This window comes from Cycloclasticus sp. (assembly GCA_040743155.1).
GTDB lineage: Bacteria > Pseudomonadota > Gammaproteobacteria > Methylococcales > Cycloclasticaceae > Cycloclasticus.
In genome coordinates this window covers 2131939-2189609 of sequence record JBFLJU010000001.1, presented here as the reverse complement: position 1 = coordinate 2189609, position 57671 = coordinate 2131939, and the positions used below count along the sequence as shown (strand labels likewise).

Below are 57671 nucleotides of genomic sequence, written 5' to 3'. Positions count from 1 at the left end.
TGTTTGTTTTCGCTGTCGACAATGGTGACTGTTTGTCCGGGTTTTAGGCTGCCTCGTGTGATGCGGCCAACACCAATAACGCCAACATAGCTATCGTAGGCTAAAGATGAAATTTGCATTTGGAATGGCGAGTCAACGTCTACGACAGGAGCGGGGACGCTTTCTCTGATAATTTCAAACAACGGGGTCATGTCATCTGCCAATTCATCGGCTTCTGGGCCAGCAACGCCGTTGATGGCGGAGGCATAAATGACGGGGAAGTCGAGCTGCTCGTCGGTAGCGCCTAGTTTGTCGAATAGGTCAAAAACTTGATCGATAACCCAGTCTGGACGTGAGCCAGGGCGATCTACTTTGTTAATAACAACAATGGGTTTCAAGCCTTGCTCGAAAGCCTTGGAGGTCACAAAGCGAGTTTGTGGCATAGGGCCGTCTACAGCGTCGACGAGTAATAATACGCAATCAACCATGGACAGAACACGTTCTACTTCGCCACCAAAATCGGCATGGCCTGGGGTGTCAACGATATTAATGTGTATGCCTTCCCATTCAATGGCTGTGTTTTTTGCGAGAATGGTAATGCCGCGTTCTTTCTCTTGGTCGTTGGAGTCCATGATACGTTCAGTACCTGAGCTCTTACGGTCAAGCGTGCCTGATTGCTCGAGCAATTTATCAACAAGGGTGGTTTTGCCGTGGTCAACGTGGGCGATGATGGCGATATTTCGAAGATTCTGTTTCACAAGAGTAGGTTCCTATAAATTGAGTGGCGGGTAGCCGAGAGTATTTAAAATGTTAGAAGCGGTGTTAGCTTTGTTCCCAAGGGAGGTTATGAAAACGCCAACCGCCTAAATTACCGCGATGGTTGTTGTTGTCTTTATCGCCTTCAAAGCCTTGGTCCATGTTGTATAACGATTGGTAGCCAGCCGCTTCCAATACCTTGGCGGCATCCATTGAGCGTGCGCCGCTTCGGCACATCAAGACAATGGCGGTTGTTTTGGAAGAAAGCTGTTTACCAACTTGTTCGACAAAGTCTGGAAAATTATCCCAGTTAGGCGGTCTTTTAAGGGGCACATGAACGGCACCAATAGGGTGGCCGACAAAGGAAAATTCAATTTGAGTTCGTGTATCGACTAATATGGCTTTCGAGTCGTTTTCGAGAATCTCATAAGCCTGTGTTGGCGAAATGCTTTTAATGATAGACATGGATAGACCTTAAAGGGATGTTAGCCGGACATTATACAACGATATCTTGTATTTAGTGCTGGTTTCGATCCTAGGGCTTTTGAGCGATGAGTATGGCTTCATTTCGAATGCCTTTTTCTGTGTCTCCAACAAGCCCTTCATCACGGTAAACAAGGGGTGTGAGCGCAGAAAATAATGATAAAAGCTCGCCCTTCGCTAATAGATACAGAGTGTTTGTTGGTCCGATAGACCGTGTTTTTTCAAGTGTGAATGTTTGATAAAACAGTAAGCCGCCCGGTTTAAGCGCTGCAATAATACCGTCGATAAGTTGGCGATCTAAAAAGCGTGAAACGGTAATGACATCGTAATGATTGATAGCAAGCGCGGTATCGCTGATGTTGGTCGCTAATGCATGAATGTTACTTGGAGCAGGTGTGTTTCGCTTAATATGTTCAATCGCGATGCCTGAGATGTCCCAAGCGTCAACTTGTAAGCCTTTTTGGGCTAGAAAAAAGCTGTTGCCACCCAAGCCACAAGCAAGGTCAAGTGCCACACCTTGTTGCGGTAGCAGGTGTGAGTAGCGAGATAACATGAGAGCGGGCTCAGGTGTTGTGCCTGTTCGCTGACGATAAATGTCATCCCATTTGTTTTTTAAATCAGACATTAATCACGCCAAAATACCGGGCTGAATAAGACCAGTAAGGTAAATATTTCCAGCCGGCCTAAGAGCATTGAAAAGCAAGCAATCCACTTGCTGGGATCAGGAATGCTGGCGTAGTTACTGCTGATGTCACCCAAGCCGGGGCCTAGATTATTAAGCGTTGAGGCGATGGCTGAAAAGGCGGTTACTTGGTCAAGCCCGGTCATCATCATTAGAATCATCAGTACGCCAAACGATAGAATATAGGCAGAAAAGAAACTCCATACCGCATTAATTACAGGGCGGGAAACAACGTGATGGTCAAGCTTTATGGGCATGTCAGCGTGTGGGTGGATTAGGTGAGTAATTTCTTTGCCTAATTGCTTGAGCATAACCAAAATACGAATAACTTTAATGCCGCCAGCGGTGGAGCCGCCGCAGCCGCCATAGAAACTCATGAAAATGAGCAAGGCTGGAATAAATAAAGGCAAGCTTGTATGGTCGGTTGAGGTGAAGCCCGCGGTCGTTGCAAAAGAGACGACTTGAAACAGGGTTTGTTCAACAATGTTTGAATGATCTAATAAAAACAGGGCAGTGCAGACGATCAGGGTATGTATGGCAAGGATGAAGAGATAGGCCCTAAGCTCATCGTTTTGACCGTAGACCTTAAAATTAAGTGATCTAGCGGCTTTGAAGTGCAGGGCAAAATTGATGCCGGCTATCAGCATGAAAATAATGCAAATATAGTTTAGCGCGGAGCTGTCAAAAAAGGCAAAGCTAGCATCGTGGGTTGAGAAGCCACCGATGGAAACGGTGCTAAAGCTATGCGTTAAGGCATCAAAAAAATTCATGCCGCCGGACCAGTAAGCCAGTGTGCAGGCGACCGTTAAGCCGAGGTATATTTGCCAGAGTGCTTTAGCCGTTTCAGTAATGCGCGGGGTTAGCTTTGCATCTTTAACTGGGCCGGGGGTTTCGGCCTTATACAACTGCATGCCGCCAATTCCAAGCATCGGTAGAATGGCAACAGCCAGTACGACGATGCCCATACCACCAAGCCACTGAAGCTGTTGGCGATAAAAAAGAATCGATTTTGGCAAGCTGTCCAGCCCCGTGATGACCGTTGCGCCTGTTGTCGTTAGGCCTGAGATAGATTCAAATATGGCGTCGGTTAAAGATAGCGACGGCATGTTTGAGACGTACAGAGGAATAGCGCCCGATAAGCCTAGACTGACCCAAAATATAGCGGCAATGATGAAGCCGTCACGCGTTCTAAGCTCTTCTTTGGCGTTTTTTGCGCTTAGCCAAAGGAGGAAACCAACAATAAAAATGGTTAGAAAACCAATGATAAAAGGTTGATGGTTTTGTTCGTTGTAAATAAAAGAAACGGCAATAGGCGGTAGCATGGTGATGCTAAAAAGGCCCAACAACAGGCCGGATATTCGCCTAATAACGTTATAGTGCATACTTAGTTGATCAGTCGGCTAAGGAGTGATTTTGAGGGTTGAAAAATGGCTTCTACTTGAGGCACTAATGATTTATCCGCAATAAAAATAATGAGTTGGTCGCCCTCGTTAATAATGACGTCTTGCTTTGCGGGAATGGAAGCATTGTTTCTTACCATGCCGATAACAAGGCTGCCATGTGGTAGTTTAATGTCGCGTATGGCTTTCCCTATAAGGGTATTCTTTTTGCCATTGCTTTTGATGGTTGTTTCAAACGCTTCTGCTTTCCCACGGAGTAAGGAATGGACGCTAGAAATATCACCTTGTCTGACTTGCGACAATATTTTGCCGATGGTAGTGTGCTGAGGGTAAATGACGTTGTCGATGGAACCATTATCGACCATGCTCATATAAGCATTTCTATCGACCAGGCTCATGACAACCTTCGCGCCAAGGCTTTTGGCTAGCATCGAGCATAGAATGTTGGTTTCATCATCACTGGTTAGCGTGCAAAAGACGTCGGTCCGGTTAATATTTTCATCGAGTAAAAAGGCTTCATCCGTGGCGTCTCCAGATAGCACGATACTATGGTCCAACTGCTCCGATAGTTCATAGGCTTTCTGACTGCTCTTGGTGATGATTTTCACCTGTAAGGTGTTCTCTAGCTCTTTCGCCAAGCCAAGGCCGATTCTTCCACCACCAGCAATAATTAATCGCTTGTATGCTTTGTCTTGGTTAAATAATAAGCTGAGTACCTGTTGTATGTTTTCCGACGGGGCGATAAAGAAAACACGATCACTTTCTTCAATAATGCTTTGATAGTCAGGGATGATGATTTTTCCCTTTCTATAAACTAGGGCTATTCTTGCGTACACGCCGTGTAAAAGGCTGGTGAGGTCATTGAGTGACTTTCCAATTAAAAGATCGCCGCGGTTACACTTTGTTTCGACAAGGCTAATGGCACCATTGGCGAATGAAAGTACCTGTTGAGAGCCTGGGTGTAAAATAAGGTTTTTTATGAACTGTACGATCTCATTTTCAGGATTAATGATGATATCAATAGGGATAGCGTCAGCATTAAAAAGCTGCTCTTGAACATCTAAAAAGGTTTTTGCCCTGACCCGTGCGATTTTCTTTGGTACTTGGAATAAATGGTGGGCAACTTGGCAAGCCATCATATTTGTTTCGTCACTGTCTGTTGCAGCGATGACGATATCGGCCTGCTTTATGCCTGCACTTTCTAGGACATCAGGGTGGGACACGTTGCCACAGATGGCCGAAACGTCTAAGCGTTCGCAAACAGCATCAATAACACTCTGACTTTTATCGATCAGCGTGATGTCGATGTTTTCATTAGATAGGTTGCTAGCAACGGTAAAACCAACACGGCCTGCGCCTAAAATAACAATTCTCATGGGATGCGGCGATGCGTAAGGCTAACGCTTTCCTCTAAATTCGATGCCCAAGGCGTGAAGTTTGCGGTAAAGGTGAGTGCGTTCCACACCTGCTGTTTCAGCAAGCTTGCTAACGCTCCCTTTATGTTGGTTAAGGTGGTAATCAAGGTAGGCTTTTTCGAATTGTGCACGAGCATCTTTAAGGGGTAAGTCATAAAAGACTGGTATATCATTTGATGTTATGACGGATCTTGCGGATTCACCGAGCGTTGTTTTGACTTCGGTTAGGCCGATCTCGTCCCCAATACCTAGTATTAATAGGCGTTGAACCACGTTCCTTAGCTCACGTATATTCCCTAGCCACGTATAATCGCTTAAAAATTGTTGCGCCGCAATGGTAAATTTGCGTTTTGGTAAATTTTCTCGTTTTATATAATGTTGAAGATAAAAGTCCAGCAGTAAAGGAATGTCTTCTTTTCTTTCTCTGAGAGGCGGTAAGTGGAGGTTGGCGACGTTGAGCAAATAATATAAGTCCTGCCTGAACTGACCGTTTTGAATAGCGTCTTCAAGATCTTGTCGTGTGGAGGCAATAATTCTCACGTCAGCCTTTACTTCTTCATGGCCGCCAATCCGCTGAAAGGATTTGGACTCTAAAGCGCTTAATAGGCGATGTTGAACTTCGCTGTCCATGTCACCGATTTCATCGATGAATAAGGTGCCTTGGCTGGCCTTTTCGAGCAAGCCATAGTGAATGGCGTCGCCGTCTTCACGGCCAAAAAATTCTTCTAAGGCATTGTGAGACGTGATCACGCCGGTATTTAGCTCTATGAAGGGACCATTTTTCCTAGCGCTGTGCTCGTGAAGATATCTAGCGAGCGTTTCTTTGCCGCTGCCTGGTTCGCCGGTTAATAGCACACGGGTATCATGTTGTCCTAAGCGACGGGCCTGTTCGAGCAATTGTTGAATTTTTTGGCTGCTGCCAAGCGGTTCTTGAATGGTGCTGGAGTATTGCTTGAGGTCGATGTTTTCTTGTTTGAGCTTTTCGGCTTCAAGCGCACGCTCAATTGTTAGCAATAGTTTTGCTATTGAAAGCGGTTTTTCTAAAAAGTCATAAGCGCCTAAGCGGGTGGCCTCTACAGCAGTCTCAACCGTACCGTGGCCAGACATCATGATCACTGGGCACGATAATTCCCCAGCCGTAGACCACTCCTTTAGCAAGGTGACACCGTCGGTATCGGGCATCCAGATATCGAGCAAGATTATATCGTGACGACACTCGTGGCGCGCTTGTTGAGCGGCTATGGCGCTCTCAGCGGTAGATACTTCATAGTCTTCGTCCTCGAGGATGTCGCGTATCAGGCTGCGAATATCTGGCTCGTCGTCTATAACAAGAATATGAGGTTTGTTCATAAGGTCTTTCCGTGAATTAAAGGGTTTTATTAAGGGTTAGTGACAGGGAGTTGAATGATGAAATTGGCGCCTTGAGGTGTTATGGGTTTAATGATAATGGTGCCGCCGTGTTCCTCGATGATTTTTTTAACGATAGCCAGGCCAAGTCCCGTACCTTTTTCTTTGGTGGTTGCATAGGGTTCGAAAATCCGTTCAATGTCCGAATTATCTACTCCTGGGCCGTTATCAGCAATACAAATTTGGATCGAATCAGTGTCTTCTTGATAGCGGGCTGATATGTTGATTTGGCCCCCGTCAATGTCGGCAATGGCTTCTTGGGCATTTTTTATTAAGTTAATGAGTACCTGACGCAAGCGAATGGGGTCTGCAAATGTGCTGGGTAAATGGTCGTCAATAGCGGTGTTTAGGTGCCGCACTTGCCCTTGATACAGGTCAGCAATATCACCGATGAGTTGGCCAATTGACATCATTTGAGGCTTGGACTGTGGTGGGCGCGCAAAATTAGAGAAATCATTCACCATGCTTTTCATCGCGTCTACTTGCTGCACAATGGTATTGGTTGATTTTTTTAAGATTTTCTTGGCGTCATCATCGAGCTGAGCGTGTAACTTTCTTTGTAAGCGTTCGGCCGATAATTGTATTGGCGTGAGAGGGTTTTTAATTTCATGTGCCAAGCGCTGGGCTACTTCGCTCCAAGCGGCATTTCGCTGTGATTGAATGATGGGTGTGACGTCGTCGAAAATCAGCACATAACCCGATAGTGTTTTGTCGGCAGCGTAAAGCGGCGTACCTTTTAGAAACAAGGTTTTTTTCTGGTGGTTGATGGAAAAAACAAACTCGTGCTGCCATTCCTTTTCATTGGCAGAAAACTTATTGATTAACAGACTGGTAAAGGCGTCGAGCTCTGGGCATTTGCTGGCGATTTCTTCAAGTGAGTATTCAATACAAGCGGTTAACGGGTGTTCAAGAATTTGGTCGGCACCGTGGTTAGTTGTTTTAAGTCTTAGTGCAAGGTCGAAGCCTAGCACGCCATTAGAAAGGTGGCTTAAGACGGTTTCTAGGTAAGTGTGTTGGTCTTCGGCATTTCGTTGAGCATCACTGGCTTCTGTTCGAGAGTTAGAGATACGTAAGGTCATGGCATTGAATGAGTTAATGAGGAAGCCCAGCTCATCTTGCCGGTTGGTTTTTAGTTTCTTCTCGTAATCACCTTCGGCAACGGCTTGAGTCCCTTCGACCAACTGTCGAATAGGGGCGACCAGTTCTTTTGCAAAAATAAAGGCTGCCCAGCTGGCAGCCAAGACGCTGAAAATAAGGGCCAATGAAAGGGTCAGCGTAAAGCTGAATTTCAATGAGTCGCGCAAGTAACTGAATTCTTGATAAGCGGTATAGGCGTCTTCAACCGAGCTGGCTAAGTCACTGATATCTTCCGGCATGGTGTAGATAGCTTGTAAGTAGCGCTTTGGGTTGGTGTGCCTAATTTCAACGATTGTTCGTACAATCAGGCCTCTGTCATAACTTGGTTCTAAGCCAATAAACTCTCGGTTTTGTTTGGCTAGCGACAGGATCGAGCTGTCCGGTGTGTTAGGAATTAGTACGCCAGGATCAAGGTTGGTTGTTGCAATGATCTGGCCTTGTTTTGAGAAAGCGGTTAATTCGTTGGCATTTGTTTGTGCTCGTAGACCGGCGAGTGTTAATGACAAGAAGATATCGCTTTCGTTTTCCAACTGGCTGGCAAGTTGGCGGGTTTCTTTCATCAGCGCAATCGTACGGTTATCCAGCGAGCGGCGACTCAGTGTTAGCGAGCTTTGCATCGCGTCGTCAATTTTTGCGTCAAACCAACTGTCGATGCTTTGGTGCAAGAGTTGGCTGGAAAAGTAAAAAACGATACCGGTTGGGATGACGGAAATGGCAAAAAACAGTAACACGATGCGAGCAGTGATACGCGAGCCAACGGCTTGTTTGGTAAATTGTCGCCAGAGCCAACGAATGTTTGAGATCAATAAACCGAGCAAAAAAACAGCACCGATAATATTGATGATGATCAATAAAGAAAAAATGTCGTTAAATTGGGAGGCGGATTGTGTTGCGTGGCTCATCAGATACAGGCTGCAGAGTAAACTGAGCAAGATTCCAATGGGAATAATATATGTTCTTTTCTTTATTGAGTTAGTGGCCATTGAAACGTTTTACTGCGTAAATACCAGCCTGCTGTGATGTAAGCTAACGGCCGCATGGGCAGAGGCAAGGCTTCAATATTAAGGTAGGCTTTTAACGAACCGTTGGCCGTAAAAGCGTTGCTGCTTGTCATCGCGTGTATTGGGGTGTCGTCAACTGTTCCCAACGCATGAAGGGCGGCCGAAAGGCTGGAAAAGTTATGTTGTAAATTATTGGTCGTATCAGAAACTTGGTATGTTTCAGCTAAGGTATGGTATTTGATTCGATAGGGCAATGTGAGGCTGCTGATGTGTTTGTTCCATAGCCAGCTTCTTGGCTCGATGATTGATAACTCCACATTAAAGGTTAAAGTCACGCCATTGTGCAATGCTTCTATTGCTTCGTCACTTAGGCTGTAATCTATATGAGCATTTAATAAGTAGGTTTTATCCTGCAAAGAAAACGAAGCCGATCTTATGGTAATGCTTTGGTCCTCGACGGCAAAGCTGCTTGCTGATACGAGCAACAAGGCAAGGGCCGCCAATACTTGCCGTGTATAGCGGTAACAGCGCGCCTGTATTAGGTTTTTGTTAAGCATGCGTAATAAAAGCCATCCATGTTGTTCTCGCCGGGTAAAATCTGCCTACCGTGTTCGCAGGTTTGGCCCCACTCGGCCTTTATTTTGATTTCTTTTGCGTCAGGGTGTTCGGCCATAAATGCCGACATCTGCTGGCTGTTCTCTGCGGATAATATAGAGCAGGTGGCGTACAAAAGCACACCCTTTTTATCCAGTAATGGCCAAATGGCGTTCAGTAATGCGTTTTGTAGCTTAACGAGGGCTGGGATGTCAGATGCTTTGCGCAGTAGTTTGATATCGGGGTGCCGCCTAATGACACCGGTCGCTGAGCAGGGGGCGTCCAGTAAAATGCGCTGAAAGGGAGTGCCATCAAACCATTCGTTAGGTTCTAAACCATCGACGGTCATAACCTCGGCGTTTAACTTTAAGCGTTGCAGGTTTTCTATAACGCGTTGGTTTCGCCTTTCGTCAATATCAATGGCTAACAGCGCAATGTTGTCAGGCGCGTTTTCGAGTATATGTGCCGTTTTGCCACCCGGCGCGGCGCATACATCGAGTACGCGTTGGCCGTCTTTAATGTTGAGCAGTTCAGCCGCTAATTGTGCGGCACTGTCTTGTACCGATGATGCGCCTTGCCAAAAATCAGGCAATTGGTCGACATTCACTGGATGCTCTAGCGTTAAGCCAACCGTGTTGAACGGGTTTTCCGACGCAGCAATGCCGCTTTCTTTTAATTGGCTTAGGTAGTCGTCCCGCGTTGTATTTTTTTGATTAACCCGTATCGACATCGGTGGGTAATGGTTATTCGCATCTAGAATACTTTCAATGCGTTCGCCCCAGTCTAACTTTAGCTGTTGAACAAGCCAGCTTGGGTGGGAGAAGCGTTGTTCCCAGTTTTTATCGGCGGTGGTTTCTAGTGATTCACGGTTACGAAGGAAGTTGCGTAATACACCGTTTAGGACGCCTTTCGCCCAACTTTTTTTACCACTTCTGCACAGATTAACCGTTTCGGAGACGGCGGCGTGATCAGGCGTGCTGAGGTAAATTATTTGATATAAACCGACTAGAGCGAGGACCGTGATGTCGATATCTTTCGGCTTGAACGGTTTTTTCAATAACTGTTTGAGAATGGCGTTTAGCCGCTCGTACCAGCGAAGAGTGCCGTAGCAGAGCTCTCGACAAAACGCACGTTCTCTAGGTTCTAGGTTTTCGCTCAGGCTTAGCGCGTCGGTAAGAGACTTTCCTTGTTGAATGACCGCGCAAATAACGACGACAGCAGTTTCTCTAGCGGACGTTGGTGTTTTATTTTTTGAATTCATGATCCTAGCGTGAGACCGTTAATTTGATGCGCGGCAAGGTAATCGCTGGCAGGCATGCGCCGTTTGTTAGCGGGCTGTAACTCAGTGATTTCAATGTAATAATCTGCACAGGCGATAAATAATTTGTTTTTTTCTGTTTTAATTTGCCCGGGATTGTTGCCGGAGCGTTCGCCGGTGGCTTTAGCCTGCCAGATGCGTAGGGGTTTTTCGTTAATCAGGGTGTGTGCAACGGGCCAAGGGTTGTAACCTTGGATCGCGCGTTGAACCTCGGTGGCTGGCTGGTTCCAATCAATCGATGCTTCTTGTTTGCTCAGCTTGTGGGCATAGGTTACGTCAGAACTGGGTTGTGAGACGGGCTCTAGTTGGTCGTTTTCAACCAGCGGCAGTAGGTCGAGCAACGCGCTGGCACCCAAAGTGGATAAAGTGTCGTGCAGGCTGCTAGATGTGTCTTTCGGTGCTATTGGGCAAGTAAGCGTTGAAAGCATGTCGCCGGTATCTAGCCCCTTGTCCATTTGCATTAAGGTAACGCCGGTTTGCTTGTCACCAGATAAGATGGCGCGCTGGATCGGAGCGGCTCCTCGCCAACGTGGCAATAGCGAAGCGTGGATATTGATGCAGCCAAATCGTGGTGCATTTAAAATACTTTCAGGCAAAATAATGCCGTATGCGACTACGATCATTAGGTCAGGCTGATAGGAACTTAATGTTTCGAGTGATTCTGCCGACTTAAAGTTGAGTGGTTGCTCGACGGGTATGTTTGCCTCTAAAGCAGATTGCTTGATAGGGCTAATTTGTAATTTACGCCCCCGCCCTGCTGGCCTGTCGGGTTGTGTGTAGACGGCGCAAATCTTATGTTCGCTTGTAATGAGTGCTTTTAACGTAGGCACTGAAAAGTCGGGCGTACCTGCAAAAATAATATTCATGATAGGAGGCTTATAGGACGGGGTTAGATTGAGCTTTTGGTTCTGTATGCTCTTTTTCCATGCGCTCAAGCTTTTTCCTAATTCGATTACGTTTCAGGGGCGAGAGATAATCCACGAATAACTTGCCGTCTAAATGATCGATTTCGTGTTGTATGCAAACGGCTAATAAGCCGCCGGTAGTCATTTCAAAAGGTTCCCCCTGCTTGTCCAATGCTTTGACGGTAACGGAATCTGCTCGTTCAATATCCTCGTAGAAACCGGGGACAGAAAGACAACCTTCCTGCATGATTTCAACGCCCTCTTTGTGCGTGATAACAGGGTTGATAAAGCATAGGGGCTCATTATTATCTTCTGATACGTCAATCACGATAAGACGCTTGTGAAAATCCACCTGTGTTGCGGCAAGGCCGATGCCGGGCGCTTCGTACATTGTTTCGTACATGTCGTCGATAAAAAGGCGCAAGTCGTCATCAACGCTTTTAATTTCAACTGCTTTGGTGCGAAGTCGCTTGTCTGGGAAGTGAAGAATGTCTAGTTTTGGCATAGTGAAATGAAGAAATGTGCGTTTTCGCTCAGTTGTTTGAGGGGAATTCTAACTAATTTAGGTTAAACTTTGAATAGTGAATATTTTAAGCTAGACTTAGAACGTTCTTAATTTGCCAATAAAAAGGAAGATCATGGCTATGAAAAAATTAATAGTATTGCTACTTGGCATGGTGTTTAGTTGGAGTGTACTGGCCGCTGATATTAAGTTAAACCCATCGCACCCAGATCGTTATGTGGTTGTAAAGGGAGATACGCTTTGGGATATATCGGCACGTTTTTTACAAACACCATGGCGCTGGCCTGATATTTGGCAAGCCAATGATCAAATTGGGAACCCGCATTTGATTTATCCCGGCGATATTATTGAGTTGTCTTTTATTGATGGCGTGCCAAGGTTGACCTTGAAAAGAGGCAATGGAAAGTTGTCGCCGTCTATTCGACGCTCTAGTTTAGGTGATGCCATTCCTGCAATACCCATCGATGCGATTAATGCATTTTTGAATAACCCAAGGGTGATGACGCAAGAAGAATATGATTCTGCGCCTTACGTGGTTGCGTTTGATGACGGACATATCTTGGGTAGCCCAGGTTATAAAGCTTACGTTAGGTCTTTCCAAAACGGCATTGCCGATGGGTACGTTGTGGTGCGTCAAGGCGAAGAATATTTAGATGGTGAAACGGGCGAGTCTCTAGGTTTTGAATCCGTCTATATAGCAGAATCAGCCGTTAAGTTGAAAGGTGACCCAGCGACGGTTATGTTGTCAAAATCAACGCGTGAAGTACGTAAAGGGGACCGTTTGTTGCCAGCTATAATAGGGCCTATCGTGCAAAACTATTTCCCCCGCGCACCAGACAGCGATATTAAAGGTCGAATTGTTGGGGTGGTTGATGGAGTGTCTCAAGTAGCGCAATATGATGTGGTTGTGATTGATCGTGGTGAACAGGATGGTGTCGAAGTAGGACATGTGCTACAAGTTGATCGTGCAGGCGAAACCGTAAGAGATGTTATTGCCGGCGGCGGTGAAGAAGTGACCTTGCCAGATGAAAAAGCAGGTGCGCTTATGGTTTTTCGTGTTTTTGATCGTGTGAGTTACGGCCTTGTTATGCAGAGTAGCCGAGTAATACATCGCCATGATGTAGTTCATACGCCTTAACATTGGCTGATATTAATGGGCCTGATGGTGTTTGTACATCGTCAGGCCTTTCTCGTTCAGATGCTCGTGCTTGGCTTGCTTTATGGCGAGTTAAAGGAATTGGCGCAAAAAGATACTTAGCCTTACTTGAGCTGTTTGCTTCGCCGGAGAGCATTTTTTCCGCGTCCACCGCCGAGCTAAGGCAGGCGGGTTTGTCGGCGACTATCGCTGAGCAGATAAAAAACTTCGATTACCGCAAAATAGAGCCGGATTTAAAGTGGTTAGAGCGCGAAAGCTGTCACTTGATGTGTTGGCACGATGACGACTATCCGGTGCTCTTAAAAGAGATTGCAGACCCGCCGCCGGTTTTATTTATACGCGGAGACCGGTCTCTTCTAGGTTCCTTACAAATAGCGATGGTGGGCACAAGAAACCCGTCGCCAATGGCGCTTAAAACAACGCAAGCCTTTGCAAAAAGTTTCGCGAATTTTGGTCTAACCGTAACAAGTGGGCTGGCGTTAGGTGTTGACCAAGCGGCGCACAAAGGTGCTTTAGAAGGTAATGGCTATACAATTGCAGTGGCCGCTACCGGTTTGGATAGGGTGTATCCTGCAAGCCATAAACCGTTGGCAGAAGAGATTATTAAGACAGGTGCAATCGTATCGGAATTTCCGATTGGCACGCAACCAAAGCCGGGGTACTTCCCTCGACGGAACCGCATTATCAGTGGCCTAAGTTTAGGCGTTTTAGTGGTGGAGGCGGCGATAAAGAGTGGAACATTGGTGACGGCAAAGCATGCTATGGAGCAGGGTCGAGAGGTCTTCGCCATTCCGGGCTCTATTCATAACCCGTTAGCAAAAGGCTGCCATCACTTGATTCGGCAGGGTGCTAAATTAATTGAAACAGCTGACGATGTTCTTGAGGAGCTAGGCCACCTCTCATCCATTGCTGTTGGTGAGAGTGATGCGCAACGAGCAAAACCCGCGTTAAATATTTCGCCTGTGGAAGGTGATTACGTTGTTTTACTTGAAAAAATTGCCTTTGACCCCACCTCTGTGGATGAACTGATAGCGGAAACTGATTTTACAGCAGAAGAAATTTCGTCTATGTTACTAGTATTAGAGCTGCAAGGTTTAGTATCATCTGCGCCTGGTGGCCTTTTCTATCGGTGTTCAGCCGAATAAGTAGAGATAAAATTGAAAGAAATGAAAGAAACTATTTTTGAAGTACTCGTGTACCTATTTGAGCATTACATCGACGTGGGCGATGAAAAAGCAATCGAGCAAGGTGCGTTAAAAAAAGAGTTATTGGAAGCAGGGTTTACAGAAAATTATGTTGACCGAGCCTTTGACTGGATGGATGAGTTAACGCTTCAGCCCTCAGCAGTGGTTGAACATTATGCCGGCCAAAGCTCAATCAGGATTTATTCCACTGAAGAACGTGTACGATTTGATGTCGATGCTCAAGGCTTTCTCTTGTTTTTAGAGCAGGCAGGCATCATAGACATGACTCGCCGTGAGCTGATTATAGATAGAGCGATGGCGTTAGGCGATGCGATACTGACAGTAGACCACGTGAAGTGGGTGGCATTGATGGTGTTATTTAGTCAATCTGGTATGGAAGGGCACTACTCACAAATGGAAGAGCTAGTGTATGGCGACATTCCATTCGAACTTCATTAGGCGCAAATATGTCAGCTCTTGTTATTGTTGAATCACCGGCGAAAGCCAAGACCATTGAGAAGTACTTAGGAAAAGGCTTTACCGTTTTGGCGTCATATGGGCACGTCAGGGATTTGGTGCCGAAAGAAGGCGCAGTTGATCCTGAGAATGATTTTGCGATGAAATATTCCTTAGTCGAAAGGAATCAGCGCCACGTACAGGCCATTGCTAAGGCAATGAAAAAAGCCGACGAACTCTATCTCGCGACTGATCCAGATAGAGAGGGTGAGGCAATTTCTTGGCATGTGTCTGAATTACTAAAAGAGAAAAAGCTACTAAAAGACAAGCCTGTTTATCGTGTTGTTTTTCATGAAATCACCAAAAAATCTATTCAAAAAGCGATACAAGAACCACGCGAGTTGTCAATGGATATGGTGGATGCTCAACAAGCAAGGCGAGCATTAGATTATTTGGTTGGCTTCAACCTGTCGCCTTTATTGTGGAAAAAAATACGCCGTGGTTTATCCGCAGGACGTGTACAAAGCCCTGCCTTACGACTGATTGTAGAGCGTGAACTAGAAATAGAAGCGTTTAAAAATCGCGAATACTGGAGCATCGAAGCGGCAGTGAAAGCGGCGGATCAACCGTTTAAAGCCAAGTTAACGCATTTTGAAGAAAAGAAACTGACCCAGTTTAGCGTTGAGAATGCCAAGTTTGCGAATAAAATAAAAGACGATATTGTTAGCGTTGCGGCGGGTAAACTGCTGGTTAAGAAGCTACAAAAGAAGCAACGTAGGCGTAACCCGGCGGCACCCTTTACAACCTCTACACTTCAACAAGAAGCGGCAAGAAAGTTAGGGTTTACCACTAAAAAGACGATGCAAATTGCCCAGCAATTGTATGAAGGGGTGACTATTGGCTCTGAGTCTGCAGGTTTGATTACCTACATGAGAACGGACTCGGTGAACTTGGCGGAAGAAGCAGTTGCGGAGATTCGTGAGCTTATTCAAACCCGATACGGTAAAGAGAACGTACCTAAAACGGCACCTGTTTACAAAACAAAGTCAAAAAACGCACAAGAAGCTCACGAGGCGATACGTCCGAGTTCAGCAGCGCGCATACCTGAAGAAATTCGCGGTTCGTTATCGAACGATCAATATAAGCTTTATTTGTTGATCTGGAAAAGAACAGTGGCCAGCCAAATGGTTAACGCGTTGATTGACGGCGTTAGCGCAGATCTAACGTGTGGTAAAGGTCATGTGTTTCGTGCGACGGGTTCAACCGTTAATAAGCCGGGCTTTATGTCGGTGTATCTCGAAGGTAAAGACGACAGTAAAGCTGACGACGATAATAAGGAAAACTTATTGCCGCCAATGAAAGAAGGCGAGTTGATTGACCTATTGGACGTAACGCCGAATCAACACTTTACCGAGCCACCACCACGCTACGGTGAAGCCAGTTTGGTTAAGGCGCTTGAAGAACACGGTATTGGCCGCCCTTCAACGTATGCGTCTATTATTTCAACCTTGCAAAACCGTGATTACGTTGAGCTAGAGACGAAACGTTTTTACCCCACGGATGTTGGTCGAATCGTTAATAAATTTTTAACGCAGCATTTTACCAATTACGTGGATTACGATTTCACGGCTAAATTGGAAGATGACCTTGATGCTGTTTCTAGGGGTGAAAAAAACTGGCTGCCATTGATGAGAATGTTTTGGCAGCCATTCAAAACTTTGATTGACGATAAAGAAGTCAGCGTTCAGCGCAGTGACGTCACGCAAGAAGCGTTGGACGAGAAGTGTCCAGAATGCGGCAAGCAGTTATCCATTCGTTTAGGTAGGAATGGTCGCTTTATTGGTTGTACCGATTACCCTGAATGTGGCTATACGCGCAACCTTAATGAGGATGCGGCGGCTGCAGAGCCCGAGGTGGTTGAGGGGAGAAGTTGCCCTAAGTGTGAATCAAACCTTATTATTCGTACCGGTCGTTATGGCAAATTCATTGGCTGTAGCTCGTATCCGGATTGTAAGCACATGGAGCCGTTAGAGAAACCAAAAGATACTAATGTGGTTTGTCCTGATTGTAAAAAAGGCACGATACTCGAACGTAAATCTCGGAAAGGGAAAATATTTTACTCTTGTTCAAACTATCCTAAGTGTAAATATGCTTTGTGGAATGAACCGATTAATGAGCCTTGTCCGAGTTGTAACTGGCCCATTTTGACGATAAAAACAACGAAACGACGTGGCACTGAAAAAGTATGTCCACAGCAAGAGTGCTCCTACGTGACGCCTTGTGAAGAAATAGCTAAACCGGAATAACACAAAATTATTATGCAAAATAAAAAAATATTTGTCGCTGTATTAATGGGCTCAGACTCAGACTTTCCTGTCATGCAAAGTACGCTTGATGTGCTGAAGGGGCTGGAAATACCCTATGAAGTTAGAATAACTTCTGCGCACAGAACGCCTGCTGAAACGCATGCTTATGTGACCGATGCCGATGCGCGAGGTTGTGCCGTCTTCATTGCGGCTGCAGGTTTAGCGGCCCATTTGGCCGGAGCAGTTGCTGCTAACACGGTTAAGCCGGTAATAGGCGTACCATTAGATGCAGGCTCGTTGCAGGGTAAGGATGCGCTTTTGTCTACGGTGCAAATGCCCGGCGGTATACCCGTTGCCAGTGTAGCCATTGGTAAACCGGGTGCAAAGAATGCGGCCTATCTTGCAGCGCAAATAATAGGGTTGTTTGATGCGGGTGTTTCGCAGCGTGTGGCTGCAGATAGAAAGGCTGCTGGTGAGGCGGTGATTAAGAAAAATCAAGAGTTGCAAGAAAGGCTTCAACAGAGTTAGCTCTGCTATGCCATCAGCGTGGCAGAAAAGGTGTTTTGCTGAACACCTGCATGCGGGAGGGGTTGTAGCGTACCCAACAGAAGCGGTGTTCGGTTTGGGCTGTGACCCACTCAACTCAGAGGCGGTTTCACAGTTACTTCGGTTAAAAAGAAGAGCGCGAAATAAAGGACTTATCCTCATTGCGTCGGACTTTTCTCAAATAGAACCTTATCTAAAGCCGCTATCTGAATCGGTTATTTCTATGATATATGATCAGGTTCAGCAGCCAACGACGTGGTTGTTACCCGCAAAAGAGTCGGTGCCAAAATGGCTAACAGGGGGGCATAAAACGATTGCAGTCCGGTTGGTACAGCATGGCTTGGCTAAAGAGCTGTGCGAATTGGTGGGGATGGCGATCGTTTCGACAAGTGCCAATATATCTGGTTGTGTATCAATAAGAACGGCACACCAAACTCGCTTGAAATTCTCTGGTAAGGGCGTTTACACCATCAATGGACAAGTCGGAAAAGCTAAAAAACCTAGTCGGATAATCGATCCTCTGTTAAACAAACAAATACGTTAATTACCGAGATTTTATTTATGTCAGCACCGGATATACAACGCGTTAAAGAGTATTTATTAACGCTACAAGATAGCATCTGTTCTTCTATCGCGGGATTAGAAGAAGAGGGGGCTTTTAAAGAAGACCTGTGGGATCGAGGTGGTGATACCGGTGGCGGCCGCACAAGAGTGCTAGAAAGTGGAGCCGTATTTGAACAAGCCGGGGTTAATTTTTCACACGTACGTGGAGGCTCTTTACCGGCGTCAGCGACTCAACATCGGCCTGAATTGGCGGGACGCAGCTTTGAAGCCTTGGGTGTTTCATTAGTCATTCACCCGCGCAATCCATATGTGCCGACTTCACACGCAAATGTACGTTTTTTTATTGCAGAAAAAGAAGGCGAAGAGCCGATATGGTGGTTTGGTGGTGGCTTCGATTTAACGCCGTATTATGGTTTTGAAAAGGATGTGATCCATTGGCACCAGCAGGCGAAGAAAGCATGTGAGCCGTTTGGTGATATGGTTTATTCAAATTATAAGAAATGGTGTGATGAATACTTTTATTTAAAGCACCGTAACGAACCTCGCGGTGTAGGCGGCCTTTTTTTTGATGATTTAAACGAAGGTGGTTTCGAACACTGTTTTGCGTTAATGCAAAGTGTGGCTGATCACTATATACCAGCGTACGCACCGATTGTTGAACGCCGGAAAGGCTTGGCATATACAGATAAAGAAAAAGATTTTCAGCTTTATCGACGTGGTCGTTATGTCGAGTTCAACCTGGTTTACGATAGAGGAACTCTATTTGGTTTGCAAACAGGCGGCCGCACGGAATCTATTCTAATGTCCTTACCGCCACAGGTAAAATGGCGTTACAACTGGAGCCCAGAACCGGGCTCAGCTGAAAGTAAATTGTATACTGTCTTTTTACAGCCAAAAGACTGGCTTGGCTAGCAAGTAAAACTAAGATTTATTGTCAGTTTCATCTTGAGCAAGTTGACTGGACGCTTCTGATTGCTTGTTTTTTTCTGCTAACTGCTGAATAACCTTATCTAAGCCACCGGCCCTTTTAATGGTTTTGGCAAAGCTGGCTTTGTAGTTAGTGACCATGCTGATGCCTTCGATGATGACGTCGTAGGCCTTCCATTCGCCTTCTTTATTGATGGCCATGCGGTAATTAACGGCAACCGGTGGCCGTGAAGGTTGAATGATTTCCGTTTTAACAGATACTCTTTTCTTCGTTGAATCGAGTTTCATCGGCAAAAAGTGTACGGTCCATACGTCAAATTCTTTGAAAGCGGTGGCGTAGGTGTTTACCAATAAGCCTTTGAATTCTTTTTGAAATTGATGCTTTTGCTGATCGCTTGCTTTGCGCCAATATTTACCTAAGACGAGTCTAGATATCTTTTCTAAATCTACGCGGGGCTCAAGAACTTCGTTAACGAGCTGAAAAATATAGTCACGATCATCAAGTCTTTTCTTGTCTTTCTGAATGATGCTGTATAGCAAGTCTGAGGTATCTTGGATGACCTTTTGGGGGGCGTTCAAGTCGTTTGCCGTTGCGGAAAAAGCTGTGCCTGATAGGAGGGCTAATAGCCCAACGATTAAAAATCCTTTTATTTTATTCATTACTCAATATCCTGTTTTTTTATTTTTGTAGTTGTTCATTGAAGGATGACCGCCCCGAGGCTTTTTCCATTGCAGCGTCAATCGCTTCGATAACCGTATTTTCTATCTCTTGTAAGACCGGTAGTGCTGGACTATTTTGTCCAACAAAGCTGGGTTTAACAAATAATATATGCGTTTTACCTGAACGCTCGATGACTGTTAGACGCAAGGGGCACAAAGCCAGCATCGTTGGATCTTCATTGCTCACTTTGTTTGCATACCAAGCATTGCAAAACACCATACTGCGAATGCCACCTAATTTGTTTTTATTGTAGTTTGCAGCCCATTTTTCTTTAAATCGAGAAATATTTTCACCAATATTGGCTGTAAAAACAACATAAAAGTTACGCTGTTCTAGCTCTTGATAAACAGAATCAAAGGCGTCATCTAAGGTCATATCCCCTGCTTTCTCATAAACACTGCTGCTAGAAGCGATAGCAATGGTTGTTGAAAAGCAGAAGATTAAAATGCTTAATAAAATTTTCATAGTTGTTTAATATTTAACCGTGCCTGATGCCTTCTTTGAATGAGTATAGCCGCCCAAATTAATAATTCTAGAGCGAATGGCTAACTAAGTCGTTAGAATAGCAACGAATAATTATAGCTTGAAATGGTGGGCGAAATGAAGATCAACAAAACAAATGCAATTCTTGCTACTAGACAGCGACGAATGCGATCGGATGAGTTTAGTCGTCGGTTGATGCGAGAAACTCAATTGACTGCGGATGATTTGATTTACCCAGTGTTTATTATCGAGGGTGAAAAACAACGCCAACAGATTGATTCAATGCCTGATGTTGAAAGGCTTAGTATCGACTTGCTGATACAAGAAGCAAAAGAAGTTTTTGAGCTGGGTGTGCCTGCGATCGCACTATTCCCGGTAACGTCGGCAGACTCTAAAACAGAATTGGCGGATGAGGCATGGAACCCGCAGGGCTTAGCGCAAAGAGCCGTTCGCGCATTGAAAGAAGCATTGCCAGAACTCGGCGTGATTACCGATGTTGCCTTAGATCCGTTCACCACCCATGGCCAAGATGGTTTGATTGATCAAAACGGCTATGTGTTAAATGATGAGACAGTTGAGGTGCTGGTGAAACAGGCGCTATCCCATGCAGAAGCAGGCGCAGATATTGTCGCACCGTCGGACATGATGGATGGCCGAGTGGGCGCAATACGTGAGGCATTGGAAGTGGCGGGTTATACCAATACTAAAATACTGGCTTATTCGGCAAAGTATGCCTCTAGTTTTTATGGGCCATTTAGAGATGCGGTTGGCTCTGCGGCGCAGCTGGGTTCAGGGAATAAATATAGCTACCAAATGGATTGTGCTAACACCGATGAGGCCTTAGTCGAAGTGGGCTTAGATATCGAAGAAGGTGCGGACATGGTGATGGTGAAGCCGGGTATGCCCTATTTAGACATTGTTAGACGCGTTAGCGACGAATTTGATATCCCTGTGTTTGCGTATCAAGTCAGTGGTGAATATGCGATGTTAAAGGCAGCGGCGCAAAATGGCTGGCTGGATGAAAAAGCAACCGTTTTAGAATCATTGCTGGCGTTTAAGCGAGCCGGTGCGGACGGTGTTTTAACGTATTTTGCAAAAGACGTTGCGCGCTGGTTAAGAGAAGAAAAATAATGATAGATCGTTATGCGGTATTTGGTTTTCCGATTGGGCATAGTAAGTCGCCTGTCATCCACCAGCAGTTTGCAGAGCAAACTGAGCAACAGCTGAGTTACGACGCGGTAGAGGTGAGACCGGAGGTGTTTGATGAAACGTTGGCAGAGTTTTTTAGCGCGGGTGGAAAAGGTATAAATTGTACGGTTCCACTGAAAGAGCTGGCGTTTGAGAAAGTGGATAAACTAACGGAGCGAGCAAAGTTCAGCGGCGCTGTTAATACGATAAAGCTGATGAATGATGGTTCTTTGTTGGGCGACAATACAGACGGCGTAGGTTTGTTGACCGATTTGTGTGAAAACTTGGGCTTGCAGTTAGGCGGTAAAAGAATCCTCGTGCTAGGGGCTGGTGGGGCGTCACGTGGAATTTTAGGGCCTTTACTTGGCGCAAAGCCATTGGAACTTTGGCTGGCTAATCGGACGGTTTCGAAGGCGCAAGCGCTGGAAGCGTTATTTTCTTCTGTAGGACCTATCCATGCATCAAGTTTTGAAGACTTAGCTGGTAAGCAGTTCGATTTAATTATTAACGCAACCTCTGCCAGTTTGACAGCTGATCTTCCGCCTTTGGCAGATGGACTGCTGGCTTCAAGAGGGGTCTGCTATGATCTTGCGTATAGCCAAGAACCAACGGCGTTTGTTAAATGGGGCGCACAAGAGGGTGCCATATTATCCGTAGACGGATTAGGTATGTTGGTAGAACAAGCAGCTCACGCGTTTAATTTATGGCGAGGTGTGATGCCCGAAACAAAGGTGCTTAGGGCGAGCTTAAGGAATTAAGCCCTGTCAACGAGGTATTTGTTTTTCAATCGGACATAGTTTTTTGGTGAATAACTTAGGAACTGCGCCTCTTTTTCATTAACTGGGCGAGTTTTTTTAACCGGTGAGCCAACGTACAGGTAGCCGCTTTCCAATACCTTTCCTGGAGGGACAAGGCTGCCAGCGCCAATCATCACCCCGTCATTAACAACTGCACCATCCATCACAATAGCGCCCATACCAATCAAGCAATGATTGCCTATCGTGCAGCCATGTAAGGTCACGTTATGGCCAACCGTTACATCTGTTCCAATCGTTAACGGATACCCTCCAGGGTTAAAATCACTGGCGTGGGTCACGTGTAACACGCTACCGTCTTGCACATTAGAACGCGCGCCAATCTGAATACGGTGTATATCGCCACGAACGATCGCTAACGGCCAAATAGAAACATCTTCAGCGAGAGCGACATCGCCAATGACCACGGCAGTTTCGTGGATGAAAACAGTCTCATGAACTGACGGAGTTTTAGAGTCAAAAGATTTAACGTGCATAAGTGGGGTCCTGTTCTATACTTTATCGAGAAATTTTAAATGGAGAAAAACATGAGTGTATCAGGATTTGTCACGTTGGCAGTCATCGTTGTCTTGGCAGGCTATGGGATAGCGCTTTACAACAGTTTAGTGAGTTTAAAACACAGCGTTTCGAAGGCCTGGTCAAACATTGACGTGTTGCTAAAACAGCGGCATGACGAGCTGCCAAAATTGGTGGAAACCTGTAAGCAATACATGAAGCACGAGCAAGGTACGCTTGAAAAAGTGATGCTGGCACGTTCAGGTGTTTCAAGCGCCTTAGGCAAGTCAGATATGGCGGCGCTGGGTCAGGCGGAAACACAAATGCGGCAAGGGCTGATGAATTTATTTGCCGTGGCAGAAGCCTACCCCGATTTAAAAGCCAATGACTCGTTTAAAGAATTGCAAAAGCGCATTAGCCAACTGGAAAATAATATAGCGGATCGGCGCGAGTTTTATAACGAAAGCGTGAATTTAAATAATGTGCGTATTGAACAGTTTCCCGATGTGTTGATAGCCAAGTTTTTCAATTTCAACCCATTTGATTTACTGGAGTTTGAAGAATCAGAAATCGCCGATGTCAGCGTCAAAAAACTATTTGAATGATGAATGATTTGGCGTACGCCATTCAGCGCTTATCAAACGACGAATTTTGGCTATATTTTATTGGTGCTTGTCTTGCGGCAATGGCTAGTCTGTATTTTTATTTTCGTTTTTTATGGCGTTATCGCATTATGCAAGACACGCCAACATCCTTAATACGATCGGCCGCGCAAGGCTATAACGAGTTTGAAGGCTCAGCAAAAATGCTACCCGGCGAGCCTATTATTGCGCCGCTGACTAAGCTTCATTGCGTGTGGTATCAATATAAGGTCGAAGAAAAGCAGTCGCATTATGTGCGTGGGCGTAGTCGCACTAGTTGGCATTTGTATGAATCGGGTGTTAGCGATGGTGTTTTCGCCTTACAGGGTCGAACAGGTAAGGCGATTGTTGACCCAGATGATGCAGAGGTCGTTCATTCGGTCTCTGACTCATGGTACGGCAGCACGCCTTACCCCAGCGCAGGGCCTAGGGGCTTTAGCTCTAGAGCATTCGCTATTGGCAGACGTTACCGTTATAGCGAAAAGCGTATTCACGAAGGGGATGGCTTGTATGTTTTGGGTGATTTTAAGTCGTTCACAGAAGTGGAGTTGCCATCCGAGAATGAATCGTTGGCGGCTATCTTAAGTAGTTGGAAAAGAGACCCGCAGGCATTATTAAATCGCTTTGATGAAAACCGAGATGGCAATATTGATTCGGATGAGTGGGAGAAAGCGGTTTTAATTGCTAAAAGCCAATTAACTGAAGCGTCGGTTAAACAGACGCAGGCACGTATTGATAATGTTATCGAAAAGCCGTCTGATAGCCGTAAGCCCTTTTTAATTTCAACCCAAGATGAGGCTGAGTTAACTAGAAATTTCCAATATAAGTCCTATGCCTCATTGTTTCTCTTCTTTGCTCTTGGCGCAGCTGCGCTTTGCTTATTTAATGTGCGTTTTTAAATAATTTCTCATTGGGCAGGTGTATAGAAAATGCCTGCAATCTTTTCAAGAGTTGGGTTTGATAAGATACCACTATGCGCGTAGGACTTATGCTGCGGATCAAATAAATAACTTCTAGGTAATTCGCCGTACCAATTGGGGTCGATTGATTGGCGCAGAAGTGCGTGAGCCTGGGAGCCAAAAATCCAGTTTTCACGATGGCTTAACTGGTATTCATTAATGACTTGTCTTACTTCGCCTTGTTGGTTTTTAGGGTCGGTTGAAACCAAAACTAGGTTAACGTCGGAATGCTTCTTAAGCCAAGGCGATAATAAGGCTAACTCGTCATAGCAGGCGGGGCAATCTATAGACCAGAGCACCAGTAAGAAGGGTTTTCCTGAATACTGATGAGTTATTTTTTTTAGACTACCGCTGTCGAATGACCTAAGCGTAGTGGGCTCTGCGTATATGGCGCTTGAACAGAGTAAAACTAACAGGGTGAGAAGTGACTTCAAGGGCTTTCCTGTTTCTTTAAAGGGATTAAGCGCAAACCTTCGGCGGTAGTAAACCACGATGCATAGGCTACATTATTGTTATTAATAATGAATGGGTGGTCTGAATCATTGGCGCTACTGGCGATGGTGATGGGCTGTGTCCAGTGTTGGCCTTGGTCCAGCGAATACTGCGCATGTAGTTGGGTGCGGCCTTGAATGAATGACTTCCAAACAAGCCATGTGGTGCCAGCAAATTGTTTGACGAACGGGTGGCTGGCACTGGGTGAAGGGTCGATGAGCCGAGGCTGGCTAGAAGTTTGCGTTGTTAGATCATAGCGTGCGTAGTATAGACCCTTGTGTAGTGCACCGTGGCTAAACCACGCCATGTGATAACTGTCAGGTGTAATAGGAGAAAGGCTTGGCCCATGGTGAGGGCAGGCATCGGTTTTCCATTGATCAATAGTCGCTCTGTGAACAGTGGGCGCCTTGCCATGTTCAAGTAAGCTGATGGCATGGTCGCGTAGACCGCCTGTGAAAATATGCCGCCACATGATGGCCGCGTTGTCTTCACCGCTAGGCGAAATGGCGATACGGCAACATTCGCACGTGTGCTCTGCCGCTAGTAGGTTATTAGAAAATGTTTTTCCATAATCGGTAGAGCGGGTGTAATAAAGGGAAATTCCTTTATACGGCAAGCCCATTTCTTTTGCTTTGACCGATAAACGTTTATCTAACCAAGCTAAGTAGATGTCTCCTGAAGGAGTGAGTAATAAGCTATCGAAACGGTGACCAATATTTTGCCCATCATCATTGATGACGATGTCCTTCTCGAAGCTTTTTCCGCCGTTGATTGATCGAGCAAAGTGAATGTCGCCGTTAAAGCGTCCCTTCGTTTTCTCTGTCCAAGACAGATAAATATTGCCTTCCTTACTAACCGCTATTTTGGGGCGGTTTTCACCGTTAGTATAAATATCTTGAGGCGTAAGGTTGACTAAAATAGGCGCGTTGAATGATTTTCCTAAATCGTTAGAAGAGGTAACGAAAACAGATTTATTTTGAACATAAGCAACCCATAATCGGCCATCAGCCCCAAAGGTTGATGTTGGCGTTTTCCAGTCAAGCGCTGCTTTAAGGGTATTTTTATCTTCTGAGAAAGCTGCAGATTGAAAAAAGATCAGAGCCAGTAAGCTAGCCCTGATTAAAAAAAGAGGTAAGTTCTTTGTCATAAGTGAGACGCTATAGCGTTAATTTACCTTCTAGAAAGAAAGTTCTTGATGGCCATGGGTGATGCACATAGGCTTCTTCGTTGAAGATATTGTCAACGCCGATGCTAAATTGGGTGGTTTTTGATGCTTGCCAGTTCAGCTTGGTATTTACAAAAACATATTCATCTTGTGCGCCAAAGACGTTGCCCTCTGCGTCGCTATTGTCTAGGTCACCATAACTGTTGCTGGCATATCGGATGCCTGCATGAGCAGCTAACTTTTCAGTTAGCGGGTAACCCACTAATAAATTAGCACGCCAGTTTGCTAGCCTTGGAAATGTATTACCCTCGATGCTTGGGTCGAGCGAGTTTTTAGTAATCTCAGCATCTGTATAACTAACATTGAAGCGGCTATCAAATTTTGAACCCATGATGTTGTTTTGGTTATAAACGAATTCAGCGCCCTTTGTTTTCACGGTGCTAATCGGTAGGAATGTGCGCAAGGTTGAGCCGTTAACGGTAACGTTTTGACTAAAAATAACATCATCAACGTCGTCATAGAATAGGTTGAAACGAACGAGACCATCGTGAAGCTTGTGCTCTAACATAATGTTTTGAAATATGCCGTCTTCTGGTTCTAAGTTTGCGTCGGCTATTGATACTTGGAGGGCTTCGTTTACATTTTGGTAAAGTTCTTCTGTTATCGGAAAGCGCAGCGCACGAGCGATTGAGTACCGTAATGTTGTTCTGTTCGTTAAGAAATGGGCCAGAGAGAATTTTGGAGAAAACCCCTTTTCATGCCTGTCATTGTGTTTTTCCGCCCCAGCAATAATTCCGTCAGCATTGTCATCAAAGAAACCATTTTCTCCGCGCCAATCATCGTAACGAAGGCCGACAGAGACATCCCATTTAGGGTCAATTAACCAGCCCCACTGCGCAAAGACAGAGTGTGTGAACGTTTCGCCACCACTTGCGCCACGTGTGTTGCCTTTTGTGTTTGTGATGGAGTCGTATCTAAATGGGTTTATTTCCAGTTCATACTTACTGTAGTTATAGCCAACGGATAAGCGTTGATTGTCATCGCTGCCTAGGGATTCGGTGCCTGCCTTAAAGTCTAACGTTTGCCAACCAGTATCGTCATATTCAGTTAAACGACCACCGAAGGCAGTGTTTGCTGCAACATACGCAGGATCAGCCGGGTTTCGGCCAGTTCGTTCTTCTTCATCTTTTAAGATATCAAAGTTGGTGGCGTAAATATCAAATACCCAATCACTGTCAGCGCCCATAGGGCCTGTTATACCAATTCCTAATAGTAGACTTTCTCGATCTTGGACGCGTTCTTGAAAGACGCTCGCGCCATAACTGCTGGTTTCAAAATGCGTGCCATCGGTAGTCGTTACATTGTCATCCCAAACGCGGTTGCCAGTAGCATCTCGAAGGTAATTGTTTACATCATCGGTTTCATTCTTTCTATCTTCATAGGCGATGCTACCGCGCAATTGGTAATCACCCACATCGTAATTCATTTTGATTTTAAGCAAGTCGGTTGTGGTGTGGGTTGCACCTGAATCGCCATAGTAGGTAACATCGTTACCATGTTCTTCAGCACCCGCCTCTGTTCCACTAACGATAGTGCCGCCAGCACCTGACGCTGCGGCTGCAAATTGCGTCTGTGGTTGGCTGTCATTCTCTAGGTGGGTGAAAGAAAGAAATAGACCGAGGTTGCCAATTTTATCTTCGAAAGAACCGAAGAATTTCCCACCATTAAAGTTTTTGTCTGTTTGAAGTGTGTCGTAGTCCTGACTGAACAGGGTACCTTGTAAGACAACGCGGCGTAGCTTAGGGTCGCGTGTTTTAATATTGACAACGCCACCCATGGAGCTCCCGCCGTACTCAGCAGAAAAAGGACCATAAATAATTTCGGCACTTTCGACTTCGTCTGGGCCAACTAAAGACCACCGAGGCGAACCAGAGTAACTGGTTTGGAGGAAATAATGCAGCGGCAAGCCATCAGCATATACGGATGTTCTGGTGGTTTGAAACATATTAGAGCTACGAATTCCGATGGTGCCATTTGAATCTCCAATATAGCGTTTGCGAATAACTAAGTTGGGTTCATGAGAAATAATGTCTTCAGTTGTTGTTGCGTTAATGGCTTTAGCATCTTCAGCGGTAATGCGAGCCGTTGGGCTGACAACGGTCGTGTCACGAAATAAAACGTCGCTGGTGACAGTGAGACTAGGGATGTCCGAATTAGCATAGGCCGTTGTACAGCTTAAAAGGCAAAGGCCGATGATGTGTTTTTGCATGTTTTTATTTTCAAATGCTCGAGGGTGGCAGCGGATGATAGAGGAGTTGTTTAAACTTTGGAATGCGACAAATTGTCGCAGGGTTAATACTAAGGAAGTGTGCTATATGACTTTAATTAGCGCTGAGCTTGGATAGAGGGAGTGAAGCGTGAGAAGATGCACGCTTTGAATTCACACACGTATCGGTATGAGCAACCCATTATTAGAAGACTTTTTATTACCTCCTTTTTCGGCGATTAAGGCGACACATATTGAACCAGCAATCGATCAATTGCTGGACGAAGGACGACGAACGATAAAAGAGCTGCTTGAAAATGAAGCAGATTATTCTTGGGAAAACTTGGTTTACCCCATGGAGCAAGTGGACGATAGGTTAAGTCGAATCTGGTCACCAATAAGCCACCTGAATTCGGTTATGAATAATGATGCCTGGCGTGAAGCCTATTCAAACTGTCTGCCAAAGCTCAGTGAGTATTCAACAGAGATTGGGCAAAACAAAACGCTGTACTTAGCTTATCGCTCAATTAAAGAGGGCGGCGAATATGCGCGCCTTGATACAGCGCAGAAAAAGATCATAGATAACGCATTACGTGACTTCAAATTATCTGGTGTAGCGCTAGCGGATGATGAAAAACAACGATATATGGAAATTTCTCAGGAGTTATCGTCCTTAACCAATCAGTTTGAAGAAAATTTGATGGATTCGACGAACGCCTGGAGCAAGCTTATTTTGGATGAAAGCGAGTTATCTGGCTTGCCAGAATCAAGCATGGATTTGTTGCGGCAAACGGCTCAGCAAAAAGATAAAGAAGGCTGGATGCTGACGTTGGAGTTTCCGTGCTATATGGCGCTAATGACGTATGCAGATAGCCGTGATTTACGCTATGAAATACACCGTGCTTTTGTAACTAGAGCGTCTGATCAAAGTGACGGCGACAAGGCTTGGGATAATACCAAGACAATGGACGATATTGTTGGCTTACGGCATGAAAAAGCACAGCTATTAGGTTTCGAAAGCTACGCTGATTTATCGCTGGCAACAAAAATGGCAGAAACGCCGACGGATGTATTGGAATTTCTAAGCCAATTGGCGAGCAAATCTTTGCCAATGGCGAAACAAGATTTTGCAGAGTTAAGCGCCTTTGCGAAGGAAAAGGGGCATGAGGCTGACCTTGAATCGTGGGATACGGCCTATTATTCAGAAAAATTACGAGAAGAACGCTATCAGTTTTCTCAAGAACAAGTGAAACCTTACTTTCCAGCGAATCGTGTCTTATCGGGTATGTTCGAGGTAGTGGAGCGGCTTTACGGCATTAAAATTGCTGAAATTGACGGCGTTGATAAATGGCATAAAGACGTTCAGTTTTTTGCCATTACCGATGAACTGGGCGTTCAACGGGGCCGTTTTTATATTGATTTGTATGCGCGGCCACATAAACGCGCTGGTGCGTGGATGGATGAGTGCGTAACGCGCTTCAAAAAAGACGATGGCGTGCAATCGCCGGTGGCCTACTTAACCTGCAATTTCACACCGCCCATCGGTGACGACCCTGCGTTGTTAACGCACGGCGAGGTTGAAACCTTATTCCATGAGTTTGGCCATGGTTTGCACCATATGCTGACCAAGGTGGATTACTTGAGTGTATCTGGTATTCATGGCGTTGAATGGGATGCGGTTGAGCTGCCCAGTCAATTTATGGAAAACTGGTGTTGGCAGCCCGCTGTCATGAACTTAATTTCGGGGCACTATAAAACGGGTGATAAACTGCCGGATGATATGTTTGAAAAAATGTTGTCGGCGAAGAACTTTCAATCCGGCATGCAAATGGTTCGTCAAATTGAATTCTCAATATTCGATTTTCGTATCCATTTGGAATATGACAAGGCAGAAGGTGCGCGAATTTACGACATTCTTGAAGAAGTAAGAGAGCAAATGAGTGTGGTTAAAACGCCGGAGTTTAATCGTTTCCCAAATAGCTTTTCGCATATCTTTGCGGGTGGTTATGCTGCCGGTTATTACAGCTATAAATGGGCAGAGGTGTTGTCTAGCGACGCGTTTTCATTGTTTGAGGAAAACGGTGTATTTGACGAAAAAACAGGACGCTCGTTTTTGCATAATGTTTTAGAAAAAGGAGGTAGCGACGACGCCTTAGCATTGTTTACAGCGTTTAGAGGCAGGAAGCCGAGCATTGACGCATTGCTAAAACATTCAGGTATTGCTGCCTGATATGTTTAAACGGATTATCTTGCTGCTGATGCTTTGGCCTATTGTTGGTAATTCCGCGCACATAACCGATAAATTATTGGCCGGTATGTATGCAGCGCCTAATAAGACCGAACAGCCGATCCAGTTATTACCGAGTGGTACACCGGTTGAATTGATTGGTGAGCAAAAAGATTTTGTGAAAGTGCAATTAGTCGACGGCAAAACGGGTTGGGTCGAAAAGCGATTTTTGTCTGAAGAAAAGCCAGCTAAGGTGCGTTTACTTGCACTACAAAGTAAATATAGGCAGTTGCAAGGGAAGTTAGATGAGGCCGAGAAAAGGATGACTGCTTTAGATCAGCCGGTAGAACTACCGAAGGTCAATAGGGAGGAGCAACAACCCAATGTGGAGTTACAGGACGCTTTGCTAAAGGCCAATAATGAGGTTCTACAATTAAAAGAACAAATGAATCAGCTTGAAGAGGTAAAGGTTGGCGTTGATGGGCTTGTTGAGCCAAAAATCGCGAAAACGGTGGGCGAAGAAGGAGTTGCATCCTTGTTGATAGTGTCTCTGCTGTTTGTTATCGCTGTGATGGCAGGGGTGTATGCCGGTATGCGGATCCAAGATAAGCGCCAATTAAAAAAGCACGGAGGCTTTAGAATCTGAATGGGTTCTGGGAATATGTATATAACCTAAAAGAATAAAAGGTCATTATTTTAGGTAAAATGATTTAAGAAACAGGTGGTTATAGGTTTTTTTCGAATAGTCGGTGACGTATAGTTGGCCGTATAAAAATACTAATATATAACTAAAGAGGAGATAAATCATGTCAGGAAGACATCAGCAAATACTCATTATTGGCGCAGGCGCTGCCGGCATTACTGTTGCTGCGAGTTTGAAGCGTCATGCAGCTGGCAAACAGCTCGATATCGCCATCGTTGATCCTGCCGAAAAGCATTACTACCAGCCCGCTTTTACGTTAGTAGGCGGTGGTTGTTACAACTTTGAAAAAACGCATCGGTCGACGGCTAGTTTAATTCCTAAAGGCGTTAGCTGGATAAAACAAGCGGCGGTGCATATAGACCCAGAAAACAATTCTGTTGAATTAGATAATGGCGACAAAATCAGCTACGAGTACTTAGTGGTTTGTCCTGGCCTTGTTTTAGATTGGGAGGCGATTGATGGTCTTAAAGAAACGATAGGTAAAAATGGTGTGTGTTCAAATTATTCGCCGGATTATGTTGAATACACATGGGAGTGCATACAAGGTTTAAAAGCTGGGGCTAAAGCATTCTTTACACAAGCGCCTTTACCTTTTAAGTGCCCCGGTGCGCCGCAAAAAATTGCGTACTTGGCGGCGGATTACCTTCGTGGTAAAGGCATTTTAGATCAGTGTGATGTTCATTTTACAAACCCTGGTCCGGGCATGTTTGGTGTGCCTTACTTTGCCAAAGCGCTGGTTAAAGTGGCAGACGGGTATGGTATACACAAAGATTTATTGCATAAGCTGGTTAAAATTGATGGCGATGCTAAGAAAGCCACGTTTGAAGTAGTTGATGGGGATAACAAAGGTGAAATCAAAGAGCTTGATTTCGATATGATTCATGTGACGCCACACCAAAAAACAACTGCTTTCCTTCATGGCTCGGCAGTTTCTAATGAAGCCGGATATGTGGATGTTCACCAAAAATCCATGCAGCATATTAAATACCCGAATGTTTTCGGTTTGGGTGATGCGTGTTCAACGCCCAACTCTAAAACAGCTGCCGCAGTACGTAAACAAGCGCCGACCGTGGTCGAAAATATTAAAAACTTGATGGATGGTCAACCAGTGGTTGAGACATATTATGGCTATGGCTCTTGCCCGTTAACTACGGCTCGTGGCAAAGTGATGATGGCTGAGTTTATTTACGGAGGTAAGGTAACCCCCACACTTCCATGGGTGGCAAAGCCAAATGAGGAGTCAAGGGTGATGTGGTATACAAAGACAACGGGTTTGCCCCTCATGTATTGGGAGTTTATGTTGAAAGGCTATGAGAAGTTCCTTGAGCCGCAACTAGATTACGATACAGATGAATAGTCGTTAATTGGCTAGAGCCATTTATTTGAGCACTCTTTTGATTAAACAGAAGGAAAGTCAGTTAGCTATTTTAATGTAAAAGTATTGAATATCGTCATCTCGCTCAAACAAGAGCATTTCGTGATTTGATTTATCAATAAAAACGCCAATATCAAGGTGGGCTGCAGGGTCGGTGGCAAGCATTTGTATCACCTCACCGGGGTTAGCTTTTTGAAGAAGTTGTTTAAGTCGTAATAATGGCAGGGGGCAGTTTAGGCCTTTTGCATCCAGTGTAATGTCGTATTTCATATCTTAGTTTTTGTATCAGTGTTGCTTTATAATCTCATAAAAATGATTAGTTTATAGTAAAGATGGAATATAAAGATTTACGTGATTTTATCTCAAAACTGGAACAACTGGGTGAGTTAAAGAGAGTCACTCAGGAAGTTGACCCCTATCTCGAAATGACAGAGATTTGTGACCGAGTTCTGCAACAAAAAGGCCCTGCGCTACTATTCGAAAACCCTAAGGGATATTCGACGCCAGTATTGGCTAATTTATTTGGAACGCCAAAGCGTGTCGCCCTAGGTATGGGGCAAGACGAGGTTAGCGCCTTAACCGAAGTGGGTGAAGTGTTGGCCGCATTAAAAGAGCCGGAGCCGCCAGCAGGTGTGAAGGACGCATGGGAAAAACTGCCAGTTTATAAGCAGGTGCTCAACATGGCGCCAAAGATGGTTAAAAAGCCTGTGTGCCAGCAAATTGTCATTGAAGGTGATGATGTTGATTTAGCCACCTTGCCTATTCAAACCTGTTGGCCAGAAGATGCGGGTCCGCTGATTACGTGGCCCTTGGTCATTACAAAAGGGCCGTTAGCAAAGCGCCAGAATTTGGGCATTTATCGCCAACAGGTGATTGGGCGTAATAAAGTGATTATGCGTTGGTTGGCTCATCGAGGCGGTGCGCTTGATTTTAAAGCATGGCAAGAAGAGCACCCTGGCGAACCATTCCCTATAGCGGTTGCGCTAGGTGCAGACCCCGCCACCATCTTAGCGGCGGTTACGCCGGTACCTGATTCTTTATCAGAATACGCCTTTGCAGGTTTGTTGCGTGGTTCTAAAACAGAGCTAGCTAAATGTTTGACACACGACCTACAAGTTCCGGCCAGTGCGGAGATCATTTTGGAGGGCTACTTATATCCAGATGAGATGGCTGATGAGGGACCTTTTGGCGACCATACGGGCTATTACAATGAGGTTGAAAGCTTTCCCGTTTTCACTATTGAGCGAATAACGCACCGCAAAGAACCTATTTATCATTCAACATATACCGGCAAACCACCGGATGAGCCTGCGATTTTAGGCGTGTCGTTGAACGAGGTGTTTGTGCCGATTCTGAAAAAGCAGTTTTCAGAAATTCAGGACTTTTATTTACCACCCGAAGGCTGCTCTTATCGGATGGCAATCGTGAGCATTAAGAAGCAATACCCGGGTCATGCTAAGCGTATTATGTTTGGAATTTGGTCATTTTTACGCCAGTTTATGTACACTAAATTTGTCATTGTGACCGACGATGATGTTGATGTGCGTGATTGGGAGTCGGTAGTTTGGGCAATTACAACGAGGGTAGATCCCAGCCGAGATGTGACGCTCATTGATAACACCCCCATCGATTATTTGGATTTTGCGTCACCGGTATCGGGTCTGGGTTCAAAAATGGGGCTTGATGCGACCAATAAATGGCTAGGTGAAACCACGCGGGAATGGGGTAAGCCGATTGTAATGGAGGCATCCGTTAAGCAAAAAGTCGATGAACTATGGGCGTCCTTAGGGTTGGATTAGGTGTTTTAAGACACGCTTGCTGTGGTTGTATTAAGTGCTGCTGTATTCATGCTTAATTTAAGGCCGGCTTTGTAGCTGGCATTAACGTCATCGGCCGAGTCGCCCTGCTGCTCTTGGGCTTGCCCCAATAAAAGATAAGCGAGGCTAGTCGGTTGTAGCGCAAGACTATCTTTTATATAGCCTTTTGCTTTGCTCCACTGACTTTGTTCCAAACAAAGTTGGGCAATGGCATTGAGTAACTCTGGGGTGGTCGTTTGCTTTCGCAACCATTTTTCTAGTTGTAACATCCTCTTCTTTATTGCTATATCTAGCTGCATGTAAAGAGCCAATAAGGATGCGTCAAATTGTGCGTTAAGTCCTTTTATCAACAACTCTTCTGCTACCCCAGTTTTTCCTGTGTTAATCAATTGAGAGGCGTAAGCATTTAGGTAACTAGGGTTGAGCGTTTGTTTTTTATTCAGTACTTTCCAAATAGATTTAAGATCGTGCTGGCTAGAATTTGAACCGCTGTTAAGCAGCTTAAGTAAGGTCTTTTGCTCAATGGCTTGCCACTCCTCACGGGGTATTTTGCGGTTGTTCTTGATCGCTGGTAGCAAGTTGTATAGCGCTTCCCAGTCGTTTAGCTGTAGGTGCGCTTTCATCAATAAGGTCAACACGATGGGCTGACTGGGGGTTGCAGTTCGGAGTTGTTGTAGCGTAGCGAGTGCTTGTTCGACTTGTCCGGCAGCCAATTGTAGTTTGGCTCGCGTTAATTGAATGGCGTGTAGTTGATCAGGTAATGCTTCCCCAGCTTTAAATAAGTAGTCATCTCGACGGTCATAAGCACTTTGCGATTGAGCGGCGTGAGCAGCGCTGAGGTAATTTAATAGAGGTGTGTCGCTTTGTTGTGCATGCCTGACGAGTAATTTCTCAGAGCGTTGCCAGTTACCTTCCGCAGAGTCAATAAGGCCTTTGTTGAGTTCTTTTTTTGACCTTATTTGCTTACGCTTTTGGTTCCATTTGCCGATATTTTTCGGTGTACGTTTAACCGTTAACAGGGCTCTAAGCGAAATATAAAACCCGACGAAGGCAATTAGCGTAATAAATATGAGCACGGCGAGCGATGTCTCGATGGATAGCTTGCCGTAGGTTAATAGAGCGTAGCCAGGTTCTAAGTGAACTTGGTAAGCGAGCCCAGTCGCAATTATAAGAGCAAGAATAGTCAGAGAAATTAGTTTCATAATCGCGCCTAGTGTTCGGCTTTAATCGATTCATCGACCGAAGTCGTCGTTTTTTCTTTAGTCGCAGGCTCCTCAGTCGGAGCCTTTTTGACAGCGGTCTCGACAGCAGGCGTGGTGACTTTTTCAACGGTCGCTTGAGTCGATAGCGCCGGTTCAATTTGATCCGCTATAGTCAAAAGCGGCAAATCACGGAGCATTTTTAACGACAGGGCAATGGACGGAAGCTCCACTTTAATGGCGGTATTCTTAAGCTCATTCAATTGCTCAATAGCCGTTTTTACAGACGGTTTGTTAGTATCAAAATAATCACTTAACCATTTGATAGAGATGGCGATACTTGCAGTGTAAAGTGCTTGGTTTTGATTGATTAACGCAAGTCGTGCAGACTCAAGCTTCAGCGCCAAGTTTTTTCTAATCAGTTCAACACGCTCGGGTGTCATTAGTGCGGCCATTGGTTTGTCATGTCGACGCACAACAATTAATTTACTGAAATTTTCCCACGCTTCGTTAAGGGTTTCCTGAATGTTTTCTGGGATGGCTGAAGGGTCGGCCTTACCGATTTCTGGTGCTTGAGCTGTTCCCGCGTGAGGCTTAGAAATTCCCATGTTAGAGACAGCATCTTCAAGGGCTAGAATCTGAGACGAAAGACCAACGGTATCCGGTAATTCAGTGCCTTTAAGAATATTAATTTCCTTTGCTAGTTGCTTGCGTACAGCAAATGTCATCGGATCGCCGTTTTCTTTAAGGCGCTGATCAGCCGCTTGTAAGGCAATAATGGCGGTATCAATATCACCTACTAATTGCAGGCGGGTGTTAGCAATACTGGTTAAATACTCAGCCTCTGCGATGAGCCATTGACGCCTATTTTTGCCAACCTGTTTTTGTAATAAGGCTATTTTTTCGCTAGATGATTGCTGTAGCTCGCTGAGTTGCTCAGATAAATCAGCTATCTCAGTGTTAATACCTATGGTGTTTGACTGGAGTTCGGTAGATAGCTCAGAGGTGCTTTTCTTAGCGGAGTCAGTGCTGTTAGACACTTGGTCCAGTCGTTGTTTTAACTGAGTAAATGCAAGGTACCCTGCGCCAGTGGCGACAACAACTAACATGACGGCGAGCCAAGCAACACCAGCGCCCGTTCTTTGTTTGGCTTGAGTGTCAGGAGTCTTTTTTGCAACCGCCTTTTTAGTCTTCGCCGGCGCTTGCTTTGAGGTGGCTTTATCCGTGGCTGTGGCTTCTTGTTTTGGTGTCTCTTGCATGAGGTATGTCCGTGAGTTATAGCAATTAGGTCACTTCAAACAATAAACCTAATGTGTGTAAAGTAAGTTAGGGATGTTTCTTAGTATAGCGTTGAAGGCTTATAAGTGCCTTAAAAATTGTTATCGTTTTTCAGCGTGAGTGATGGCCGATATCAAGCCGAAATCACTGGCCTCTTTGCAGATAATAATATGCTGACAACCAAGTTTTTTAGCGTGATGAGCAATACGCTGACTAAACACGACAAAGGTACTGTGTTGTTTTAATTCGTTGGCTGTTAGTCGCGCCAATATAAATAAATTGTCTAGCGCGAGTTGGCTGGTAATGGTGATATAGTGAGGCACCTCAAGGTGCCTAGAGTCATGGTTTCTTGGCAGGACGCGTTTGTATACATCAACTGTGCTGACGCTCATGCCCCGCTGTTGTAATTGCTCTGCTAACAAGGTTCGCCCACCTTCACCTTTTATAATGAGGCCTTTTTTTGTGCTCAGCTCGTCAGGAAACTTTTCCAATAATTGCTCTGAACTAAAGGGTTTGTCGGCGGTGATCGTAGCAGGTAAATCTATTTTTCTGAGTGCCTCAGCCGTTTTAGGGCCTATGGCGACGACGCTGGCGTCGTTCTTGGGCCATTGGCTATTAAGTAACAGGTTGGCTTGTAACACGGCGTTTGCGCTAACGAATATTAGGTAATCGCTGTTATGACATGCTTGTAAGGTAGTGGTCGCTTGAGTCGGCTCATCAACGGCTTGAGTGGCGATGGTTGGGTAACAAATAGGAAGAAAGCCTTCAGCTGTTAATTGCTCGCATAATTGTTTTGCTTGTGGCGCAGGTCGGGTAACTAAAACGGTCTGCTCATTAATCGGCATGGTTGTACAGTTTATCTAGAATGTCCTTAGCGCCACCCGCGAGTAAGCGATTGGCGACCGTTTTGCCCATCTCTTCTGCCTTTTCAAGGGGGCCTTCTAGTTGCTCGGTAATGATGACACTGCCATCTGGTTCAGCCACCAAGCCGTCTAAAATTAATAGATCGCCGTTAATTCTTGCGTGCCCAGCGATGGGCGCTTGACATCCTCCCTCAAGGGTGTAATTCATCGCGCGTTCGGCGCGAACGCGTGTAGCCGTTGCGTCATCGTGCAGGCATTTAATGAGCGCTTTTGTTGCAACATCGTCTTCACGGCATTCAACACCAATAGCGCCTTGGCCGATAGCGCAGAGCATGGTGTCGACAGCTAGCGCGGTTTTTATTCGTGATTCAAAACCGAGACGAATTAAGCCCGCTGCGGCGAGGATAATGGCGTCGTATTCACCATTATCTAGTTTTTGTAGGCGGGTATTAACGTTGCCCCGAAGTGATTGAATTTGCAAATCAGGTCGCATACTGAGCAGCTGGCATTGGCGCCTAAGGCTGGATGTGCCAACGATGGCGCCTTGTGGTAAGTCGTCGATGGTTGAGTACGTATTGGAAACAAATGCGTCGCGGGGGTCTTCACGTGAAAGAATCGCAGAAATTTCAAGCCCGTCAGGTAATTGGGCGGGCACGTCTTTCATTGAGTGCACAGCGATTTCTGCATCACCGTTTAACATGCCTTGCTCAAGTTCCTTAACAAATAGGCCTTTACCGCCAATTTTTGCCAGAGGCGTATCGAGAATTTTGTCACCCTGAGTGATCATTTTAACCAACTCAATATTGAGCGTTGGGTGCGAAGCTTTAAGTAACTTGGCAACGTGTTCAGCTTGCCAAAGTGCCAGCGGGCTTTTGCGGGTTGCGATTCTAATAAGTGACATGGATATAGGCGTTTTATGAAGTACATCGATTATAACAGCGGTTGAATCACATATTATTTGCAGTTCAGTTTTTTTGTCGAAGCAGGCGGTGTAATTCGGCTTGGTGTCGGCGACTGATGGTTAAGGTGTCTCCACAGCCATGCAGCTGCAGGTTAAATTGCCCGCTGGCTGATTTTGTAATGGATTGTATCGCGTTGATGTTGACCAAGGCATTGCGGTGGATACGAAAGAACTGTGCGGCGAACTCTTCTTCCAGTGCTTTAAGTGGCTCCTCAAGTAAAATGGAGTCGTTGGCGGTGGCTGCGAGTACGTATTTATGGTCAGCTTTAAAGAATAAAATATCAGCTAACTTCAGCACCTTTATACCCGAGTAGCTGTGCGCGCACAGCTGTTGTCGGGGCGGCGCTATCGATTGTGTTACTCGCTTAATATTATTGGAGCCGGCGTTTCGCTGCGCTGCTTTCTCTATGGCCTGCTTTAAGCGTTCTTTCTTAACGGGCTTTAGTAGGTAATCAATGGCGTTCTTGTTAAATGCTTCTACGGCGTACTCTTCGTAGGCGGTGGCAAAGATGACGCGTGTATTTAGCTTGGCATTGGCCATTTCGGCGGCAGTTTGTAAACCATCCATTTTCGGCATGCGAATATCGAGCAAGGCGATGTGTGGTCGAATTTTGATACATTGTTCCAGCGCTTCTAAACCATTTCCGGCGTCAGCATACACGGAATGTAGAGGGTTTATTTCTTCCAGCAATCTTTTTAAACGCTGCCTTGCCAGTGGTTCGTCATCGGCGATTAGAATTTTCATGATGGTTTGTTTTGGTACGGGAAAGTGAGTTGAGTTTGAAATTCTAGTTCGCTGGAGCTGATCAATAACTTGCTTTGATCGGGGAAGCAATGCTCCATTCGAAGTCGAATATTTTTGATGGCCATATTGTTGCCCGATCGAGCATTAGTATCATGTTCATTGCTGATAGGGTTTTTGACAAGTAAACTAATGGTGTTTTTTTTCATCTCGCCGAAAATACTTAATAGACCGCCTTGTTCGCTGGGCTCAATACCATGATAAACAGCATTCTCAATAATCGGTTGGATGCTCAGTGGCGGTATTAGCGCGTCATCTGGGATAGTTGAGGTATCTAATTTTATGCTCAGCCGGTCGCCTAAACGAGTCTGTTCAATGTTTAAGTATTGTTGGATTAAAGCAAGCTCTTGCTTAAAAGGAACGAGTCGCTTGGAGGTTTGCATGTTCGCCCTGAATAATTCAGACAGGTCTTCGGTGAGCGACTCTGCTAGCGGTGGGTCAACTCGGGTTAGGCTGGCGATAGTATTCAGGCTATTGAATAAAAAGTGAGGTCGTATGCGTGCCTGTAAGGCATCTAACTGGGCCTCGGCCTCAGCTCTTATTTGTTTTCGCCATTGAAATTGAATATATAAAAAGCGCAATAAAATGATGCTAAAAATGATGCTAAAAATGATGCTAATGCCTGAATTTCTCAAGTAAATGCTCATATTGCTTTGAGCAGGGGTCATAAATAAATCCAGTTGCGGTAATAAAGACGAACTGATCCAAGTGATGAAGGCGGTGCTGAGGTTGATGGTGAGGAACATAATCAGGCTGATTTTTAGCGCTGGCCAACGGTTAATTTGCCGCTTAAAGGCACAGAAAATGGCCGCACAGGTAAACGCTACCCACAAGATGAATAAGGCGTTTAAGCTTAGTGCCGTCCAGAAGTTACCGGAGATGAAGCTGGTGTTAAGCGCGAGGATAATGGCCAGTAGCTGCGAAACTAGCGTGAGATATAGCACGCTCTTAGCTCGGCACATGTCGGGCAAGAAGTATTGCTGATCCGTTTGAGAACGTTTATCCATGCTGGCGTGTTGTTCGTTTCCTATTCGCTCTAAATTAAGCCAATCTTAAGTGATATACTAGGCGAAATTCCATATTTGTCCGTAAACCATGTCACAAGATAAACAAAATAAACTGTGGGGCGGTCGCTTCACAGGAAGTACCGATGCCTTTGTTAAAGCGTTCACCGCCTCAGTTGACTTCGATCAACGTTTGGCGCCGTACGATATTCAAGGCTCCATTGCCCACGCAAAAATGCTCACCAAGGTGGGAATTTTAACAGAGCCCGAATGTCAGCAAATCCTAGAAGGCTTGGCGGAAATATTGAGGACCATCGAGGCCGGCGATTTTGAATGGTCGGTTGACCTTGAAGATGTGCATATGAACATTGAAGCCGCATTAACGGAGCGTATAGGCGTTGCCGGGAAGAAGTTGCACACGGGGCGTTCGAGAAACGACCAAGTAGCGACCGATATTCGTTTGTTTTTGCGCGACCAATTAGACTTAATTCAATCTGAATTGGCTCGTTTGCAAATAGGCTTAGTTGGCCTTGCTGGAGACAACGCCGATACCATTATGCCCGGCTTTACCCACTTGCAGGTAGCGCAGCCAGTGACGTTTGGTCATCATTTAATGGCGTGGTTTGAAATGTTAAAGCGTGATGCAGAGCGTTTTGCTGATTGTGCTAAACGGGTGAATGTAATGCCACTAGGTTCTGCTGCATTAGCAGGAACCAGTTACCCAATTGATCGTTTGATGACGGCTGAATTATTGGGTTTCTCACGTCCATCAGAAAACTCATTAGACGGCGTTAGTGACCGCGATTTTGCGATTGAGTTTTGTGCGGCGTCTGCTTTGTTGATGACGCATTTGTCACGCTTTTCTGAAGAGATTGTGTTGTGGACCAGTGCGCAATTTAACTTTATTCAATTACCGGATGCGTTTTGTACCGGTTCGTCGATTATGCCGCAAAAGAAAAACCCTGATGTACCCGAGTTGGTGCGCGGTAAAACAGGGCGTGTTAACGGTAATTTAGTGTCATTATTAACCTTGATGAAATCTCAGCCATTGGCGTACAACAAAGATAACCAAGAAGACAAAGAGCCGTTGTTCGATACGGTCGATACGGTACTGGGCTCGTTGCGGGCGTTTGCCGACATGGTGCCGAATATTGAACCGGTAAAAGAGTCGATGTTGGCAGCGGCAAAGCAAGGGTTTTCAACGGCAACAGACCTTGCAGATTACTTGGTGGGTAAGGGTATTCCTTTTAGGGATGCGCACGAAGTCGTAGGCCTAGCGGTACGCTTAGGTACGCAAACCAATCGTGACTTATCAGAGCTATCACTGACAGAATTACAGAGCTTTTCGCAAAAAATCACTGATGACGTGTTTGAGGTGTTAACGCTAGAGGGCTCCGTTTCAGCGCGCGATCATTTAGGTGGTACTGCGCCAAACCAAGTACGTCAAGCGGTGGCAAATGCTAAAGAGTTCTTAGCGAAATGAAGATAAGCTAAAAAAAACCGACATTATTCAAAATTTAGGCAATACTTGAGAGTAACTTTTAATAAAAACAACTAATTGCAAAAATGATCGATTCATTATCAGGGGGGTGGGGTCAGCAAGCATTAGAAGTCGCCGACTTTGGTGCGCTCGTTTTGCATGATCAACACACCCAATGGATAAATCCGTACCTTCTTGCTTTGCTTGACTTAAAAGAAGACGATTTAGCGGACCGCATCACCTCAGAACCTGATCGACTTTCCAGCTTGTTGCTGGGTACAGATAACCCGTTTCTTATTGCAAATAAGAGTGGAAAGGAGACGTGGTTAAAGCGAGAGCATATTAAGACGGCGGGGTATGACATCTATTTTTTTCATGATTGTAGTGGCCTCGTTATTATCGGTAATGAATGCCGACGTTTGCAGCACGATTTGACAGGTTTGAACCCTAAAGACCCCGTGACCGGCATGATGAGCAACGACGTTATTGTTGAAATGCTCGAAGGGCATATCAGCCGTAGTCGTCGTTATGATAACCCACTGGCATTACTGAGAATTCGTTATGAGTTTTCTGAGCAAATGGATGCGCAATTATTCTCGCGTAGCATCAAGCGAATTGCTTTCTTTCTTAAAGACCAACTGCGTTGGGCCGATCAAATTGGCATGCTAGACCGGCATACTTTTTTAGTCATACTGCCTGAAACGGATTACTCCTCGGCGGTAGCGTTGCTAAAAAAGTTTAATGAAGAACCGCACCTATCGTTATTTTCTAAAGGGGATGGCCGGCCCATGTCCTTTTCTGTGGGGCTGACCGAATGGGCAAAAGGCGATACGACCCCAAAAATGTTACAAAATACTCGACAGGATGTTGATTTAACGATGATGATGTAGCGCATGGTTGATTTACAAAAAAGGCCGCTTCAAGAACGAAACTTGAAGAGTATTAAGCTGGTTGGCCCTGATGGCGAGATCAGTAAGAAAGACCTCAGAGTAGTTAAGCAACGCTTTTTAAACCTTCATAAGTTGAAAATGCAGCGAGCGCTCGATGCCATTACGCCTCGTCAGAAGATATTTTTGGAATTGCTGCCCTTGCTGTTTCACGTTAATCATCCCGTATTGCCAGGCTATGTATCCAGCAAAACGCCAGCAGGTATTGCCGATTACGCGCCGAGCAAACTCTCGATAGAGAAAGCTAAAAAGCTTGGTAAGGGCTTTGTTTATAGTAAACGGGCAAAGCGCGTTTTTGGCATTGAGTCTATTTTCTTGATGGGAAGTGTCGGCAGTATTGCTTATGTTAAAGGCAGCGACATGGATTTATGGCTATGTCACGGGCCTAATTTGTCAGTGAAAGAGTTGACATTGCTGCAAGAAAAAGCCACAGAGATTGAAAAGTGGGCGGATACTCTGGGCCTTGAGGTGCATTTCTTTTTAATGAATGCGGAGCAATTTAAGCAGGGTGCGGCAACCCCGTTGTCGTCTGAAAGCAGTGGTAGTACGCAGCATCATTTGTTGCTGGAAGAGTTTTATCGCACGGCTTTGTATGTGGCGGGTCGTTACCCAGTTTGGTGGTTAGTACCGCCCGAGGCAGAAAATAATTACCAAGAGTTTGTTGATAGTTTATTAAAGCAACGTTTCATTGATAAGCACGATGTGATTGACTTTGGAGGGCTTGAGCGTGTTCCTGCAGAAGAGTTCTTGGGTGCCTCGTTCTGGCATTTATATAAGGCCATCGACTCACCGTACAAGTCGCTATTAAAGTTGATGTTAATGGAATCGTACGTCGACCAGTATCCCAATTCATGTTGGGCGGCGTTGTTAATGAAAGAGCGTGTTTATGCGGGTGAGTCTGACGTTAATAAACTAGACGCCTACCTTATTTTGTATGATGTGCTAGAGCAATATTTCATTAAAAGAAATGAACCTGAACGCTTGGATTTAATGCGTTATTGTTTTTACAGTAAACTGAATGAGCACTCTAGTAACTCATCAAAGCATGATTGGCGTCAGGAAGTGTTTGGTGAATTACTGGCTCAGTGGCTACCTCTGCCGGATTATCTTGAGAGTTCGCTAGAGAATAAAGAATGGGATATTTCACAAGTTCAGCAAGAAAAAGAGCGCCTAACCAATGAGTTAACGCACAGTTATCGCTTATTAATGCGCTTTGCAAAAGAACGAATTGATAAGTCAAAACGTGATAGCGATGAGCTGACATTGTTGGGCAGAAAGCTTAATGCGGCCTTTGAAAGACGCCCGGGTAAACTAGAACGCGCTACGATAAAAAACACACGTATTCGGCAAGAAAGTAAAGTTCTCTTAAAGCAACACTCGCTACAAAACGAGCAAGCGAGTTGGGTGCTAAGTCGGCTAGATGTAAATCAGCAAGAACAATTTATTCGTCAATCACACGGTTTGATTGGCTTGTTGGCGTGGTGTGTTGATTACGGCGTTCTTGGCGAGAAAACTAAAATTGCTTTAGACCCGGGTGCGAGTCACATCAGTTCGCGAGAAGTGTTGCAAACGCTACGCAGTGTCTCGATTTTTTTTAACGCCTTACCGAAAAAGCCTGCGGACCTGAACGCCTACCGTTATAAGCCGGTGGTGACCAATGCGATGCTGGTGATTAATTCGGGTTTGGATTCGATGAGTGGTTTTACCGAGCGAGGAATTAACCTGACCAGTGAGCGTTCAGATGCGCTAAGTTTTGGCTCGCAGCGTCGTAATTTGGTTCACAGTGTAGACATGGTGTTGCGCAACTCGTGGAACGAAATAGTGGTTGGTAAATATGATTCCGTGGGTGGTCTGATGACTTGCTTGTGTGAAATTTTTGACCATAAAACATTGGGCGCTACACAGGTGCTGCCAATACTAGTGTGTACCAGCTACAACTCGCCTAGGGCGATGAGTGTGTCAAAGCGAATACAAGGCTTGTTCAAAGAAATAGCGGCTGTGTTCAAAGGCTATAGTAAAGAATCGTCGCCTAGGTTGGTCATTCAGTCAGCCCGTTCATTCTTTATCATGCAGGTTAAAGATAGGAAAATGACCGCTATTACAGTCACGGAGGAATACCTGTTGGCTGAACTGTCAGCGTCACAACTTGTTTATAGCCCTGTGCATTTTGATAGCGGGGTGGATCAGAAAGGCTTGCTTCCAGTAATTTTTGGTCACCATAAAGCAAATATTACGAGTATTTATTACATTCAGACTAGCGATGATAAGGCGCAAATTTATATTCTGGATGAAAAGGGCTCTTTGTTTTTTAAGGAGCAACGTTTTGTCAGTGAAAGTGTGCTGTTGCAATCCTATAAAGAATTGATTGAAAGTATTTTTCATCGTCGCCGTTTAGCGGCTTATGAATTAGATGATATGACGTTTGATTTGGAAATTGAGTGTTTCAGAGTTGAGAAAGTTCGCCAGAGTTGGGCTATAAAAGAAGTTTTTGTTTCGCACAAAGCAGCGACTAAAGGTATGGACGTGCGAGTGGCTTATGATGCCCAGACAAAAGAATCACATATTTATTGTAATGAACGTACATTTTCAAGCCTAGAGTATGCCGACCAATTGTATAGTGAGGTGTCGGCATTCATTCGAGAAAAAAGAAATGCCGTTGAAGAATACCCTGTCTATATCACGGATATTGATTTACCTTACGAAGAATTAGCTGCAACTAGCCATGCTCAGCTGCAAACGGTTCACTATTTAAACTATAAACAGCGTATAGAAGAGAAATTGAACGTTTAATGCTATAGCAGCGTTGCGAGGGCTGACTTCCTGCTATTTTGAAAAACCCCAGACGGCATAAGGAATTCGACAGCAATATTGTAGCGCTGATGGTTGGTCATTTATCAACAGCAATGCCTTTGCAGCGAAGGCTTACAAAGGCACTACTTGCAACGGGTTACGCCTGCTTTAGATGATTGAGCATGGTATCAATATCACTGCATGTAAACGGGTCATCGGAACAGTTATCTACTTTCCCCGGTTCGCTGAATATGGCGGTGATTTTGCTATCCTCAACAAGCATTGAATAACGCCATGAACGATCACCAAACCCTAGGTTCTCTTTTTTTACCAGCATGCCCATAAGACGCGTAAATTCACCGTTGCCATCAGGTAGCATTTTGACGTTCTTAACGCCGAGGTTTTTGCCCCACTGAAACATAGTGAAGGCATCGTTAACGCTTAAGCAATAAACTTCATCAACGCCCTGTTTTTTGAGTTCGTCGTATTTAGCGTCAAACCCAGGTAAATGAGTGCTTGAGCAGGTAGGTGTGAAAGCGCCAGGCAAAGCAAAAATGACGATTTTTTTGCCGCTAAAAATTTCGTCAGATGTAACGTCTTGCCAGCGAAAAGGGTTTTCGCCTTCAATGCTTTCATCTCTAACGCGGGTTTTGAATGTAACGTGGGGTACGGTATTGCCCATTTGATTCTCCAATATTAATTTAACAAAGTGCGATAGTACGCGCCAATAGGAGACAGTGTATACAATGCCAATGAATCGATAAAATCAATTGTTCTTATAGCAGCAATAGTTTTTACCTATCATTAATTCAAGCTTTGTAAGAGAGCTTTGACTTTATCCATGAGCAATGTTCTAGGGCTGGTTTTTCGCCAGACTAGGAAAATACTCCGTTTAGGTTGCGGTTCTGTAAAGGGGATGTAACAAATATCCTTATCATTACGTTGAACGGCTATTTCAGGAATAAGGGTAATGCCGGTGTTTGCACGCACCATTTGCCTAAGCGTTTCTAAGCTGGTTGCTCGAACGTCTTGTTCTTCAGCGGCTCCATTTATTTGGCAAAATTGCAGCGCCTGATCTCGTAGGCAGTGGCCCTCGTCGAGTAAAAGTAATGGCTCACCGACTAAATCTTCAGGAGAAACTAGGGCTTGCTTAGCTAAGGGGTGTTGTGAAGAAACGGCTAATTTGAAAGGGTCGTCAAATAAGTGTTCAGCGCACAAATAATCGCCTTTTATAGGGGCGGCCAGTAATGCAGCATCGAGTTCGCCATTTTTGAGTTGTTGAATTAAAGTGTTCGTTTTTTCTTCCACCAAAATTAAGCGGATATCCGGCAGTTGTTTTTTTATTTGTGGAACTAAAGCAGGCAGCACATACGAGGCAAGTGTTGGAAATGCGCCTAATTTAAAACGCCCTGAGAGTGGGTTTTGGGCGCTTTTGGAAAGCTCTTCAATTAAGCTGATTTCTTGTAGCGCCCGCCTAGCAGTGGAGATAATGCGCGCACCCACCTCAGTGATCAGCACGCGTTTATTATTGCGTTCAAAGATTTTTACACCCAAGGTTTCTTCTAGCTTCTTAACCTGCATACTGAGGGTGGGTTGGCTTACAAAACAACGTTCAGCCGCATGCACAAAGCTTTTTAAGTCGGCAACAGCAACGATGTACTTTAAATCTCTAAGATTCATCTCGTCCCTATTTTCAGGAAAGAACGGTTGTGAGCCAGGTTTTGATATGAGAAATTTCTTGCGGAGAAACTGAATGCTCCATTGGGTAGTTGTTCCACTCAACGCAATAACCGGACTCTTCAAGGAAGTGGCGTGATGACTCAGCCTGATCAATCGGGATGACAGAGTCAAAATTGCCATGGCCATAAAAAATTGGGATATCGCCATTGCCGCTCTGTGTCGCGTTAGGCAGCGTGTCGCGCATGGGTATATAGGTTGAAAGTGCCATAATGCCGGCGAGCGTATCGGGGAAACGAATACCTGCATCAATGGCAACGACGCCGCCTTGGGAAAACCCAGCAATAACAATTTTAGAAGGCTCGATGCCCATCGCTATTTCATCGTTGATCATGTCGGTGATCGTGGCGCTGGATTGAATAATGCCAGCACTGTCGGCGCGTTTCATTAAGTCCATTTCGCTGATGTCGTACCAAGCGGGCATCACCGCGCCACGATTAATGGTAACGGGGATATTGGGTGCATGTGGAAAAACAAAGCGAATGCCTAATTCATCTTGTATACCGAGTTCCGGCACGATGGGGGCAAAATCGTTGCCGCTTGCGCCAAGGCCATGTAGCCAAATAACGCTACAGCGGATAGGGGTGTTAGGGTTAGAAATAATAGAAGGCAGTCGAGTCGCTTGCATAGTGTTGGTTTCAAGTTGAGTTGCTAAAAGGGATTAGAGTATGCCAAAAAACGTCAAGCGTTTATACTGCTGACTATCTAAATAGTAAAAGGGTGCAAAGATGATGCATTTATTAAAAGTGCTGTTGATTCTGGGTTTGGTCGCAGTATCAGCGGGTTGTGGGCAAAAAGGCCCGTTGTATATGCCAAGCCAGCAAGCGGCTCAACAACAAGGCCTGTAAATGGATTATTTTCAGTACCGTGGCAACCAGCTGTATGCGGAAGGAGTCAGTGTTGAATCAATTGTTAATCAATTTGCTACACCGACCTATATTTATTCTAGAGCAACATTAGAGCGTCACTGGAATGCGTTTGATCAGGCGTTTGGCGACCGTCCACACTTAATTTGTTATGCCGTTAAAGCCAATTCAAATATTGCGGTTTTAAATGTGTTGGCTCGACTGGGTTCGGGCTTTGACATTGTCTCTGTCGGCGAACTTGAGCGTGTTTTAACAGCAGGCGGGCAGCCCGAGAAAATAGTTTTTTCTGGTGTCGGTAAACGCCGTGATGAAATTCGTCGTGCGTTAGAGATTGGCATTCGCTGTTTTAATGTAGAAGTGTCGACGGAGCTTGACCGCATTAATGAGATTGCTGCCGATGTCGGCGTGATTGCGAATATCTCTATTCGCGTTAACCCCGATGTAGACGCACAAACACACCCTTATATTTCAACGGGTTTAAAAGAAAATAAGTTTGGTTTGGATATTGAAACGGCGTTTGAGCAATACCAGCGTGCAGATCAATTTGCCAATTTGAATGTGGTCGGTTTGGACTGTCATATTGGTTCTCAATTGACCGATGTGAAGCCATTTGTCGACGCATTGGATCGCGTGCTGAGCTTGCTGGATCGTTTAACAGCGGTTGGTATTGATATTCAACACCTAGATTTAGGCGGCGGCTTAGGTATTTGCTATCGCGATGAGCAACCGCCTTCACCGGCTGAATATGTGGCTGCGTTGTATGAAAGGCTGGGTGAGTTGCCGTACGAAATTTTGTTAGAGCCCGGCCGAGCCATTGCTGGGAATGCTGGTATTTTGGTGACCGAGGTGGAATATATTAAGCCAACTGAGGATAAGCAATTTGCGATAGTCGATGCGGCGATGAATGACCTGATGCGTCCGGCTTTGTATCAAGCGTGGCAAGATATTGTTCCAGTAAATTTGCAGTCTAATGCTAAAAAAAGCAATTACGACATTGTAGGCCCAGTGTGTGAAACAGGTGATTTTCTGGGTAAAGATCGAGAGCTTGCAATATCACAAGGCGATTTATTGGCTATTCGCTCATCGGGCGCTTACGGCTTTACCATGAGTTCAAATTACAATTCTCGCCCAAGTGTGGCTGAGGTAATGGTTGATGGTGAGCAAACTCACCTTGTTGGTGCGCGTCAGAGTATTGAGAGCTTATGGCAAAACGAAGCCTTGTTGCCTAATGAATTTGAGGAAGTCGGTTGTTGATTAACTTCAGCAAAATGCACGGCTTAGGTAATGACTTTGTTGTTATTGATGCGATCAGTCAAACACTTGATTTAACAGCTGAAAAAATTCGAAAGCTGGCGGACAGACATTATGGCGTAGGTTTTGACCAACTTTTAGTGGTGGAGCAGGCGGCGGGAAATGCAGATTTTAGGTATGTCATTTATAACGCCGATGGTAGTGAGGTGTCGCAATGTGGCAATGGTGCGCGCTGTTTTGCGCTGTTTGTGAGGCAAAAAGGGCTCACTGAGAAGCGTACGATTCGAGTGGAAACCGGCGCTGGTGAATTGGTGTTAAATATCAATGCAGATAATGAGGTGACGGTCGATATGGGGCGGCCGCAGTTTTTACCGGCAGATATTCCCTTGCTCGCGACGCAGCAGCAGGTGCTTTATCAGGTTGATGTTGCTGGGAGTAGCATTAAATTTTCAGCACTATCGATGGGTAACCCGCATGCCGTTATTCAAGTTGATGATATTGAAATCGCAGCGTTGGAATCGGTTGGCGTAGCGATGGAAAGCCACGAGGTATTCCCAGAACGTGCAAACATAGGGTTTAGCCAAATAACGGGTGTTTCAAGTGTGGCCTTGCGTGTGTATGAGCGTGGTGCAGGTGAGACATTGGCCTGCGGTAGTGGTGCGTGTGCAGCAGCGGTTGCCGGCATTCAATTGGGTAAACTCACTTCGCCTGTCACTGTCTCTTTAGCCGGTGGTGAGCTGCAAATTGATTGGCAAGGAAAAGAAGCGCCGGTGATGATGACGGGGCCTGCTGCATTTGTTTTTGATGGTATGATTGAGCTATGAGCGAGCAACAAACATTAAAAGAGGCAAGCGATTTAACGGCAGAGCAGGTTCGTGACTATTTACTAGAAACGCCTGATTTCTATAATCAATACCCAGAGTTGCTGGAAGATATTCAGGTGACTGAGCAACGCGGTGGTGTGGTTTCTCTTACTATGCGCCAATTGGCCGTCTTACGAGATAAGAACGAAAAATCACAGAAACAATTAGAAGGACTGTTGGCAATTGCACGTGAGAATGATGCGTTATTCGGGCGTATGCAACAGCTGACAACGGCGTTAATTGATGCGCGTTGCGTAGAAGATGTGTTTGCGACGCTGGATGATACCTTGCGAGAATGTTTTGGAGCCGATTTTTTTGCTATCCGTTTAGTGCAAGATGAAGGCGAATCAGACTTCCCCATTAGCGATGTTGTTTGGTCGAAAGATGCCGCCCAATTAGAGCAGTTTAAACGCGTCTTTGAATCACAACAAATAAAATGCGGCCACCCCACTCATACGCAAGCAGAGGCGTTATTTAGCGAACAGGCGTCAGAGGTTCAATCAGTCGCTTTAATTCCGTTGAAAATTGATCAGCAAGATGGTCTATTAGCAATAGGCAGTACAGAGACGGATCGTTTCCACCCGACAATGGGTACGTTGTTTTTAGCGCACCTTGGTGAACTCGTCGCCAAACGATTGAACTCATTGCAACCGTTTAAAAAATAACAATGGATAAAATGGCTGTTGATGTTTGTCAGCAGTTTCTAGACGTTCTTAGAGTAGAGCGTCGACTCTCTTTAAATACCCTAAAAGCGTACCAGCGCGATTTAGCTCAGCTAACAATATATTGTGATGAGCAAGGCTTTAATACATGGGCTGAGTTAAATGGCCATCATGTTCGCCGATTTATTGCTGAACGGCATCGAAAAGGGCTAGGTAGCCGAAGTTTGCAGCGAGAGCTGTCGGCTTGTCGAAGCTTTTTTGGCCACTTGGTAAAAATAAAGGAGTTACCCAGTAATCCCGCCAACGGTATTCGAGCGCCAAAGGCACCAACAACATTGCCTACGGTGCTGGATGTTGACCAAATCAATGTGCTTTTAGAAGTTGAACCCACGGATTCATTGGAAATGCGTGATCTTGCGATGTGGGAGTTACTGTATTCATCCGGTCTACGCGTCAGTGAATTAGCCAATGTAAGTTTGATGGATGTGGATTTAAGTGGACGAACAGTCTATGTGCTGAGTGGTAAAGGGGGAAAGTCACGACTATTGCCACTGGGTGGCAAAGCCGTCAGTGCGATAAAGGCATGGTTATCGGTACGAATGGAGCTTGTTAAAGCAGATGAAATGGCTTTGTTTGTGGGTAAAACGGGGTCGCGTTTAAGTACTAGAAGTATTCAGTTGCGTTTGGAAAGGTGGCGGAAACGTCAGGGCTTACAGGGGCGATTGTATCCGCATATGTTACGGCATTCATTTGCTAGTCATATGTTGGAATCGAGCCAAGATTTGAGAGCGGTACAGGAGTTGTTAGGTCATAGTAATATTAGTACGACACAGGTTTATACTCATTTGGACTTTCAACACTTAGCGTTGGTGTATGACCAAGCCCACCCGCGGGCAAAGCAAAAAAAGAAAGAGTGAGAAGCTAATCCGGTTTTGGCAACTTTCCGTCAGATGGTGTGCTTAAAATATCGTCATCGCTTGACCAGCCAAATAGCTTACCTAAGAATTTAAAAACACGTTTAATGCCACGCCATAATTTAGGCAGTGCCCAAATCATCAGCAGGATAAAGAAAACCAAGCCGACGACAAAGAAAGTAGGGTGTTGAATGGAAGCCCAAACGCCGGCAAAGACGGCCACGTCTTCCATGATGGATGCGGTCCAGTTAGTAAATGGTTCGGGTGAAGTGTTGATCAATACGCGGCTACCTGCTTTGGTCGCGTGGGTGACGCCAGCCAAGCTACCACCAACAATCGCAGCAGCAACTTCAGCGGCAAGGCCAATGTCACCAATAGCGCCTGCGGCTAACAGAGCACCGGCAGGGATTCTAATGAAGGTATGTATGGTGTCCCAGCCAGTATCAACGCCCGGTACTTTGTCGGCAAAAAACTCAACTGCGTACATTAAACCTGCGGCTGTCATCACCAAAGGGTCGGCCACAATCATAAGGTCTGGCGGCAAATCGATGCTGCCGGTGTGGGCTAAATATCCCAGCATAAGGAGTGTGGCGTATAAATTAATACCGCTGCCCCAGGCGGCACCCATACTGAGCGCCAGCGTCTGAGAAATTTGGTTTAGTTCATCCACGATATTGACTCCCTGTTGTAATCGATAATAAGAATATCATAAGTAATATGAATAACGGCTAAACAAACGTCGCAGGCACGCGAAGCCCATAATAGTGTGTAAAATGTAGGGTCAACATGAAAGTGAGAGGCAATAGTGGATTTTAGAGGAACAACGATTCTTTCTGTGCGGCGCGGAAACAGCGTGGTGATTGGTGGTGACGGACAGGTTACGCTGGGTAATACCATCATGAAAGGTAATGCTAGAAAAGTTCGCCGGCTAGCCGGTGGCGACGTCATTGCTGGTTTTGCAGGGGCAACGGCCGATGCCTTTACCTTGTTTGAGCGTTTCGAAGGGATGCTGGAAAAGCACCACGGTAACTTAACTCGCGCGGCAGTGGAGATGGCAAAAGACTGGCGAACCGACCGAATGCTTCGAAAATTAGAAGCGCTACTGGCCATTGCCGACAGTAAAGATTCGCTGATTATTTCTGGTAACGGTGATGTCATTCAGCCGGAACAAGATCTCATTGCGATTGGCTCGGGCGGACCGTTTGCCCAATCGGCAGCACGTGCGTTACTGGAAAATACGGATTTATCGGCGCGGGAAATTGTAGAAAAAGCTTTAGGTATAGCTGGGGATATATGCATTTACACCAATCACAATCACACGATTGAAGAATTAGTTGCAGAGGAAAAAAAGTAACATGAGCCAAATGACACCAAAAGAAATCGTGCATGAGCTCGATAAACACATCGTTGGACAAAATGCTGCCAAAAGAGCGGTAGCTATCGCACTAAGAAACCGTTGGAGGCGTTCGCAAGTAGCCGTTAATTTACGCAGTGAAATTACGCCTAAGAATATCTTGATGATTGGCCCAACAGGCGTGGGTAAAACTGAGATTGCACGTCGTTTGGCGACCTTAGCAAAGGCACCCTTTATAAAGATTGAGGCGACTAAATTCACCGAAGTGGGTTATGTTGGTCGTGATGTTGACTCTATTATCCGCGATCTTGCTGATATCGCCGTTAAAATGACGCGCGAAGTTGAAATGGGAAAGTTCAAACGTAGGGCGGAAGATGCGGCCGAAGACAGGGTTCTTGATATTTTGTTGCCTCGCGCTGAAAGCGCAGACCCTGACGACACAGCGGGCGATTCCACACGACAAAAATTTCGTAAAAAATTGCGAGAAGGCGATTTAGACGATAAGGAAATTGAAGTGGAAATGAGTGCGCCGAGTGTGGGTGTGGAAATTATGGCGCCTCCGGGCATGGAAGAAATGACCAATCAATTGCAGGGTATGTTTCAAAACATATCGGGCGATAAAAAGAAAAAACGCAAAATGGCTATTAAACAAGCCTTGGTGGTCATGACTGAAGAAGAAGCCGGGAAACTGGTCAATGAAGAAGAGTTGAAGCAGAAGGCGATAGATAACCTTGAGCAAACGGGCATCGTTTTCCTAGATGAGCTGGACAAGGTCTGTAAGCGTGGCGATAGTGGCGGTGCAGATGTGTCGCGTGATGGCGTGCAACGCGATTTACTGCCGTTGGTTGAAGGCAGTACGGTGACGACTAAGTATGGCGCAGTAAAAACAGATCATATTTTGTTTATCGCCTCGGGTGCTTTCCACGTGTCGAAGCCTTCAGACCTTATTCCTGAGCTACAAGGCCGTTTCCCTATTCGGGTAGAACTGGATGCATTGGTGGCAGCCGATTTTGTACGAATTTTAACCGAACCGGATGCATCGTTAACTGAACAATATACCGCCTTATTGGAAACAGAAGGCGTTAACCTGCAGTTTACAGAAGATGGCATTGCACGCATTGCGGAAATGGCGTGGCAGGTTAATGAAGGCACTGAAAATATTGGCGCTCGTCGTTTACACACGATTTTGGAACGCTTGTTGGATGAAATTTCATTCAAGGCACCGGCTGGTTCACAGTTGAATGAAGTGGTTGATGCAGCTTATGTTGATGCACATTTAGCTGAGCTAGCATCGGATGAAGATTTATCACGTTATATATTGTAGGTAACAAATGGTAGCAATTACAGATTTAGCGCTCGATCAAAAGAGCAGGGTGTTAACGTTAAGTTTTGACGATGGCAGGTCAACGGAGCTTAGTTGTGAATATTTACGCGTATTTTCGCCATCGGCAGAAGTTCGTGGGCATGGCCCGGGGCAAGAAGTGCTGCAAATTGGTAAAGAAAACGTCAATATCGTCGCGATAGAGCCAGTAGGCAATTACGCTGTTCGATTGGTGTTTAGTGATGAGCACGATACAGGCTTATATGCGTGGAATTTCTTAATTGAATTGGCCGAGAATAAAGAAAAAAATTGGCAAGATTACTTGAATAGGCTTGAAGAAGCAGGGCATCAACGTCAGGTGTCGTGAATTAATAACGCTAATAAACGTATACAGGGTTAGTTATGGGTGATAAAGCAACAACACATTTCGGTTTTACAGACGTTCCAGTCGAAGAAAAAGTTGGAAAAGTCCGCGAAGTTTTTGATTCGGTAGCACCGTCGTACGACATTATGAACGACCTTATGTCGATGGGCGTACACCGATTATGGAAGCGCTTTACTGTGGAAATAGCCAATGTGAAACCGGGCCATGTCGTATTAGACCTAGCGGGCGGCACAGGTGACTTATCGGCGCTGTTTGCCAAGCGTGTAGGTCAGAATGGCAAAGTTGTTTTAGCCGACATTAATGAAGCGATGTTGCGGGTAGGTCGTGACCGAATGATTGATAAAGGCCTAATTAAAAACATTACGTACAACCTAGCGAATGCGGAATGTCTGCCATATTCATCAAATCAATTTGATCGTGTTTGTATTGGTTTTGGTTTAAGAAACGTGACCGATAAGAACGCGGCATTACGCTCCATGTTTGATGTGTTAAAGCCGGGTGGTCGTCTGTTAATTTTAGAATTTTCAAAACCGGTCAGCCCAATTTTAGATAAAATTTATGACATCTATTCGTTTAAACTACTGCCTAAAATTGGTGAGTTAATTGCTAAAGACGGCGATAGCTATCAATATTTGGCTGAGTCAATTCGTATGCACCCCGATCAAGCAACGCTTAAAAGTATGATGGAAGAGGCGGGTTTTGAACGCTGCCAAGTGAATAACTTAACCGGCGGCATTGTTGCCGTTCACACGGGTTATAAACTCTAGTCGTCGTGTCGTTAGTCAGCCCTTTTGTGAAACCGCTGCAAATAGCGGTTAATCGTTATTTGGATTACGACCCAGAAGTCCCAACGCAGTTGGCAAAAATGCAGGGCAAGGTGGTTGCGTTACACTTCAAGCAGCTCGAACTCAGCCTGTATATCATTATGACCCGTGACGGCCTTGATATTCGTGATGAGTTTGATGGCGAGGTAGACACCGTCATTTCGGGTTCGCCATTGGCGCTGGCGATGTTGGGGTTGCAAGAATCGTCCAGCTCTAGCTTATTCTCAGGCGGCGTAACAATAGACGGTGATATAGAGTTGGGCAGCCAGTTCCAAGCCTTTCTTGAAAATATAGAGGTTGATTGGGAAGAGCCGCTATCGCAAATAACGGGCGATGTCGTGGCGAACCAACTGGGCAATTTAGCGCGAGGACTGTCAGATTGGATGCAACAAACAACAAAAACAAATGTGCTTAATGTGTCTGAATATTTTCGTGAAGAGGAACGCATGTTACCGTCCAGGTTTGAAGTGAATAAATTTAAAGCCGGTGTGGATGAGTTGCGTTTATCTGTCGACAGGTTAGAGGCAAGAGTTCAGCGATTGATGGCGAGCAAACAAAACCCAAAAAATGAGTCAACAAAGGGCGAGAAGTGATAAATCTAACAACAGCCATTAGACTGATACGAATTCAACGAGTGTTACTACGTTATGGCTTAGACGAGTTTGTATTTGGACTACACCTGTTTAGACCACTACGCTTTTTGACGTATCTGTCACCGAGCTATTTATTGGGTAAACGAAAAGGTACGCGCGGTGAGCGGATCCGTAAAGCGTTAGAAGATTTAGGGCCTATTTTCGTAAAGTTTGGGCAAATTCTATCAACTCGCCAAGATCTTTTGCCTCCCGATATAGGCGAAGAACTGTCGCAACTGCAAGATAATGTGCCGCCGTTTGCGGATAATTTAGCACGCCAAATTATCGAGCAATCATTGGAGGCCCCCATCGAGGAGATTTTTTCTGAGTTTTCAGAAAGCCCGTTGGCGTCCGCTTCAGTCGCGCAGGTGCACACGGCTACCTTACACACGGGCGAGGATGTTGTCGTTAAAGTGTTGCGTCCGGGTATCGAAAAGATCATTAATTCAGACGTGGCGTTGCTCTATACATTGGCGGGACTGGCCACTAAATATTGGGGCGAAGCCAAGCGCCTAAAGCCGATCGAAGTGGTGCAGGAATTCGATCACACCATCCATGATGAATTGGACTTAGTTCGTGAAGCCGCCAATGCGTCCCAATTGCGGCGTAATTTTGAAGGCTCAGAGCAGCTATACGTGCCGGATGTTTATTGGGACTACACGCGGCAGAATGTGATGGTCATGGAGCGTATTTATGGTACGCCGATTGGTAGAATCGACGAGCTAAAAGCAAAAGGCATTGATATGCAGTTGCTGGCAGAAAGGGGGGTGGAAATATTTTTTGCCCAAGTTTTTCGCGATAACTTCTTCCATGCCGACATGCACCCAGGCAATATTTTTGCCTCAGATGATGCAAAATATCTTGCGGTAGACTTCGGTATCATGGGTAGCGTAACCGTTGCGGATCAGCGTTATTTGGCAGAAAATTTTCTGGCCTTTTTCCAGCGTGATTATTTTCGCGTGGCGCAATTGCATATAGAATCCGGTTGGGTTCCTAAGCATACGCGAGTTGACGAGTTTGAAAGCGCCATTCGTGCTGTGTGTGAGCCCATTTTTGAGAAACCACTAAAAGAAATTTCCTATGGGCACTTATTGCTCCGTCTGTTTCAAACTGCGCGACGCTTCGATATGGAAGTGCAGCCGCAGTTGGTGCTTTTGCAAAAAACCTTGCTGAATATAGAAGGCCTAGGCCGGCAACTGTATCCCGACTTGGATTTATGGCAAACGGCCAAACCCTATTTGGAAGAGTGGTATAAAAATCGGATTGGCCCCAAAGCGACGTTCAATAAGCTAAAAGCACACTTGCCAATAATGGCTGAAAAGTTACCTGAATTGCCGGAAATGATGTATCAGGTGCTGAGTGATGCCGCTAAAGGCGAGCTTGAAGTAAGATGGAAGTCTAAGCAATTAGAAGAAATCAAGCAGCAAATGGCGCGAAACCATCGTAAGAATA

57 protein-coding genes (2 of these 57 only partly in view) are annotated in these 57671 nt (G+C 45.3%); 29 read left to right on the top strand and 28 right to left on the bottom strand.

What is annotated here, in order from left to right:
- The 11 genes from typA to def form a co-directional block, all read right to left on the bottom strand.
- On the bottom strand, window positions 1–737 hold the beginning of the coding sequence (typA, locus tag AB1Y31_10510) for a translational GTPase TypA (protein MEW4983606.1). The gene continues 1084 nt to the left of window position 1, outside the view; only the first 737 of its 1821 coding nucleotides appear in the window; it begins with the start codon at window positions 735–737; the stop codon falls past the left edge of the window.
- Window positions 738–801: 64 nt separating this feature from the next.
- Window positions 802–1200, bottom strand: coding sequence for a rhodanese-like domain-containing protein (locus AB1Y31_10505; protein MEW4983605.1), 399 nt, complete (start codon window positions 1198–1200; stop codon window positions 802–804).
- A 70-nt stretch (window positions 1201–1270) separates the two neighbouring features.
- The gene (locus tag AB1Y31_10500; protein ID MEW4983604.1) at window positions 1271–1843 is read right to left on the bottom strand and encodes a methyltransferase domain-containing protein; all 573 of its coding nucleotides are present in this window, start codon (window positions 1841–1843) and stop codon (window positions 1271–1273) included.
- Window positions 1843–3282, bottom strand: coding sequence for a TrkH family potassium uptake protein (locus AB1Y31_10495; GenBank protein MEW4983603.1), 1440 nt, complete (start codon window positions 3280–3282; stop codon window positions 1843–1845). Before AB1Y31_10495 ends, AB1Y31_10500 begins: the two co-directional genes overlap by 1 nt.
- A 2-nt stretch (window positions 3283–3284) precedes the next feature.
- The gene (gene trkA / locus AB1Y31_10490; protein MEW4983602.1) at window positions 3285–4676 is read right to left on the bottom strand and encodes a Trk system potassium transporter TrkA; all 1392 of its coding nucleotides are present in this window, start codon (window positions 4674–4676) and stop codon (window positions 3285–3287) included.
- A 21-nt stretch (window positions 4677–4697) separates the two neighbouring features.
- Complete coding sequence (locus AB1Y31_10485) at window positions 4698–6065, bottom strand: sigma-54 dependent transcriptional regulator (GenBank protein ID MEW4983601.1); 1368 nt, start codon at window positions 6063–6065, stop codon at window positions 4698–4700.
- A 29-nt stretch (window positions 6066–6094) separates the two neighbouring features.
- Window positions 6095–8242 (bottom strand): ATP-binding protein, encoded by a 2148-nt coding sequence (locus AB1Y31_10480; protein MEW4983600.1) that lies wholly within the window; start codon window positions 8240–8242, stop codon window positions 6095–6097.
- Entirely contained in the window at window positions 8224–8817 is a 594-nt protein-coding gene (locus AB1Y31_10475) for a DUF4390 domain-containing protein (GenBank protein ID MEW4983599.1), read from the bottom strand. The genes AB1Y31_10480 and AB1Y31_10475 overlap by 19 nt, the downstream gene beginning before the upstream one ends.
- Window positions 8799–10115 (bottom strand): 16S rRNA (cytosine(967)-C(5))-methyltransferase RsmB, encoded by a 1317-nt coding sequence (gene rsmB, locus AB1Y31_10470; protein MEW4983598.1) that lies wholly within the window; start codon window positions 10113–10115, stop codon window positions 8799–8801. The genes AB1Y31_10475 and rsmB overlap by 19 nt, the downstream gene beginning before the upstream one ends.
- A complete protein-coding gene (fmt, locus tag AB1Y31_10465; protein ID MEW4983597.1) occupies window positions 10112–11038 on the bottom strand; it encodes a methionyl-tRNA formyltransferase in 927 nt (308 codons plus the stop codon). Before fmt ends, rsmB begins: the two co-directional genes overlap by 4 nt.
- Before the next feature lie 10 nt (window positions 11039–11048).
- Window positions 11049–11582: a peptide deformylase gene (gene def, locus AB1Y31_10460; GenBank protein MEW4983596.1), complete on the bottom strand. Its 534-nt coding sequence runs from the start codon at window positions 11580–11582 to the stop codon at window positions 11049–11051.
- Window positions 11583–11721: 139 nt separating this feature from the next.
- Between def and AB1Y31_10455 the strand changes: the two genes are divergently transcribed.
- From AB1Y31_10455 to hemF, 7 genes are read left to right on the top strand one after another with little or no spacing between them, the layout of a single operon-like run.
- Window positions 11722–12738 (top strand): LysM domain-containing protein, encoded by a 1017-nt coding sequence (locus AB1Y31_10455; GenBank protein ID MEW4983595.1) that lies wholly within the window; start codon window positions 11722–11724, stop codon window positions 12736–12738.
- 2 nt (window positions 12739–12740) lie between these two features.
- The gene (gene dprA, locus AB1Y31_10450) at window positions 12741–13901 is read left to right on the top strand and encodes a DNA-processing protein DprA (GenBank protein MEW4983594.1); all 1161 of its coding nucleotides are present in this window, start codon (window positions 12741–12743) and stop codon (window positions 13899–13901) included.
- A 21-nt stretch (window positions 13902–13922) separates the two neighbouring features.
- Entirely contained in the window at window positions 13923–14399 is a 477-nt protein-coding gene (locus AB1Y31_10445) for a DUF494 domain-containing protein (protein MEW4983593.1), read from the top strand.
- A gap of 8 nt (window positions 14400–14407) precedes the next feature.
- Window positions 14408–16702, top strand: a complete 2295-nt coding sequence (gene topA / locus AB1Y31_10440; protein ID MEW4983592.1) for a type I DNA topoisomerase — start codon at window positions 14408–14410, stop codon at window positions 16700–16702.
- 12 nt (window positions 16703–16714) lie between these two features.
- On the top strand, window positions 16715–17230 hold the full coding sequence (gene purE / locus AB1Y31_10435) for a 5-(carboxyamino)imidazole ribonucleotide mutase (GenBank protein MEW4983591.1): 516 nt from the start codon (window positions 16715–16717) through the stop codon (window positions 17228–17230).
- Between the two features lie 7 nt (window positions 17231–17237).
- Window positions 17238–17792, top strand: coding sequence for a Sua5/YciO/YrdC/YwlC family protein (locus AB1Y31_10430; GenBank protein ID MEW4983590.1), 555 nt, complete (start codon window positions 17238–17240; stop codon window positions 17790–17792).
- A 17-nt stretch (window positions 17793–17809) separates the two neighbouring features.
- Window positions 17810–18724, top strand: coding sequence for an oxygen-dependent coproporphyrinogen oxidase (gene hemF / locus AB1Y31_10425; protein ID MEW4983589.1), 915 nt, complete (start codon window positions 17810–17812; stop codon window positions 18722–18724).
- 9 nt (window positions 18725–18733) lie between these two features.
- Here hemF and AB1Y31_10420 read toward each other — a convergent pair whose 3' ends face one another.
- Together AB1Y31_10420 and AB1Y31_10415 are read right to left on the bottom strand one after the other, a co-directional pair.
- Complete coding sequence (locus tag AB1Y31_10420) at window positions 18734–19399, bottom strand: ABC transporter substrate-binding protein (GenBank protein MEW4983588.1); 666 nt, start codon at window positions 19397–19399, stop codon at window positions 18734–18736.
- Between the two features lie 19 nt (window positions 19400–19418).
- A complete protein-coding gene (locus AB1Y31_10415) occupies window positions 19419–19925 on the bottom strand; it encodes a DUF302 domain-containing protein (protein ID MEW4983587.1) in 507 nt (168 codons plus the stop codon).
- Between the two features lie 135 nt (window positions 19926–20060).
- On the opposite strand from AB1Y31_10415, the gene hemB reads away from it, so the two are divergent.
- Both hemB and aroE read left to right on the top strand, forming a co-directional pair.
- On the top strand, window positions 20061–21074 hold the full coding sequence (hemB, locus tag AB1Y31_10410; protein MEW4983586.1) for a porphobilinogen synthase: 1014 nt from the start codon (window positions 20061–20063) through the stop codon (window positions 21072–21074).
- Entirely contained in the window at window positions 21074–21889 is an 816-nt protein-coding gene (aroE, locus tag AB1Y31_10405) for a shikimate dehydrogenase (GenBank protein MEW4983585.1), read from the top strand. The genes hemB and aroE overlap by 1 nt, the downstream gene beginning before the upstream one ends.
- On the opposite strand, the gene AB1Y31_10400 is transcribed toward aroE, so the two are convergent.
- The gene (locus tag AB1Y31_10400) at window positions 21886–22422 is read right to left on the bottom strand and encodes a gamma carbonic anhydrase family protein (protein ID MEW4983584.1); all 537 of its coding nucleotides are present in this window, start codon (window positions 22420–22422) and stop codon (window positions 21886–21888) included. The genes aroE and AB1Y31_10400 overlap by 4 nt on opposite strands.
- Before the next feature lie 51 nt (window positions 22423–22473).
- Between AB1Y31_10400 and AB1Y31_10395 the strand changes: the two genes are divergently transcribed.
- Entirely contained in the window at window positions 22474–23046 is a 573-nt protein-coding gene (locus AB1Y31_10395) for a LemA family protein (protein ID MEW4983583.1), read from the top strand.
- Window positions 23043–23981, top strand: coding sequence for a GIDE domain-containing protein (locus AB1Y31_10390; protein MEW4983582.1), 939 nt, complete (start codon window positions 23043–23045; stop codon window positions 23979–23981). The genes AB1Y31_10395 and AB1Y31_10390 overlap by 4 nt, the downstream gene beginning before the upstream one ends.
- Before the next feature lie 8 nt (window positions 23982–23989).
- On the opposite strand, the gene AB1Y31_10385 is transcribed toward AB1Y31_10390, so the two are convergent.
- From AB1Y31_10385 to AB1Y31_10375, 3 genes are read right to left on the bottom strand one after another with little or no spacing between them, the layout of a single operon-like run.
- Window positions 23990–24475, bottom strand: a complete 486-nt coding sequence (locus AB1Y31_10385) for a hypothetical protein (protein MEW4983581.1) — start codon at window positions 24473–24475, stop codon at window positions 23990–23992.
- Window positions 24472–25680 (bottom strand): sialidase family protein, encoded by a 1209-nt coding sequence (locus AB1Y31_10380; protein ID MEW4983580.1) that lies wholly within the window; start codon window positions 25678–25680, stop codon window positions 24472–24474. The genes AB1Y31_10385 and AB1Y31_10380 overlap by 4 nt, the downstream gene beginning before the upstream one ends.
- 10 nt (window positions 25681–25690) lie before the next feature.
- On the bottom strand, window positions 25691–27967 hold the full coding sequence (locus AB1Y31_10375; protein MEW4983579.1) for a TonB-dependent receptor: 2277 nt from the start codon (window positions 27965–27967) through the stop codon (window positions 25691–25693).
- A gap of 187 nt (window positions 27968–28154) precedes the next feature.
- On the opposite strand from AB1Y31_10375, the gene prlC reads away from it, so the two are divergent.
- The 3 genes from prlC (at window position 28155) to AB1Y31_10360 (ending at window position 32251) form a co-directional block, all read left to right on the top strand.
- Complete coding sequence (gene prlC, locus AB1Y31_10370; GenBank protein MEW4983578.1) at window positions 28155–30194, top strand: oligopeptidase A; 2040 nt, start codon at window positions 28155–28157, stop codon at window positions 30192–30194.
- Between the two features lies 1 nt (window position 30195).
- Entirely contained in the window at window positions 30196–30837 is a 642-nt protein-coding gene (locus AB1Y31_10365; GenBank protein ID MEW4983577.1) for a TIGR04211 family SH3 domain-containing protein, read from the top strand.
- Window positions 30838–30997: 160 nt separating this feature from the next.
- Window positions 30998–32251, top strand: a complete 1254-nt coding sequence (locus tag AB1Y31_10360) for an FAD/NAD(P)-binding oxidoreductase (GenBank protein ID MEW4983576.1) — start codon at window positions 30998–31000, stop codon at window positions 32249–32251.
- A gap of 57 nt (window positions 32252–32308) precedes the next feature.
- On the opposite strand, the gene AB1Y31_10355 is transcribed toward AB1Y31_10360, so the two are convergent.
- On the bottom strand, window positions 32309–32539 hold the full coding sequence (locus AB1Y31_10355) for a sulfurtransferase TusA family protein (GenBank protein ID MEW4983575.1): 231 nt from the start codon (window positions 32537–32539) through the stop codon (window positions 32309–32311).
- Window positions 32540–32601: 62 nt separating this feature from the next.
- On the opposite strand from AB1Y31_10355, the gene ubiD reads away from it, so the two are divergent.
- On the top strand, window positions 32602–34068 hold the full coding sequence (gene ubiD, locus AB1Y31_10350; GenBank protein MEW4983574.1) for a 4-hydroxy-3-polyprenylbenzoate decarboxylase: 1467 nt from the start codon (window positions 32602–32604) through the stop codon (window positions 34066–34068).
- Window positions 34069–34073: 5 nt separating this feature from the next.
- Here ubiD and AB1Y31_10345 read toward each other — a convergent pair whose 3' ends face one another.
- The 6 genes from AB1Y31_10345 to AB1Y31_10320 form a co-directional block, all read right to left on the bottom strand.
- The gene (locus AB1Y31_10345; protein ID MEW4983573.1) at window positions 34074–35288 is read right to left on the bottom strand and encodes a heme biosynthesis HemY N-terminal domain-containing protein; all 1215 of its coding nucleotides are present in this window, start codon (window positions 35286–35288) and stop codon (window positions 34074–34076) included.
- An 8-nt stretch (window positions 35289–35296) separates the two neighbouring features.
- Window positions 35297–36544: a uroporphyrinogen-III C-methyltransferase gene (locus AB1Y31_10340; GenBank protein MEW4983572.1), complete on the bottom strand. Its 1248-nt coding sequence runs from the start codon at window positions 36542–36544 to the stop codon at window positions 35297–35299.
- A 120-nt stretch (window positions 36545–36664) separates the two neighbouring features.
- A complete protein-coding gene (locus AB1Y31_10335) occupies window positions 36665–37408 on the bottom strand; it encodes a uroporphyrinogen-III synthase (protein MEW4983571.1) in 744 nt (247 codons plus the stop codon).
- On the bottom strand, window positions 37398–38327 hold the full coding sequence (gene hemC, locus AB1Y31_10330; protein ID MEW4983570.1) for a hydroxymethylbilane synthase: 930 nt from the start codon (window positions 38325–38327) through the stop codon (window positions 37398–37400). Before hemC ends, AB1Y31_10335 begins: the two co-directional genes overlap by 11 nt.
- 64 nt (window positions 38328–38391) lie before the next feature.
- Window positions 38392–39132, bottom strand: a complete 741-nt coding sequence (locus AB1Y31_10325; GenBank protein ID MEW4983569.1) for a LytTR family DNA-binding domain-containing protein — start codon at window positions 39130–39132, stop codon at window positions 38392–38394.
- Window positions 39129–40196: a histidine kinase gene (locus tag AB1Y31_10320; protein MEW4983568.1), complete on the bottom strand. Its 1068-nt coding sequence runs from the start codon at window positions 40194–40196 to the stop codon at window positions 39129–39131. The genes AB1Y31_10325 and AB1Y31_10320 overlap by 4 nt, the downstream gene beginning before the upstream one ends.
- A gap of 88 nt (window positions 40197–40284) precedes the next feature.
- On the opposite strand from AB1Y31_10320, the gene argH reads away from it, so the two are divergent.
- The 3 genes from argH to AB1Y31_10305 all read left to right on the top strand — a co-directional run bounded on the left by argH (window position 40285) and on the right by AB1Y31_10305 (window position 45410).
- The gene (argH, locus tag AB1Y31_10315) at window positions 40285–41676 is read left to right on the top strand and encodes an argininosuccinate lyase (GenBank protein MEW4983567.1); all 1392 of its coding nucleotides are present in this window, start codon (window positions 40285–40287) and stop codon (window positions 41674–41676) included.
- Between the two features lie 83 nt (window positions 41677–41759).
- A complete protein-coding gene (locus AB1Y31_10310) occupies window positions 41760–42563 on the top strand; it encodes a GGDEF domain-containing protein (protein MEW4983566.1) in 804 nt (267 codons plus the stop codon).
- Between the two features lie 3 nt (window positions 42564–42566).
- The gene (locus AB1Y31_10305; GenBank protein MEW4983565.1) at window positions 42567–45410 is read left to right on the top strand and encodes a class I adenylate cyclase; all 2844 of its coding nucleotides are present in this window, start codon (window positions 42567–42569) and stop codon (window positions 45408–45410) included.
- 157 nt (window positions 45411–45567) lie between these two features.
- On the opposite strand, the gene AB1Y31_10300 is transcribed toward AB1Y31_10305, so the two are convergent.
- The 3 genes from AB1Y31_10300 to AB1Y31_10290 all read right to left on the bottom strand — a co-directional run bounded on the left by AB1Y31_10300 (window position 45568) and on the right by AB1Y31_10290 (window position 47775).
- On the bottom strand, window positions 45568–46092 hold the full coding sequence (locus AB1Y31_10300) for a peroxiredoxin (protein ID MEW4983564.1): 525 nt from the start codon (window positions 46090–46092) through the stop codon (window positions 45568–45570).
- Between the two features lie 122 nt (window positions 46093–46214).
- The gene (locus AB1Y31_10295) at window positions 46215–47090 is read right to left on the bottom strand and encodes a LysR substrate-binding domain-containing protein (protein MEW4983563.1); all 876 of its coding nucleotides are present in this window, start codon (window positions 47088–47090) and stop codon (window positions 46215–46217) included.
- Window positions 47091–47103: 13 nt separating this feature from the next.
- Window positions 47104–47775, bottom strand: coding sequence for a carboxylesterase (locus tag AB1Y31_10290; protein MEW4983562.1), 672 nt, complete (start codon window positions 47773–47775; stop codon window positions 47104–47106).
- Between the two features lie 100 nt (window positions 47776–47875).
- Here AB1Y31_10290 and AB1Y31_10285 point away from each other — a divergent pair, with 100 nt between their 5' ends.
- The 5 genes from AB1Y31_10285 to xerC are packed head-to-tail and all read left to right on the top strand — an operon-like array spanning window position 47876 to window position 51706.
- Window positions 47876–47995, top strand: a complete 120-nt coding sequence (locus AB1Y31_10285; protein MEW4983561.1) for a lipoprotein — start codon at window positions 47876–47878, stop codon at window positions 47993–47995.
- Complete coding sequence (gene lysA / locus AB1Y31_10280; protein ID MEW4983560.1) at window positions 47996–49267, top strand: diaminopimelate decarboxylase; 1272 nt, start codon at window positions 47996–47998, stop codon at window positions 49265–49267.
- Window positions 49261–50088 carry a diaminopimelate epimerase gene (dapF, locus tag AB1Y31_10275; GenBank protein ID MEW4983559.1) on the top strand — a complete coding sequence of 276 codons (828 nt, stop codon included), beginning with the start codon at window positions 49261–49263 and terminating at the stop codon, window positions 50086–50088. Before lysA ends, dapF begins: the two co-directional genes overlap by 7 nt.
- Window positions 50085–50792 carry a DUF484 family protein gene (locus tag AB1Y31_10270; protein MEW4983558.1) on the top strand — a complete coding sequence of 236 codons (708 nt, stop codon included), beginning with the start codon at window positions 50085–50087 and terminating at the stop codon, window positions 50790–50792. Before dapF ends, AB1Y31_10270 begins: the two co-directional genes overlap by 4 nt.
- A gap of 2 nt (window positions 50793–50794) precedes the next feature.
- Window positions 50795–51706 carry a tyrosine recombinase XerC gene (gene xerC, locus AB1Y31_10265; protein MEW4983557.1) on the top strand — a complete coding sequence of 304 codons (912 nt, stop codon included), beginning with the start codon at window positions 50795–50797 and terminating at the stop codon, window positions 51704–51706.
- A gap of 4 nt (window positions 51707–51710) precedes the next feature.
- Here the strand turns inward: xerC and AB1Y31_10260 are convergent, their stop codons facing one another.
- Window positions 51711–52373, bottom strand: a complete 663-nt coding sequence (locus tag AB1Y31_10260; protein MEW4983556.1) for a DUF4126 domain-containing protein — start codon at window positions 52371–52373, stop codon at window positions 51711–51713.
- Between the two features lie 132 nt (window positions 52374–52505).
- On the opposite strand from AB1Y31_10260, the gene hslV reads away from it, so the two are divergent.
- The 6 genes in view from hslV to ubiB are tightly spaced (at most 35 nt apart) and all read left to right on the top strand, a layout consistent with a single transcriptional unit that may run on beyond the window.
- Window positions 52506–53057, top strand: coding sequence for an ATP-dependent protease subunit HslV (gene hslV, locus AB1Y31_10255; protein ID MEW4983555.1), 552 nt, complete (start codon window positions 52506–52508; stop codon window positions 53055–53057).
- 1 nt (window position 53058) lies between these two features.
- Window positions 53059–54381 (top strand): ATP-dependent protease ATPase subunit HslU, encoded by a 1323-nt coding sequence (hslU, locus tag AB1Y31_10250; protein MEW4983554.1) that lies wholly within the window; start codon window positions 53059–53061, stop codon window positions 54379–54381.
- Window positions 54382–54388: 7 nt separating this feature from the next.
- Window positions 54389–54745: a DUF971 domain-containing protein gene (locus tag AB1Y31_10245; protein ID MEW4983553.1), complete on the top strand. Its 357-nt coding sequence runs from the start codon at window positions 54389–54391 to the stop codon at window positions 54743–54745.
- A 35-nt stretch (window positions 54746–54780) separates the two neighbouring features.
- On the top strand, window positions 54781–55530 hold the full coding sequence (gene ubiE, locus AB1Y31_10240) for a bifunctional demethylmenaquinone methyltransferase/2-methoxy-6-polyprenyl-1,4-benzoquinol methylase UbiE (GenBank protein MEW4983552.1): 750 nt from the start codon (window positions 54781–54783) through the stop codon (window positions 55528–55530).
- A gap of 26 nt (window positions 55531–55556) precedes the next feature.
- The gene (locus AB1Y31_10235) at window positions 55557–56180 is read left to right on the top strand and encodes an SCP2 sterol-binding domain-containing protein (protein ID MEW4983551.1); all 624 of its coding nucleotides are present in this window, start codon (window positions 55557–55559) and stop codon (window positions 56178–56180) included.
- Window positions 56177–57671: the 5' portion of a ubiquinone biosynthesis regulatory protein kinase UbiB gene (gene ubiB, locus AB1Y31_10230; GenBank protein MEW4983550.1), read on the top strand. 152 nt of this gene lie beyond the right edge of the window; the window shows 1495 of its 1647 coding nt (coding positions 1–1495); it begins with the start codon at window positions 56177–56179; the stop codon falls past the right edge of the window. The genes AB1Y31_10235 and ubiB overlap by 4 nt, the downstream gene beginning before the upstream one ends.

Bases quoted from the DNA above. Each gene is read 5' to 3' on its own strand.
- AB1Y31_10505 (MEW4983605.1), bottom strand. From the start codon at position 1,200: ATGTCTATCATTAAAAGCATTTCGCCAACACAGGCTTATGAGATTCTC.
- AB1Y31_10500 (MEW4983604.1), bottom strand. From the start codon at position 1,843: ATGTCTGATTTAAAAAACAAATGGGATGACATTTATCGTCAGCGAACA.
- AB1Y31_10495 (MEW4983603.1), bottom strand. From the start codon at position 3,282: ATGCACTATAACGTTATTAGGCGAATATCCGGCCTGTTGTTGGGCCTT.
- trkA (MEW4983602.1), bottom strand. From the start codon at position 4,676: ATGAGAATTGTTATTTTAGGCGCAGGCCGTGTTGGTTTTACCGTTGCT.
- AB1Y31_10485 (MEW4983601.1), bottom strand. From the start codon at position 6,065: ATGAACAAACCTCATATTCTTGTTATAGACGACGAGCCAGATATTCGC.
- AB1Y31_10480 (MEW4983600.1), bottom strand. From the start codon at position 8,242: ATGGCCACTAACTCAATAAAGAAAAGAACATATATTATTCCCATTGGA.
- AB1Y31_10475 (MEW4983599.1), bottom strand. From the start codon at position 8,817: ATGCTTAACAAAAACCTAATACAGGCGCGCTGTTACCGCTATACACGG.
- rsmB (MEW4983598.1), bottom strand. From the start codon at position 10,115: ATGAATTCAAAAAATAAAACACCAACGTCCGCTAGAGAAACTGCTGTC.
- fmt (MEW4983597.1), bottom strand. From the start codon at position 11,038: ATGAATATTATTTTTGCAGGTACGCCCGACTTTTCAGTGCCTACGTTA.
- def (MEW4983596.1), bottom strand. From the start codon at position 11,582: ATGCCAAAACTAGACATTCTTCACTTCCCAGACAAGCGACTTCGCACC.
- AB1Y31_10455 (MEW4983595.1), top strand. From the start codon at position 11,722: ATGAAAAAATTAATAGTATTGCTACTTGGCATGGTGTTTAGTTGGAGT.
- AB1Y31_10445 (MEW4983593.1), top strand. From the start codon at position 13,923: ATGAAAGAAACTATTTTTGAAGTACTCGTGTACCTATTTGAGCATTAC.
- topA (MEW4983592.1), top strand. From the start codon at position 14,408: ATGTCAGCTCTTGTTATTGTTGAATCACCGGCGAAAGCCAAGACCATT.
- purE (MEW4983591.1), top strand. From the start codon at position 16,715: ATGCAAAATAAAAAAATATTTGTCGCTGTATTAATGGGCTCAGACTCA.
- AB1Y31_10430 (MEW4983590.1), top strand. From the start codon at position 17,238: ATGCCATCAGCGTGGCAGAAAAGGTGTTTTGCTGAACACCTGCATGCG.
- hemF (MEW4983589.1), top strand. From the start codon at position 17,810: ATGTCAGCACCGGATATACAACGCGTTAAAGAGTATTTATTAACGCTA.
- AB1Y31_10420 (MEW4983588.1), bottom strand. From the start codon at position 19,399: ATGAATAAAATAAAAGGATTTTTAATCGTTGGGCTATTAGCCCTCCTA.
- AB1Y31_10415 (MEW4983587.1), bottom strand. From the start codon at position 19,925: ATGAAAATTTTATTAAGCATTTTAATCTTCTGCTTTTCAACAACCATT.
- hemB (MEW4983586.1), top strand. From the start codon at position 20,061: ATGAAGATCAACAAAACAAATGCAATTCTTGCTACTAGACAGCGACGA.
- aroE (MEW4983585.1), top strand. From the start codon at position 21,074: ATGATAGATCGTTATGCGGTATTTGGTTTTCCGATTGGGCATAGTAAG.
- AB1Y31_10400 (MEW4983584.1), bottom strand. From the start codon at position 22,422: ATGCACGTTAAATCTTTTGACTCTAAAACTCCGTCAGTTCATGAGACT.
- AB1Y31_10395 (MEW4983583.1), top strand. From the start codon at position 22,474: ATGAGTGTATCAGGATTTGTCACGTTGGCAGTCATCGTTGTCTTGGCA.
- AB1Y31_10390 (MEW4983582.1), top strand. From the start codon at position 23,043: ATGATGAATGATTTGGCGTACGCCATTCAGCGCTTATCAAACGACGAA.
- AB1Y31_10380 (MEW4983580.1), bottom strand. From the start codon at position 25,680: ATGACAAAGAACTTACCTCTTTTTTTAATCAGGGCTAGCTTACTGGCT.
- AB1Y31_10375 (MEW4983579.1), bottom strand. From the start codon at position 27,967: ATGCAAAAACACATCATCGGCCTTTGCCTTTTAAGCTGTACAACGGCC.
- prlC (MEW4983578.1), top strand. From the start codon at position 28,155: ATGAGCAACCCATTATTAGAAGACTTTTTATTACCTCCTTTTTCGGCG.
- AB1Y31_10365 (MEW4983577.1), top strand. From the start codon at position 30,196: ATGTTTAAACGGATTATCTTGCTGCTGATGCTTTGGCCTATTGTTGGT.
- AB1Y31_10360 (MEW4983576.1), top strand. From the start codon at position 30,998: ATGTCAGGAAGACATCAGCAAATACTCATTATTGGCGCAGGCGCTGCC.
- AB1Y31_10355 (MEW4983575.1), bottom strand. From the start codon at position 32,539: ATGAAATACGACATTACACTGGATGCAAAAGGCCTAAACTGCCCCCTG.
- ubiD (MEW4983574.1), top strand. From the start codon at position 32,602: ATGGAATATAAAGATTTACGTGATTTTATCTCAAAACTGGAACAACTG.
- AB1Y31_10345 (MEW4983573.1), bottom strand. From the start codon at position 35,288: ATGAAACTAATTTCTCTGACTATTCTTGCTCTTATAATTGCGACTGGG.
- AB1Y31_10340 (MEW4983572.1), bottom strand. From the start codon at position 36,544: ATGCAAGAGACACCAAAACAAGAAGCCACAGCCACGGATAAAGCCACC.
- AB1Y31_10335 (MEW4983571.1), bottom strand. From the start codon at position 37,408: ATGCCGATTAATGAGCAGACCGTTTTAGTTACCCGACCTGCGCCACAA.
- hemC (MEW4983570.1), bottom strand. From the start codon at position 38,327: ATGTCACTTATTAGAATCGCAACCCGCAAAAGCCCGCTGGCACTTTGG.
- AB1Y31_10325 (MEW4983569.1), bottom strand. From the start codon at position 39,132: ATGAAAATTCTAATCGCCGATGACGAACCACTGGCAAGGCAGCGTTTA.
- AB1Y31_10320 (MEW4983568.1), bottom strand. From the start codon at position 40,196: ATGGATAAACGTTCTCAAACGGATCAGCAATACTTCTTGCCCGACATG.
- argH (MEW4983567.1), top strand. From the start codon at position 40,285: ATGTCACAAGATAAACAAAATAAACTGTGGGGCGGTCGCTTCACAGGA.
- AB1Y31_10310 (MEW4983566.1), top strand. From the start codon at position 41,760: ATGATCGATTCATTATCAGGGGGGTGGGGTCAGCAAGCATTAGAAGTC.
- AB1Y31_10305 (MEW4983565.1), top strand. From the start codon at position 42,567: ATGGTTGATTTACAAAAAAGGCCGCTTCAAGAACGAAACTTGAAGAGT.
- AB1Y31_10300 (MEW4983564.1), bottom strand. From the start codon at position 46,092: ATGGGCAATACCGTACCCCACGTTACATTCAAAACCCGCGTTAGAGAT.
- AB1Y31_10295 (MEW4983563.1), bottom strand. From the start codon at position 47,090: ATGAATCTTAGAGATTTAAAGTACATCGTTGCTGTTGCCGACTTAAAA.
- AB1Y31_10290 (MEW4983562.1), bottom strand. From the start codon at position 47,775: ATGCAAGCGACTCGACTGCCTTCTATTATTTCTAACCCTAACACCCCT.
- AB1Y31_10285 (MEW4983561.1), top strand. From the start codon at position 47,876: ATGATGCATTTATTAAAAGTGCTGTTGATTCTGGGTTTGGTCGCAGTA.
- lysA (MEW4983560.1), top strand. From the start codon at position 47,996: ATGGATTATTTTCAGTACCGTGGCAACCAGCTGTATGCGGAAGGAGTC.
- AB1Y31_10270 (MEW4983558.1), top strand. From the start codon at position 50,085: ATGAGCGAGCAACAAACATTAAAAGAGGCAAGCGATTTAACGGCAGAG.
- xerC (MEW4983557.1), top strand. From the start codon at position 50,795: ATGGATAAAATGGCTGTTGATGTTTGTCAGCAGTTTCTAGACGTTCTT.
- hslU (MEW4983554.1), top strand. From the start codon at position 53,059: ATGAGCCAAATGACACCAAAAGAAATCGTGCATGAGCTCGATAAACAC.
- AB1Y31_10245 (MEW4983553.1), top strand. From the start codon at position 54,389: ATGGTAGCAATTACAGATTTAGCGCTCGATCAAAAGAGCAGGGTGTTA.
- ubiE (MEW4983552.1), top strand. From the start codon at position 54,781: ATGGGTGATAAAGCAACAACACATTTCGGTTTTACAGACGTTCCAGTC.